Origin of the sequence: Geothrix campi, assembly GCF_024609265.1 — a bacterium.
GTDB lineage: Bacteria > Acidobacteriota > Holophagae > Holophagales > Holophagaceae > Geothrix > Geothrix campi.
In genome coordinates this window covers 113,295-168,510 of record NZ_JANHMP010000004.1, presented here as the reverse complement: position 1 = coordinate 168,510, position 55,216 = coordinate 113,295, and the positions used below count along the sequence as shown (strand labels likewise).

At 68.8% G+C, this 55,216-nt stretch carries 49 protein-coding genes (1 of these 49 running past the window's edge); 18 read left to right on the top strand and 31 right to left on the bottom strand.

The genetic code is table 11. From position 1 onward, the window contains the following. Nucleotides 1-211: 211 nt before the first annotated feature. Entirely contained in the window at nt 212-1,306 is a 1,095-nt protein-coding gene (locus NOV65_RS15165; RefSeq protein WP_257307536.1) for a hypothetical protein, read from the bottom strand. Nucleotides 1,307-1,401: 95 nt separating this feature from the next. Between NOV65_RS15165 and galU the strand changes: the two genes are divergently transcribed. Further along, nucleotides 1,402-2,274 (top strand): UTP--glucose-1-phosphate uridylyltransferase GalU, encoded by an 873-nt coding sequence (gene galU / locus NOV65_RS15160; RefSeq protein WP_257307534.1) that lies wholly within the window; start codon nt 1,402-1,404, stop codon nt 2,272-2,274. Here the strand turns inward: galU and NOV65_RS15155 are convergent. The 4 genes from NOV65_RS15155 to mnmG form a co-directional block, all read right to left on the bottom strand. Further along, nucleotides 2,271-4,385, bottom strand: a complete 2,115-nt coding sequence (locus tag NOV65_RS15155) for a heavy metal translocating P-type ATPase (RefSeq protein ID WP_257307532.1) — start codon at nt 4,383-4,385, stop codon at nt 2,271-2,273. The two genes, galU and NOV65_RS15155, sit on opposite strands and share 4 nt — an antisense overlap. Nucleotides 4,386-4,403: 18 nt before the next feature. Further along, nucleotides 4,404-4,610, bottom strand: coding sequence for a heavy-metal-associated domain-containing protein (locus NOV65_RS15150; protein WP_257307530.1), 207 nt, complete (start codon nt 4,608-4,610; stop codon nt 4,404-4,406). A 16-nt stretch (nt 4,611-4,626) separates the two neighbouring features. After that, on the bottom strand, nt 4,627-5,115 hold the full coding sequence (locus NOV65_RS15145; protein WP_257307528.1) for a MerR family transcriptional regulator: 489 nt from the start codon (nt 5,113-5,115) through the stop codon (nt 4,627-4,629). Between the two features lie 75 nt (nt 5,116-5,190). Continuing rightward, nucleotides 5,191-7,074, bottom strand: a complete 1,884-nt coding sequence (mnmG, locus tag NOV65_RS15140; RefSeq protein ID WP_257307526.1) for a tRNA uridine-5-carboxymethylaminomethyl(34) synthesis enzyme MnmG — start codon at nt 7,072-7,074, stop codon at nt 5,191-5,193. A 284-nt stretch (nt 7,075-7,358) separates the two neighbouring features. Between mnmG and pssA the strand changes: the two genes are divergently transcribed. Beyond that, nucleotides 7,359-8,147 carry a CDP-diacylglycerol--serine O-phosphatidyltransferase gene (pssA, locus tag NOV65_RS15135; protein WP_257307524.1) on the top strand — a complete coding sequence of 263 codons (789 nt, stop codon included), beginning with the start codon at nt 7,359-7,361 and terminating at the stop codon, nt 8,145-8,147. Nucleotides 8,148-8,196: 49 nt separating this feature from the next. On the opposite strand, the gene NOV65_RS15130 is transcribed toward pssA, so the two are convergent. The 5 genes from NOV65_RS15130 to NOV65_RS15110 form a co-directional block, all read right to left on the bottom strand. Then, nucleotides 8,197-9,570: a NupC/NupG family nucleoside CNT transporter gene (locus NOV65_RS15130; RefSeq protein ID WP_257307522.1), complete on the bottom strand. Its 1,374-nt coding sequence runs from the start codon at nt 9,568-9,570 to the stop codon at nt 8,197-8,199. A 101-nt stretch (nt 9,571-9,671) separates the two neighbouring features. Then, nucleotides 9,672-10,028 carry a roadblock/LC7 domain-containing protein gene (locus NOV65_RS15125; RefSeq protein WP_257307519.1) on the bottom strand — a complete coding sequence of 119 codons (357 nt, stop codon included), beginning with the start codon at nt 10,026-10,028 and terminating at the stop codon, nt 9,672-9,674. Between the two features lie 78 nt (nt 10,029-10,106). Further along, nucleotides 10,107-10,472 carry a DUF2752 domain-containing protein gene (locus NOV65_RS15120; protein WP_257307518.1) on the bottom strand — a complete coding sequence of 122 codons (366 nt, stop codon included), beginning with the start codon at nt 10,470-10,472 and terminating at the stop codon, nt 10,107-10,109. A gap of 5 nt (nt 10,473-10,477) precedes the next feature. Continuing rightward, the gene (locus NOV65_RS15115) at nt 10,478-11,161 is read right to left on the bottom strand and encodes a hypothetical protein (protein WP_257307516.1); all 684 of its coding nucleotides are present in this window, start codon (nt 11,159-11,161) and stop codon (nt 10,478-10,480) included. Then, a complete protein-coding gene (locus NOV65_RS15110) occupies nt 11,161-11,841 on the bottom strand; it encodes a hypothetical protein (RefSeq protein WP_257307514.1) in 681 nt (226 codons plus the stop codon). The genes NOV65_RS15115 and NOV65_RS15110 overlap by 1 nt, the downstream gene beginning before the upstream one ends. Before the next feature lie 111 nt (nt 11,842-11,952). Between NOV65_RS15110 and bamD the strand changes: the two genes are divergently transcribed. From bamD to NOV65_RS15085, 5 genes are read left to right on the top strand one after another with little or no spacing between them, the layout of a single operon-like run. Next, nucleotides 11,953-13,434, top strand: a complete 1,482-nt coding sequence (gene bamD, locus NOV65_RS15105; RefSeq protein ID WP_257307512.1) for an outer membrane protein assembly factor BamD — start codon at nt 11,953-11,955, stop codon at nt 13,432-13,434. A gap of 1 nt (nt 13,435) precedes the next feature. Then, on the top strand, nt 13,436-15,469 hold the full coding sequence (locus tag NOV65_RS15100; protein ID WP_257307510.1) for a hypothetical protein: 2,034 nt from the start codon (nt 13,436-13,438) through the stop codon (nt 15,467-15,469). A 12-nt stretch (nt 15,470-15,481) separates the two neighbouring features. Further along, a complete protein-coding gene (locus tag NOV65_RS15095) occupies nt 15,482-15,871 on the top strand; it encodes a hypothetical protein (RefSeq protein ID WP_257307508.1) in 390 nt (129 codons plus the stop codon). Nucleotides 15,872-15,910: 39 nt separating this feature from the next. Beyond that, nucleotides 15,911-17,182: a 3-phosphoshikimate 1-carboxyvinyltransferase gene (gene aroA / locus NOV65_RS15090; protein ID WP_257307506.1), complete on the top strand. Its 1,272-nt coding sequence runs from the start codon at nt 15,911-15,913 to the stop codon at nt 17,180-17,182. Next, entirely contained in the window at nt 17,176-20,208 is a 3,033-nt protein-coding gene (locus NOV65_RS15085) for a sigma 54-interacting transcriptional regulator (RefSeq protein ID WP_257307504.1), read from the top strand. Before aroA ends, NOV65_RS15085 begins: the two co-directional genes overlap by 7 nt. Before the next feature lie 89 nt (nt 20,209-20,297). On the opposite strand, the gene mutL is transcribed toward NOV65_RS15085, so the two are convergent. Genes mutL through NOV65_RS15060 form a run of 5 tightly spaced genes read right to left on the bottom strand, consistent with a single transcriptional unit; the run spans nt 20,298 to nt 25,439 of the window. After that, nucleotides 20,298-22,115, bottom strand: a complete 1,818-nt coding sequence (gene mutL / locus NOV65_RS15080; RefSeq protein WP_257307502.1) for a DNA mismatch repair endonuclease MutL — start codon at nt 22,113-22,115, stop codon at nt 20,298-20,300. A gap of 33 nt (nt 22,116-22,148) precedes the next feature. After that, nucleotides 22,149-22,604 carry a hypothetical protein gene (locus tag NOV65_RS15075; RefSeq protein WP_257307500.1) on the bottom strand — a complete coding sequence of 152 codons (456 nt, stop codon included), beginning with the start codon at nt 22,602-22,604 and terminating at the stop codon, nt 22,149-22,151. Beyond that, the gene (locus NOV65_RS15070) at nt 22,601-23,119 is read right to left on the bottom strand and encodes an FMN-binding protein (RefSeq protein WP_257307499.1); all 519 of its coding nucleotides are present in this window, start codon (nt 23,117-23,119) and stop codon (nt 22,601-22,603) included. Before NOV65_RS15070 ends, NOV65_RS15075 begins: the two co-directional genes overlap by 4 nt. Before the next feature lie 38 nt (nt 23,120-23,157). Then, nucleotides 23,158-24,450 (bottom strand): porin family protein, encoded by a 1,293-nt coding sequence (locus NOV65_RS15065; protein WP_257307497.1) that lies wholly within the window; start codon nt 24,448-24,450, stop codon nt 23,158-23,160. Beyond that, on the bottom strand, nt 24,447-25,439 hold the full coding sequence (locus NOV65_RS15060; RefSeq protein WP_257307495.1) for an FAD:protein FMN transferase: 993 nt from the start codon (nt 25,437-25,439) through the stop codon (nt 24,447-24,449). Before NOV65_RS15060 ends, NOV65_RS15065 begins: the two co-directional genes overlap by 4 nt. A 100-nt stretch (nt 25,440-25,539) precedes the next feature. Here NOV65_RS15060 and NOV65_RS15055 point away from each other — a divergent pair, with 100 nt between their 5' ends. Continuing rightward, on the top strand, nt 25,540-28,086 hold the full coding sequence (locus NOV65_RS15055; protein WP_257307494.1) for a TolB-like translocation protein: 2,547 nt from the start codon (nt 25,540-25,542) through the stop codon (nt 28,084-28,086). Between the two features lie 19 nt (nt 28,087-28,105). Then, a complete protein-coding gene (locus NOV65_RS15050) occupies nt 28,106-29,305 on the top strand; it encodes a metallophosphoesterase (protein WP_257307492.1) in 1,200 nt (399 codons plus the stop codon). On the opposite strand, the gene NOV65_RS15045 is transcribed toward NOV65_RS15050, so the two are convergent. Next, a complete protein-coding gene (locus NOV65_RS15045) occupies nt 29,302-29,715 on the bottom strand; it encodes a thiol-disulfide oxidoreductase DCC family protein (protein WP_257307490.1) in 414 nt (137 codons plus the stop codon). The two genes, NOV65_RS15050 and NOV65_RS15045, sit on opposite strands and share 4 nt — an antisense overlap. Continuing rightward, complete coding sequence (locus NOV65_RS15040; protein WP_257307488.1) at nt 29,694-29,963, bottom strand: TMEM165/GDT1 family protein; 270 nt, start codon at nt 29,961-29,963, stop codon at nt 29,694-29,696. The genes NOV65_RS15045 and NOV65_RS15040 overlap by 22 nt, the downstream gene beginning before the upstream one ends. Before the next feature lie 55 nt (nt 29,964-30,018). On the opposite strand from NOV65_RS15040, the gene NOV65_RS15035 reads away from it, so the two are divergent. Beyond that, nucleotides 30,019-30,966: a ribonuclease D gene (locus NOV65_RS15035; RefSeq protein WP_257307486.1), complete on the top strand. Its 948-nt coding sequence runs from the start codon at nt 30,019-30,021 to the stop codon at nt 30,964-30,966. A 9-nt stretch (nt 30,967-30,975) separates the two neighbouring features. On the opposite strand, the gene uvrA is transcribed toward NOV65_RS15035, so the two are convergent. Next, complete coding sequence (gene uvrA / locus NOV65_RS15030; RefSeq protein WP_257307485.1) at nt 30,976-33,807, bottom strand: excinuclease ABC subunit UvrA; 2,832 nt, start codon at nt 33,805-33,807, stop codon at nt 30,976-30,978. 161 nt (nt 33,808-33,968) lie between these two features. Between uvrA and NOV65_RS15025 the strand changes: the two genes are divergently transcribed. Beyond that, the gene (locus NOV65_RS15025) at nt 33,969-34,880 is read left to right on the top strand and encodes a CHAD domain-containing protein (protein WP_257307484.1); all 912 of its coding nucleotides are present in this window, start codon (nt 33,969-33,971) and stop codon (nt 34,878-34,880) included. After that, complete coding sequence (locus tag NOV65_RS15020; RefSeq protein ID WP_257307483.1) at nt 34,877-36,502, top strand: sensor histidine kinase; 1,626 nt, start codon at nt 34,877-34,879, stop codon at nt 36,500-36,502. The genes NOV65_RS15025 and NOV65_RS15020 overlap by 4 nt, the downstream gene beginning before the upstream one ends. Nucleotides 36,503-36,581: 79 nt before the next feature. Here the strand turns inward: NOV65_RS15020 and NOV65_RS15015 are convergent, their stop codons facing one another. Genes NOV65_RS15015 through NOV65_RS15000 form a run of 4 tightly spaced genes read right to left on the bottom strand, consistent with a single transcriptional unit; the run spans nt 36,582 to nt 40,289 of the window. Beyond that, a complete protein-coding gene (locus NOV65_RS15015; protein WP_257307482.1) occupies nt 36,582-37,106 on the bottom strand; it encodes a GNAT family N-acetyltransferase in 525 nt (174 codons plus the stop codon). 23 nt (nt 37,107-37,129) lie between these two features. After that, the gene (gene murI / locus NOV65_RS15010; protein ID WP_257307480.1) at nt 37,130-37,921 is read right to left on the bottom strand and encodes a glutamate racemase; all 792 of its coding nucleotides are present in this window, start codon (nt 37,919-37,921) and stop codon (nt 37,130-37,132) included. Continuing rightward, nucleotides 37,918-38,784 carry a 50S ribosomal protein L11 methyltransferase gene (locus NOV65_RS15005; protein WP_257307478.1) on the bottom strand — a complete coding sequence of 289 codons (867 nt, stop codon included), beginning with the start codon at nt 38,782-38,784 and terminating at the stop codon, nt 37,918-37,920. Before NOV65_RS15005 ends, murI begins: the two co-directional genes overlap by 4 nt. Before the next feature lie 23 nt (nt 38,785-38,807). Further along, nucleotides 38,808-40,289 (bottom strand): sigma-54 interaction domain-containing protein, encoded by a 1,482-nt coding sequence (locus NOV65_RS15000; RefSeq protein WP_257307476.1) that lies wholly within the window; start codon nt 40,287-40,289, stop codon nt 38,808-38,810. A 118-nt stretch (nt 40,290-40,407) separates the two neighbouring features. Between NOV65_RS15000 and NOV65_RS14995 the strand changes: the two genes are divergently transcribed. Genes NOV65_RS14995 through cobB form a run of 5 tightly spaced genes read left to right on the top strand, consistent with a single transcriptional unit; the run spans nt 40,408 to nt 44,527 of the window. Continuing rightward, a complete protein-coding gene (locus NOV65_RS14995; protein WP_257307474.1) occupies nt 40,408-40,959 on the top strand; it encodes a thioredoxin family protein in 552 nt (183 codons plus the stop codon). Next, a complete protein-coding gene (gene thpR, locus NOV65_RS14990; RefSeq protein WP_257307472.1) occupies nt 40,941-41,477 on the top strand; it encodes an RNA 2',3'-cyclic phosphodiesterase in 537 nt (178 codons plus the stop codon). The genes NOV65_RS14995 and thpR overlap by 19 nt, the downstream gene beginning before the upstream one ends. 23 nt (nt 41,478-41,500) lie before the next feature. Then, entirely contained in the window at nt 41,501-42,163 is a 663-nt protein-coding gene (locus tag NOV65_RS14985) for a hypothetical protein (protein ID WP_257307470.1), read from the top strand. Beyond that, complete coding sequence (locus NOV65_RS14980; protein ID WP_257307468.1) at nt 42,163-43,809, top strand: alkaline phosphatase family protein; 1,647 nt, start codon at nt 42,163-42,165, stop codon at nt 43,807-43,809. Before NOV65_RS14985 ends, NOV65_RS14980 begins: the two co-directional genes overlap by 1 nt. A 10-nt stretch (nt 43,810-43,819) precedes the next feature. After that, a complete protein-coding gene (cobB, locus tag NOV65_RS14975; RefSeq protein WP_257307467.1) occupies nt 43,820-44,527 on the top strand; it encodes a Sir2 family NAD+-dependent deacetylase in 708 nt (235 codons plus the stop codon). Between the two features lie 10 nt (nt 44,528-44,537). On the opposite strand, the gene NOV65_RS14970 is transcribed toward cobB, so the two are convergent. From NOV65_RS14970 to NOV65_RS14950, 5 genes are all read right to left on the bottom strand, one after another. Next, a complete protein-coding gene (locus NOV65_RS14970; protein ID WP_257307465.1) occupies nt 44,538-46,475 on the bottom strand; it encodes a CocE/NonD family hydrolase in 1,938 nt (645 codons plus the stop codon). Nucleotides 46,476-46,598: 123 nt separating this feature from the next. After that, entirely contained in the window at nt 46,599-47,903 is a 1,305-nt protein-coding gene (locus NOV65_RS14965; protein ID WP_257307464.1) for a hypothetical protein, read from the bottom strand. Nucleotides 47,904-48,044: 141 nt separating this feature from the next. After that, complete coding sequence (locus NOV65_RS14960) at nt 48,045-48,407, bottom strand: DUF1304 domain-containing protein (RefSeq protein ID WP_257307463.1); 363 nt, start codon at nt 48,405-48,407, stop codon at nt 48,045-48,047. Between the two features lie 135 nt (nt 48,408-48,542). Beyond that, nucleotides 48,543-48,890, bottom strand: a complete 348-nt coding sequence (locus tag NOV65_RS14955) for a hypothetical protein (RefSeq protein ID WP_257307461.1) — start codon at nt 48,888-48,890, stop codon at nt 48,543-48,545. A 335-nt stretch (nt 48,891-49,225) separates the two neighbouring features. Beyond that, the gene (locus NOV65_RS14950) at nt 49,226-49,384 is read right to left on the bottom strand and encodes a hypothetical protein (RefSeq protein WP_257307460.1); all 159 of its coding nucleotides are present in this window, start codon (nt 49,382-49,384) and stop codon (nt 49,226-49,228) included. Nucleotides 49,385-49,961: 577 nt separating this feature from the next. Between NOV65_RS14950 and NOV65_RS14945 the strand changes: the two genes are divergently transcribed. After that, entirely contained in the window at nt 49,962-50,858 is an 897-nt protein-coding gene (locus NOV65_RS14945) for a class I SAM-dependent methyltransferase (RefSeq protein ID WP_257307458.1), read from the top strand. Nucleotides 50,859-50,919: 61 nt separating this feature from the next. Here NOV65_RS14945 and NOV65_RS14940 read toward each other — a convergent pair whose 3' ends face one another. The 4 genes from NOV65_RS14940 to NOV65_RS14925 all read right to left on the bottom strand — a co-directional run. After that, nucleotides 50,920-51,903, bottom strand: coding sequence for a phosphotransferase (locus tag NOV65_RS14940; protein ID WP_257307456.1), 984 nt, complete (start codon nt 51,901-51,903; stop codon nt 50,920-50,922). A 149-nt stretch (nt 51,904-52,052) separates the two neighbouring features. Then, nucleotides 52,053-52,895, bottom strand: coding sequence for an NTP transferase domain-containing protein (locus NOV65_RS14935; RefSeq protein WP_257307454.1), 843 nt, complete (start codon nt 52,893-52,895; stop codon nt 52,053-52,055). After that, entirely contained in the window at nt 52,888-54,222 is a 1,335-nt protein-coding gene (locus tag NOV65_RS14930; RefSeq protein WP_257307452.1) for a hemolysin family protein, read from the bottom strand. Before NOV65_RS14930 ends, NOV65_RS14935 begins: the two co-directional genes overlap by 8 nt. Before the next feature lie 8 nt (nt 54,223-54,230). Then, nucleotides 54,231-55,216, bottom strand: partial view of a response regulator gene (locus NOV65_RS14925; protein WP_257307449.1) — the 3' portion only. 313 nt of this gene lie beyond the right edge of the window; the window shows 986 of its 1,299 coding nt (coding positions 314-1,299); the start codon falls outside the window, past its right edge; the stop codon is at nt 54,231-54,233.

The window sequence follows — 55,216 nt, the reverse complement described above, 5'->3', positions numbered from 1 at the left end:
ACCCTCAAAGGCTTCCTATCTTCTATCCGGTTTTCAAAGACGCTCACCGTGCTTCCGCACAGTCCGAAGTCGCCTCGCGGCCCCTTCCAGCACCTCGCAGCCTCAACTGCGCAGGACATTCAGACTAGCAGGGGAGAGTCGCAGTGCAAGTGGAAATTTTCAGGTAGGTGCCCGTCACCGTTGCATCTCTGACGGAATTCCCAGGCAATTCCTAGGAAATCCCCAGTTTCAGCAAGGTCCGGCGCTTGCCGGATTCCACTGCGGGCTGATCGAAGGGATCCACCTCCAGCGCCACGCCGCACAGCCCCACGGCCAGCTGCCAGGCCATGAGGAAGGCCCCCAGCGAGGCCTCGTCCAGCGAGTCCAGGTGCCAGTGCACCACGGGGATGCCGGCCTCCTCCAGGGCCTCGCGGGTGCCCTCCGCCTGGGCCCGCACGATGTCTTCGCCGCCCCAGCGCCCCAGTCCCGGAAACGGGCACTGCGACGGCGGATCGGAGGGTTCCGCTGCATGGTTGTGTCCCACCGTCACCATCACCATGCCGACATTGCGCGGCCCATCCAGCCACCGCTGCAGCTGCGCATGCTGATCCTGTGGACCGATGGCGCGGATGGGCGTAAAGCCCCGCCGACTACCGTCAGCAGCCTGCTTGCCCAGGCTTTCCGCCACCAGTTGCACCCACCATGCGCCCACGGTTTCCAGATGCGTGGCGTAGGGCATCAGCACCCATTGGTCCGTGCCTCGCAGGTAGCCTGTGGTGAGCGTGGCCACCATGTCCCAGACGCGGACACCCCAGGGTCCTCGCTCCTGCTCGGTTTGCGCGACCACCTCGCGGGCGGCGGACAGGAAGCGGGGGGCCTCCAGGCCCGCCCAATGCAGCGGCAACGCGCCGATGGCCGTGAACGCCGAGTAGCGCCCACCCACCTTTTCCGGGATGGGCAACAGCGTCCAGCCCTCGGCCCGCGCCAACCGGGCGAGCGGATTCTGGTCGTCCTGCGTAATGACCACGGGCACCTGGTGCCAGCGCCCCCATCCAGCCTGGGCCCGCAACCGCCCGATCCACGTCCAGAGTTCCAGCGTGCGTCCGCTCTTGGAGGCGAACACCAGCTGGTCTTCCGCCTCCAGGCGCAGGCCGTTGGTTTCGGGGGAGGCCAGCGGTTGCCACCGATGGCGCAGCGAAGTCGCGGCCAGGGCCTGGATGAGCGCATCCGCAGGCAGCAGGGAGCCGCCGATCCCGCACCACAGCAGCCGGCCTGGCGCCAGGGACGGGGGCAGCGCCACGTCTTCGGCGAGGCGCCATCCCGACATCGGATGTCCAACCATCCGCTGCCACAATTCCCTTGAGTCCATTCCTGCTTCTCCTGTTCCAGCCATCTTAGGCCATCATGACCTCCGGAGCCGCCATGAAGACCCTGCGCAAAGCCGTCATTCCCGTCGCCGGTCTGGGCACCCGCTTCCTGCCGGCCACCAAGGCCCAGCCCAAGGAGATGCTGCCCCTGGTGGACACGCCCGTGATCCAGTACGTGGTGGAGGAGGCCATCCGCGCGGGGATCGAGAGCATCGTCCTGGTGACTGGGCGCGGCAAGGGTGCCATCGAGAACCATTTCGACGTGGCCTACGAGCTGGAGGACACCTTGCGGCGCCGCGGCAAGCAGGAGGACCTCGACCTGGTGCGCGACATCACCCACCTCGCGCAGTTCGCCTACGTGCGTCAGGGCGAGCCCCTGGGCCTCGGCCACGCGGTGCTATGCGCCCGCCATGCCGTTGGTGACGAACCCTTCGCCCTGCTCCTGGGCGACGACGTCTTCGACGAGCGGGATTCCGCCCTGGAGGCCCTCATCGCTGCCTATCAGGCGACGGGGAAGTCCGTCGTCGGCGTCCAGGAAGTCCCGGAGGACCATGTTTCCCGCTATGGCATCGTCAGCGCCCCAGTCGGCCGTGAAGCCAACTGGGAGGTGACAGCGATTGTCGAAAAGCCCCTGCCATCTGAGGCCCCCAGCCGCTGGGCGGTCGTGGGGCGCTACGTGCTGGAACCTCGCGTATTCGAGCATCTCGCTGCCCTCAATCCCGGTGTGGGCGGCGAGTACCAGCTCACGGACGCTCTGGCGGTCCTTGCGCGGGAGGGTCGCCTCGTGGCGGCCCCCATCCCCGCCAAGCGCTTCGACACCGGGAACAAGCTCGACTACCTGAAGGCCAACGTCGAGTTCGCCCTCAAGCGAGAGGACCTGAAGACGGATTTTGCAGCCTACCTGAAGGACCTGGCGAAGAGCCTCTAGCGCCGCAACCGCAGGGCGTTCAGCACCACCGTGAGTGAGCTGAGGCCCATCGCCAGCCCCGCGAGCATGGGCCCGCCGAAGCGTTCCAGCTGGCCCGAGGCGGCCAGGGGCACCAGCACCAGGTTGTAGCCGAAGGCCCAGCCCAGATTCTGGCGGATCACGCGATGGGTGCGCAGAGCCAGACGGCGTGCGGCGAGGATGGGCTCCAGACCCGGGCGCAACAGCACGAGTGGAGCCGCCGCCATGGCCGCGCCGGTGCCCTGCTCCCCCGCCCCAGATCCCATCGCGATGCCGCAGTCCGCCTGGGCCAGGGCCGGGGCATCATTCACGCCATCGCCCACGAACCCGACCACGGCGCCCGTGTTCTGGAGGTCCCGGATGCGGGACAACTTGTCCTCGGGGCGCAGGCCCGCGGAGACCGACGCGATACCCACTGCCTCGGCCATCCGGGCCGCGGGTTCGGCACGATCCCCCGTGAACAGGTGAAGGCGAAGTCCCTGGCCTCTGAGTTGGCCAGCCACCGCGGCACTTTCGGCCCGAAGGCGGTCACCCAGCACGAACACGCCCTGCAACCCGGAGGCGTCCGCCAGGCCCACGGCGATCCCATCCTCGTCCACGTCCGGGAACGTCACCCCCAGAAAAGCCGCGCTGCCCAGGCGCCAGGGCGTGCCCTCGATCTCACCGCTGACGCCCCCGCCCGGGTGGGCGCGGAAGGCCGACACCGGCTTCAGGGCACCCCCGTGGGCCACCACCAGTCCGCGGGCGATGGGGTGTTCCGAATCCCGTTCCAGGCTGGCCGCGAGTTCCAGCAGCTTCGCTTCAGCCAAGTTCGAGGTCTCCACGACGCGACGCAGCCTCGGCCGACCTTCCGTGATGGTCCCGGTCTTGTCGAAGGCGAGATCCGTGGCCTGGCCGAGGGCCTCCAGGGCGGCTGCATCGCGCACCAGCACGCCCTTCCGCGCGGCGGAACCCAGACCCACCATCACGGCCACCGGCGTGGCGAGGCCGAGGGCACAGGGGCAGGCGATCACCAGCAGGGTCACGGCCGGGCGCCAAGCCGAAGCCAAGGCACCCGTGGCCAGCCACCAACCCGCCAGGGTCAGCAGGGCAAGAGCCAGGATGGCCGGCACGAACACGGCACTGATGCGATCCGCCAGATCTTGGGCGGGGGCCTTGGAGCCCTGGGCCTGGGCCACCAGCTGAGCCATGCGGGCCAGCTGGGTCTGGGCCCCCACGGCCTGGATGTCCATCTCCAGCGCGGAGCCATGAACTACCGTACCAGCCACCAGGCCTTCGCCAGGCCCCTTGGGAACAGGCAGGGGTTCACCCGTGAGCATGGATTCGTCCACTTCCGCCTGGCCCACCGTCACGCGCCCATCAGCAGGGACCGCATGCCCCGGCAGCACCCGGACGCGATCGCCAGGCCGCAGGTCCGCCACCGGGACTTCCACCACGGAACCATCCTCAGCCAGGCGCAAGGCCGTGGGGGGGGCCAGGGCCAGCAGCTCCTTCAGGGCATCGGTGGCCTTGGACTTGGCCCGGCTCTCCAGATATTTGCCCGCGAGCAGGAAGGCCACCAGGGCTGCGGCCGTTTCGAAGCTGAGGTGGTGGACGCCGTTCAGCCATTCCACCACGGCAAAAGTCCACGCGACGCCCGATCCCAGGGCGATGAGGGTATCCATGGAGGCCTGGCCGTGCCGGGCCTGACGCGCCGCCCGGCGGAAGAAGCCCCAGCCGGCCCAGAAGACCACCGGGGCCGATAGCAGGGCCTGGAGCCAGCCCGGCAGATGGATTCCCAGGCCGGGGACCATGGCGAGCAGCAGGGGCGCCGTGAGGACCAGGGCGATGATCATCCGGTTCCGGGCGGGGGCCGGGTCATCTTCGGCCGGCGCCACCGCCTGGTCAGCCTGGGGTCGGCCCAGGCCGTACCCCGCGTCCTCGACCTGCGCCGCCAGTGTCTCGAAGCGGGCCTCGCCTTCCACCGTGGCCATGGCCGTGGCCAGATTCACCGTGGCGGCGCGCACGCCGGGGGTGCTGCTCAGGGCCTTTTCCACATGCCGCACGCAGGAGGCGCAGGTCATGCCAGTGACGGTGTAGGTCTCGATACTCATGGGGATCCCGGGATTGGCCTAGGCCAGCTCCGCCAGGTGATAGCCCGCTTCGGCCACCTGGGCGGCCAAGGTTTCGAAGGCCGCGGTGCCGGTCACCTTAGCCGTGCCGCTGGCCAGATCCACGACCACGTCGGTGACGCCGGGGGTGTTGCGGATCGCCTTGTCGACGTGGCGGACGCAACCGCCACAGGTCATGCCGGTCACTTGGTAGGTCTGGGTGTTCATGGGTTCTCCAGTGGGTTCAGGCCCGCAATTCCGTGAGCGCGGGCAGGCGCTTGGCTTCGGCGAGCAGGGTTTCCATCAGGTTGCAGCCCAGGTCGCTGCTCTGGCCGTCCGGCGTGCCCAGCGTGATGCGGAGGATCTCCACCAGCAGCTGGATCTCGGCGAGCCGGCTCTCCAGAACCCGGAGCTTGCCGCCCAGGGCATCGCGCACATGGGCGCAGGGGGCGCTGTCCTGGCGCAGTGCGCGCAAGAGCTCCTGCACCTCATCCAGGGTGAAGCCCGCGGCCTGGGAGGCCTTCAGGATCCGCACCCACTGGACGGCCTGCGGCGGGAAGAGGCGATAGCCCTTGGGCGACCGGGGCAGGTCGCCGAAGACGCCAGCATCCGCATAGAAGCGCAGGTTTCGGGCCGTGAGGCCCGAACGGGACGCGAGCTGACCGATCTTCAGTAGCCGGGATCCGGCGGGCGCGGAGGCCGGAGTGGGGTAGAGGTCGGTGACGGTCGACATGGGAACCTCCCGAACGAGCAGTCCTCAGGTTAAGCCTCCAGTTACATGGAGGCTCAAGGATAAAATCACAAAAAACTATATGCGCTGAGAGCGATGAATATGCAGGTGCAGCAGCGTCACGGCGGCCGGAGTGATGCCGGGGATCCGGCTGGCCTGCCCCAATGTCTCAGGTCGATGCAAGATCAGCTTTTCCAAGACTTCCTTGGACAAGCCGTGCAGATGCTCGATGCGGAAATCCGCGGGGATCCGCACATGGTCCCAGGCCCGATGGCCTTCCAGAAGGCGGGCCTCCCGCTCCCGATAAGGGGCATAACGCAGGTCGAAGAGCAGCAGGTCCCGTTCCCGGGCGGGGTTCCACCCGGTCTGGGCATCGGTCCAGCCCTCCAGGAGGGCCAGGCACGCCTCGGCCTCGGTGGGCCCCATCTGCTGGCGGCGCAGCAGGTCGGACAAGGCCAGGCCCGCGTCCAGCCGCAGACCGGCGGCGGCGGCGATGGGCCCGAAGGGGCTGGTCTGGGTCACCCAGGCGGCGTCGCACTGGGCGCGCAGACGGTCCCGGCGCTCGATCTTGGCCTCTACCAGGGCCAGTTCCCCGGGCTCCAGGGCCCCCACCTCGCGGGCCACCGCCAGCAGCCGGGCGTCCGCCACATCGCAGGCCAGGCCCAGCCGGTGTTCGGCCCGGGCCGTGAGCATGCGGTAAGGTTCGTCCGTGCCCTTAGTGACGAGGTCGTCGATCATCACACCCAGGTAGGCCTGATCCCGGCCAAGGATGATGGGCTCCTGGTCCCGCAACCAGCGCACGGCGTTGAGGCCCGCCAGCAGGCCCTGGCCCGCGGCCTCCTCGTAGCCCGTCGTGCCATTGATCTGGCCCGCGAACCACACGCCTTCCAGGCCTTCCACCGAGAGGTCCCGACGCAGCTGCAGGGGATCAAAGCTGTCGTACTCGATGGCGTAGCCGGGACGCAGGATCTCCGCGGCCTCGAAGCCGGGCAGGCTCCGCACCATGCGCAGCTGCACGTCTGGTGGCATGGAGGTGGATAGGCCCGCCAGGTAGATCTCCTCGGTCTCCAGGCTTTCAGGCTCCACGAAGATCTGGTGCCGGCCCTTGTCGGGGAACTTCACGAACTTGTCCTCGATGGAGGGGCAGTACCTCGGGCCGACACCCTCGATATGGCCTCCATAGAGGCTCGATTTCGGCAGGTTCTCCCGCACGATGGCCTCTGTTTCCGCCGTCGTGTGGACGATGTGGCAGGGCACCTGGGACTGGGGGATCTCCTGGGTGAAGAAGCTGAAGGGGCGAGGCGGAGCATCGCCGGGCTGGACCTCAAGTTGACTGAAGTCGATGGAGCCTCGCGCCAAGCGGGGGCTCGTGCCTGTCTTCAGGCGACGGCTCCTAAGGCCCAGGGCCTTCAGCTGCTCCGCGAGGTGGGTGCTGGCGGGTTCCCCAGCCCGGCCGGCCTCCAGCCGACGATCACCGATGAGGATGCGCCCATTGAGGAAGGTGCCGCTGGTGAGCACCACCGCGTCGCAGGGCACCACGGAGCCATCCAGCAGTTCCACCCCCCGCAGGCCCCGGGTGCCCTCCGTCCAGAGGAGGGCGGTGGCCATCCCCTGGCGCAGTTTCAGCTTCGGCAGATGCTCCAGGAGCTGCCGGGCCGCACTGCGGTATTTGACCTTGTCGGCCTGGGCCCGGGGGCCACGCACGGCCACGCCGCGGCTTTCATTGAGGATGCGGAAGTGGATGCCGGTGGCGTCGATGAGACGGCCCATGGCGCCGCCCAGGGCATCCAGTTCCCGCACCATGTGGCCCTTGCCCACACCGCCGATGCTGGGGTTGCAGCTCATCTGGCCGATCTGGTCGAGGTTCATGGTGAGCAGCGTCGTGGCCATGCCCATGCGGGCGGCGATGTGCGCCGCCTCGATTCCGGCATGTCCGCCGCCAATCACCACCACTTGTTTCATCGCAGGACCTCCACCCAGTCTTCGATGAGGGGAATCGAGGCCTTCCTCCTATCGCGGGCGGCATCTAGCCGCCCACTCCCGCGTTCCGCTTCGCGGAGCCGCGGAGTCGGGGCCATTCCGGCATGTCCGCCACCAATGACCACCACCTGTTTCAAGCCGTCCTCCGGGGGTTGTCAGGATACCCTCCCCAATCAGCGGGTCCGGCGCCTGCCTGGATGTGAGAAAATGGGGCCATGCGACCCCGTTTGAGCCCTGAGGAACGCCGAGACCGGCGAAAGCGCGCCATGCGGCGCTCCATGTTCGTGCTGCCCTCCAGCATCACCATGGCCTCCATTTTCTGCGGCTTCTCCAGCGTGGTCATGTCCATCAACGCCGCCGGGGCCACCCCGGAACGCTTCTTCCTGTGGGCTGCCGGCCTGCTGGTGCTGGCGGGAGTCTTCGATGGCCTCGACGGCCGCGTGGCCCGGGCCACCAACACCGCCACGGAATTCGGCGTGCAGTTGGATAGCCTGGCGGACGTGGTCAGCTTCGGCATGGCCCCGGCCATCCTCGCCTACCGGTACGGGTTCTTCCAGCTGGGCATCCACGATTCCCACCTGCGGGCCGCGGGCTGGGCGGCCTGCTTCGTCTTCACGGCCTGTGGCGCCCTGCGCCTGGCCCGCTTCAACGTGCAGGTGGGCGCGGTGGATCCCCGCTACTTCGTGGGCCTGCCCATCCCCGCCGGCGCCGCCTGTGTCGCCTCCGTGATCATCTGGCGACCCACGCCGCCGGCCTCCACGCTCCACGCCTACGCCTTCGCCGCGGAACTCTTCCTCGTGGGCCTCCTGATGGTGTCCACGATCCGTTTCCCCAGCTTCAAGAAGCGGGCCGGCAGCCCCCGGGCCGCCATGCTGACCAGCCTCAGCATCGTGCTGATCTTCGCGATGATGATCCTGCTCCAGCAGCGGTTCTTCGTGGGCTTCTTCGCGGCCTACATCACCTTCGGGCTCCTCCTGAACCTGGCCTGGAAGGCCGGCTGGCGGGGCGTGGAACCCCCCAGGGACGGTGCGGAGAACCTGGAAGCCGTCCACTGACGAAAGGCCGGCCAGGGCCAGGGTCCAGGGGTAGTGAGGCCCTCCGGCCCTAGGTCAGGATGCCGGCGATGCAGGCGCTGAGGAAGTTGGCCAGGGTGCCCGCCAGCATCGCCCGGAGGCCCAGGCGGGCCAGATCGCCCCGTCGCTCGGGCACCAGGGCGCCGATACCGCCCACCTGGATGGCGATGCTGCTGAAGTTGGCGAAGCCGCAGAGCGCGAACGTGGAGATCAGCCGCGCTTTGGCGGACAGGTTCGTCATGGCGCCCAGGTCGAGGAAAGCCACGAATTCGTTCACCACCATGCGCTTGCCGAGCAGGGAACCCACCTGGCCCGCTTCGAGCCAGGGCACGCCCATGAGGTAGGCGAAGGGCTTGAACACCGCCCCCAGCACCATTTCCAGGCTGAAGCCCGGATGGATGGCCTTCATCAGGCCGTTGAGCAGGTAGATGAGCGCGATGAAGGCGATGAGCATCACGGCCACGTTGAAGGCCAGCTGGCCGCCCTCGAAAGCGCCCCGGGCGGCCGCATCCAGCACGTTGGCGTCGTGGGTGGGGATGTCCACCTTCACTTCGCCCGCGGTCTCGGGGGCCTCGGTCTCGGGCTCCAGGAGCTTGGCCATCATCACCGCTCCAGGGGCGGTCATGATCACGGCGGTGAGCAGGTGCACGATGTCCACGTGGGCCACCTGGACGTAGGCCACCATGATGCTGCCGGACACATGGGCCATGCCGGCGGTCATGATCAGCATCAGCTCGCTGCGGGTCATACGCGCCAGGAAGGGCCGGATGGTCAGGGGCGCCTCGGTCTGGCCCATGAGGATGCTGGCGGCCACGCTCACGCTCTCGGCGCCGGACACCTTGAGGAAGCGGCCCATGGCCCGGGCCGCCGCGCTCACCACCCACTGCATGACGCCGATGTAGTAGAGCACCGCGAAGATGGACGCCACGAAGATGATGGTGGGCAGCACCGCGAAGGCGAACACCATGCCCACCTTCCCGCCGGGACCATCGGAGAGCGAGCCGAACACGAAGCTGGCGCCCTCATGGGCGTAAGCCATGAGGTGTTCCACCACGATGCGCATCTGGTCGAAGGAGGAGCCCACCAGGTTCCCCCGGAGCAGGCCCAGGACGATGACGGCGAAGAGGCCCCAGTTTAGTGACTTGTTCTCGCAGGACGCGAAGCGGCGCAGCAGCATGGGCGTGAACATCAGGAGCAGCACCACCCAGCCGGTGCCCTTCGGGAACGGCACGAAGGAAAGCAGGCTCGAGATGGCGGCGCCCTTCAGGACGATCAGCGCGAAGATCCACTGGAGGGCCAGGCCCCAGACGATGGTGCGCCAGTGGATGGCGCTCCGCTTGTGGGACAACGCGTACGCAATGGCCATGAAGGCCACGATGCCGGCCAGACCGATGAAGCGTTCCATCGAGTGCTCCTAGGCCAAGTGGGCGGGTTCATCCCACCCACCTGGCGGGGGCCCGGGGGGACATCGCGAGCATGGCGAGCAGGCGGTCCCCCCGGACAGCATTAGAGTTCCTGGTTCAGGGCCTCGACGGCCTGCTCCATGTAGAAGCGGGCGCGGCCCAGCAGGCCCTCCCGCTGCATCACCAGGACCAGCGTGCACTGCTCCTTGGCACCCATCATGAGGATCCAGTGCTGGTCCGTGGCGAAGGCCACCTGCTTGACCTCGCCGCGGTCGAACTCCTCCACCGCCTGCTGGAGGTGCCGCTTCACCACGTGCTGGTAGGCCCCCAGGAGCTGCAGCCCCTCGTTGGAGACCTGGATCGTGCGGGAGCAGATGGGATCCCCATCGCGATCGTTGAAGGTCGCGGCCAGGGCCTCGGGCACCTGTTCGATCAGCCGATCCAGGAGTTGCTGGAACATGGTGGGACTCCGGTGATGCGTGCTGACAGCATGACCGGACTGGGGGCCCATGGCAAAACCCGGACACCGTCCATCGGTCTAGATCCCCCGCGCCACCTGGAGCGCCCAGATCCCTGCGAGCAGGAGCCAGGCCCCGAATCGGAGCGCCCGCGACGCTGGCAGGGCTGGATAGGGCTCTCCGCGCCAGGCACGGCGCAGGTCCCAGAGGGCGGCGACCGGCGCAGCCCCAGCCAGGAGCGCCAGGGCCGGATACCAGTGGAGGGCCTCGCGCCAATGCCCCTGGCCCAGGGCGAGGATGCTCCGGGTCAACCCGCAGGTGGCGCAGGCGATCCCCGTGAACCGCTTGAAGGCGCAGCCCGGCAGGAACCCCGCGAAGGGCGCCAGGAAGCCCGCCAGCCAGACGCCCAGGGCCAGGGCCAGGCTGCCGAGGGCGATCCAGGGCACCCGCCTCACGGAGCCGTCCGCAGCAGCATCAGCACCATCACGGCCAGGCCCAGGGCGCAGGTTCCGAGCAGCACCGCATGGACCACCGTGGCCCCCACCCCCCGCCAGGGCTCGCACCCGTGCCGGGCCGCCAGGGCGAAGCCGCGGAAGAGCCACAGATAACCGGCCAGGAGCATCAGCGGGAGGGACAGCACGGTACCCAGGATCGGCACGAAGCCCAGCAGCCCGATCAGGGTTCCCAGGGCCGCGATGCGCAGGACCTCGGCCTCCGCCACCAGGGTGGTCCGGAAACCGCGGCGCCCCTTCAGGCCTCCCAGCAGCCACAGGCCGGTATGGTCCCAGACCGCATGGTGGATCCAGGTCCCCAGCACCCCGATGGGCACGATCAGCAGGAGCCAGGGCCAGATCCGGCCGAAGGTCGGCGGGGCTGGCAGGGTCCGGAACACCTCCCAGAGCACCTCCGGATCGGCCCCCGAGAGCCGCTCCAGCCAGTCTGGCGGCCCGCTCTGCCGGAGCTGCCCATAGGCCTGGAGGGCCCGCCAGACCATGATCAAGGCGTCCACCAGGGCCAACGGAACCCACACGGCGAGCATGCGGACCAGGGCCCGGCCCAGGGGCGGCAACGGTTCCGTGAAGGCCGTGGCGGGCCGCATCAGGGCCCGGGCCGAAGCCGCGAAAGGGACCTCCATCACTTCCTCAAGAAGAGGATCTCGAAGTCGCGGAGGACGATGGCATCGCCGTCCCGCTTGAGGGGGGCCTGGAAGTCCCGGGGACTCAGGTCGGCGAACTCTCCGAAGGTGGCCACGTTCCCATTGATGTAGGCGATGAATTCATCCTGGCGATGCTTGATGTACCCCCGGAAGGGACGCGACACGGCACCGAGCAGGGCGGAGTCCAGGGCGGTCCAGGTCTGGAGGTAGGTTTCGAAGCCGTCCTTCCCTTCCCAATAGCGGTACGAGGTCAGCATTTTCGCGCCCACGGCGAAAGGCGTCTTCAGGCGGCCCTTCTCGGCCACGCCCTCCACCAGGTAGACCCGGTGCCCGGGCCGCTGATAGACGAGGCGGAGCGTGCCCTTCAGCCCGTGTGCGTCATCGATGCTCCAGGCCCCATCCGGATGGATGAAGGCGTAGAAGCTGGGCACGAACTGGCAGTGCCTCCACATGGCCGCGCTCAATCGCGGATGGTCGAACAGCTTTTCCATGGTCGCCAGGCGCACGTGCTTCGGCTGGGTCCGGGTCTCGAAGGCGAAATCCACCCGGTTCAGGATGTCCAGGGCCTCGGCGCGGGCCGCCGGAGGTAGTTGGTCCACGAAGGCTGGGGGCTGGGCTTGGGCGAGAACGGCCAGAAAGACGAAGATCACGGCGCGCATGCCTAAGACGCTAGCACTTACGGGGGGAACGGGGATACCCACCAACCCCATCAGGAGGCCGGACCGGGTTCCGGAGTCGCGGCTATGCTTTTCCTCTGCCCTGAGGCTTCCATGTCACCCGCATCCCCCTGGTTCCGAACCCCGGTCGCCCTGCTTTGCGCTTTGCCGGCCCTGGTCGCGATTCCGGCCCGGGCCCAGGAGGGCGACCTGGCAGAGCGGCTGTACCAGAGTGGCGAGCGGGCCTACACGGCCAAGGCCTACAAGGAGGCCCTGGACACCTGGGGCCAGCTGCTCCAGTCCGCCCCCAAGAGCGAGTTCGCCCCCCGGGCGCTCCTGGCCTTGGCTCGCCATCAGGTGGAGGTGGAGCACAAGCCCGAGGCTGCCATGCCCTATCTGGACCGGCTCAAGGCCGACTACATCCGGAGGCCCGAGGCCGCCGAGGGCTTGCTGCTGAGGGGGACCCTGCTGGCGCGGCAGGCCCGGCGCGCCACAGAACTCAAGGATGCCATGGCGGAATTCAACCGGGTTCTCGACCTCTTCCCGGAGTCACCCGCGGTGCCCGAGGCCCGGTTCCGGTTGGGCCGGGCCTGGCGGGACCAGGGGCAGTGGGGCCGCGCCCTCCACCAGTTCATGGAAGCCCTTCGGCTCCACCCCGATGCCGCCGTGGTGCCCCGGGCCATGCTGGAGGCCGCCGAGACGATGGACCTCCTGGAGGACCTGCCCGGCTGCCTCCGGATGCTCCAGCGCCTCCGGACCACTGCACCCCTGAGTCCCGAAGCCCAGGAAGCCGCCTGGCGCATGGCCCTGCGCGTGAAGCACCGGCTCCAGAAGCCGCCGCTCGCCAACGAGGGAGCTTGGCCCGCGGGCCGGGCCAAGTGGCTCAAGACCCCCACACTGTTGGCCACCGCACCCGATGGGGATCTGCTCATCTACCAATACGACCTGGATCGCGCCTTCCGCCTCCGCCATGGCGATCTGGCCCCCGCCGGCCCTGGCGCCGTCGGGGCCAAGGCCATGCTCGCTTCACCGGCAGACGAGGTCTGGCTTCTCTCCAAGGCCGGCCTGATCCGCGAGCAGGCCGCGGGGCTGACGCCCCTCGGTGGCCTCAGTGCCATCACCGGAGCCGCCCTGGATCGCTGGGGTGCGCTCTGGGTCGCCGATTCGAAAACGCCCGCCTTGACCGTCTTCGGCCAGGATGGGACCTCCCGCACCGTGGCCTCCCCCATCGCGAACGCCCTGGCGCCCCTGCCCACGGGTGGCGTGGTGATCGCGGCCGACGCGGACCGCAAGCTGCTCTTCCTGGATGCCGACGGCCAGCCCCGCACCGTGGTCCCCTATGGCAAAGACCTGCCGGCCGCCTTCCGTTACGTGATCGCCCTGGCTTCGGACGGGGCAGGGCAGGTGGGCGCCCTCGTCGAAGGTGGCGACTTCGGGGAAGGGGTGGTGATCCTGGGTCCCCGAGGCGAAGTGCTTCGGCAGGCCACCTTCAAGAGCCTCGGCATCAGCGGCCGCATCACTTCCCTCGCCCTGGACCGCTCCGGCGGACTCATCCTCTGCGACCGCCGCAACGATCTCCTGTTCCGGTTGAACTGATATGCGCCTCCGCCGACTCCTGCCCCTCGCCTTCCTGGTCGCCCTCGGCCTCCACGCTCAGGATCCCGCCCTCAAGGACACCTTCCTCCAGGCCAAGACCCTGTGGGCCGCCCAGGGGGACCGCGAGGGCGCCACCGCCCGCTTCGAGAAGGTGGTAGAAGCGCTCGCCCCCAAGGGCGCCACGCTGGGCCCCGCCTGGGCCCAGATGCTCTGCGAAACCTACAACTGGCTGGCGGTGCTTGATGACCGCAGTCCTCAGACAAAACCCCGGGCCCAGGGTCGCCTCCAGGCCCTCATCGACCTGAATCCGGACTTCGAGGTGGACCGCGCCCTCACCTCCCAGCGCCTGATGGCCCTCTTCGACCGCCTGAAGGGGGAGAAATACGCGGCGGTGAAGCTCAGCTACGCGCCCGAGGATGGAACCTTGTCCGTGGACGGCCGGCCGGGCCCGCCCCTGGCCCGCCGCTTTCTCCCCTTCGGCTCGCACAAGCTGGTCTACACACGCCCAGGCTACGCGCCCGCCGAACGGAGCGTGGAACTCGTCCCCCGGGACGCCAAGACCGTGGACTTCAAGCTCGACCGCGTGTCCTCCGCCGTCACCTTGTATGTGCAGCCCAGCGGCACCGAAGTCCTGCTGGACGGCCAGAGCCTGGGCCGCACCAAGGGCCACGCCGGACCCGAGGCCGCCCCCCTGGTCACGCCCCTGGGCCTGCGCCCGGAGGATTTCTCCGAGGCCTTCGTCATCGCCGATCTGGCCGCGGGCAAGCACCAACTCGAACTGCGGGCGCCCTGCCACCGCACCCGGGTACTCGAGATGGAAGCGGACCTGGCCACGCCCTGGGCCGATCACACCTTGGAGCCCCTCCGCCTGGAGGCCTCCAAGGGCACCCTCTCTGTCAGTTCCGCCTGGCCGGGCGGTGAGCTGTTCCTGTCCGGCCAGAGCCAAGGGCCTCTGCCTGTGGCCCAGCTGCCGGTGTGCTCCGGCGCCTACGATCTGCTGATCCGCTTCCCGGCCGGCGGTTTCTCCCGCCGCATCACCGTGGAAGAGGGCAAGGCCCTGACAGTGGAGGCGCGCCCCAAGCCGCGCCTGGCCTTCCTCGGCCTGGAGGGAGAGACGGAATTCACGGGCCGGGCCCGCTTCCTGTCCCTCCTGGAGGGCCTCGGGGACCGGATCCAGCAGGTGGCCTACCTGCCCGCCCACCCTGGTGAAACGCCCAGGGAGGCCCTGGCGCGGGTGAAGGCCTCCCGAGAGGCGGAGCTCATCCTCCTCGCCACGCCGATGCCCGACAAAGTCATCCACCGGATCGAACTGCTGGTGGCCACCCTCGAAGGCGAAGAGGAACGGCTGATGGTGAAACCCCTGGAGGAGGATCCCCTGGGGCCCCTGGTGGCCCGTCTCAACGCCGTGCCCCCCCTCCATGAACCAGGCTTGGGCCTCTCCGTCCTGGATGTTCCCGGTGAAGCCGGCCCCTGGGTGCTGGCCGCCTCCGAAGCCGCCCAGAAGGCCGGCATCCAGGTCGGCAGGGCTCTCACCCAGGCCAACGGCAAGCCGCTCCCCTCGGTCAAGGCGCTGCACCAGGTGCTGGACACCGCCAAGGGAAGCGTGACCCTCAGCCAGGGCGGCGCGCCCGTGACCCTCCCCATCCAAGCCGAAGCCCTGGAGATCCCCCTGGGTGCCTCGAACCTCTGCTATCCCGCCGTACTGGCCCAGTTGCGCCTCCAGTACGCAGGCGCCAAGGGGGATGAGGCGAATCTCATCCGGCTGAACCTGGGCCTCGGGTTGATGCACTTCCGCAGGTATGACAAGGCCATCGAGCAACTGAGGGACACCCGGCTCAGCACCGTGAGTGGCGTGAGCCAGGGCACCCTGGACTACCACACGGGCCTCTGCTTCCTCCGGTTGGGCAACGCGTACCAGGCCGAAGCGACCCAGGCATTCCGGCAGGCACTGAAGTATCCTCAGGCAACCCTGCTCGGCCCCGATGGTCCCCTGGTCGCCCCCCTGGCCCGGCAGGCCCTCGAAGACCTGAAGTAGTTGGAGGAACCCATGAGCCACCAGCGCGGCGAAGGCAAGATCGGCTGCATCGTCTCCCTGCTCGTATTCGGCGCTTTGGCTGCCGCAGGCTACAAAGCCATCCCCGTCTATTACGCCGACAGCGAGTTGGTGGATGCCTGTGATTTCATCGCCAGCAGCGCCGCCAAGAAACCCATTGAGACGATCGAGCGGGAAGTCAAGGACAAGGCCCGGGAGTTGGTCATCCCCGAGGTGCTGGCGGACAAGAACGCCATCCGCGTCACCAAGACCGGCAGCGGTGAGGCCGGCACCTGCACCATCACCCTGCGCTTCAAGCGCACCATCGACTTCTACGGTGTTTACCAGTGGACGAAGGAAACCAACAAGCGCATCTCCAAGCCGATCTTCGAGAACATCGGCTAACGGCTTGCGGCGGGGGACCGGGCGCGGGCACCCTGCCATATGCTCCTGTCATTGCCTGAAGACTCCTCCCTGCCCCGGGGGGAGGCGCTGCACCCGGTCCATGTGCCCGGTTCGAAGTCTGTCACCAACCGGGCCCTGCTGTTGGCGGCCCTGGCACCTGGAACCAGCCGGTTCCGGGGTGGGCTGGAGGCCGAGGACACCCGTTGGATGCGACAGGCCCTGACCGATCTGGGGCTTGGATTCAAAGAACAGGAAGGTACCTGGATCATCGAAGGCGGCCGACGCCCCCGGGCTTCCGCACCCCTCTGGCTCGGCGCCTCGGGCACCACCCTGCGGTTCCTCCTGCCCTGGTTGGCCCTGAAGGCGGAGGGCCCGGTGCGACTGGAGGGCGACCCACGGCTCTTCGAGCGCCCCCTGGGCCCCCTGCTGGCCCCTCTGGAGGCCCTGGGGGCCGCCTGGGAACCCAATGCGCAGGGCGCCTGGCTGCGCCCCGCGACGCGCACCCCGGAGCACCTGGACCTGGAGGTGGACGCCCGCCTCAGCAGCCAGTTCCTCACGGGGCTGGCCCTGACCGCGGCGGCCTTGCCAGGCGGCGGCACCCTCCGCTGGACCGAGGTTGCGAGCCCCAGCTACCTGACCCTCACCACCCAGTGGCTCCAACGCTTCGGCTGCGAAGCCCGCCTGGAACCGGGCCAATGGATCATTCCCGGCGGGGCGCTGGCCCCACGGGATCTCGACCTGCCCGGCGACTGGAGCGGCGCCGCCGCCTTCCTCGCCGCCGCCGCCGTGACGGGTCGCACCCTTCGGCTGGCGCCCCTGGATCCGGCCGATGCCCAGGGCGACCGCGCCATGGTGACCATCCTCGAGGCGGCGGGCTGCCGTGCCCACTGGACCGCCCCCCAGACCCTGGAACTGGGAGGCCCCCTCCAGCGCGGCCTGAACGCGGACCTTACGGACTGTCCGGACCTCGGTCCCGTGCTGGCGGCCCTGGCAGCCCTGGCGCCCGGCCCCTCCGAGCTGCGCGGACTCCACACCCTGCCCCTCAAGGAGTGCGACCGGTTGGACGCCTCGGCGGAACTGGTGGGTTGGCTGGGCGGCCAGGCCGAGGTGATCGGGGATCACACCCTGCGAGTGGCTCCCGGCCCACATCCGGGCCCGCGCTCCCCCTTCGATCCACGCAACGACCACCGCATGGCCTTCGCCGCGGCCGTGGGCGGCCTTCGCTGCGGTGGCGCGCTGCGGGATCCCCACTGCGTGGCCAAGACCTTTCCGGATTTTTGGGCGGTCTGGCGCGGGATGCTGGGGTGCTGAGAGCCGCCTGGCTCGGCCACTGGAAAGCCCCCTGGAGCCTGGACCGGGGTCGCCGCTGGGGAGATCCTCTGTGGGCCCTGCCCGCCATCAGCCAGGCCTGGCTACTGGGCGGCCGGGAAGGACGCTGGCCCCGCCTGGCGCAGGAGGCCCACCGCCCCCAGGGCCCGCGGGTCACGGACCTGCCCACCACCTTTGGTCCCCGCCCGGATCCAGCCTGGGTGGCCCTCCTTCGTCACGGGAGCCCACTGGTTCCCGCCACCCAGCGGGGAAGCCGCGAGGACGAGCTGAGGGCCTGGGCCTGGGAGGCCCTGCTGGAGGGAGACGGCGAGCCCTGGATGGCGACGGGATCGATCCTGCTGGACCATTCCCAGCGCCTGCGGTGGATCGCCCTTCTGGGCGCGGTGGATGAAGCGGGGGCGCTGCACCTGCCGCCCTTCCTGGAGAACCTGATCCCACCTTCCCTCCACCGCCTGCCGCCAGGCTGGTGGGAATTCCTGCTGCGGAGCCAGGATGGGGAGGGCCGCCTCCTGCCCGAAGGCCACCTCGATCAGGCTCTGCCGTGGCCCCTCCTCCAGGCCCACACCGGACCGCTGGCGCTGGAGGCGCTCCCGGAAGATCTGGCTCCTCATGCCAGCGCCCCCTGGCTGACGGCCCTCCCGGATGGACGGTGGCTGCTGGACCCCCGAGTGCGGGCCTGGGCGCGGGGCTGCGGCGCCTCGGCTTCAGGTTTGGCTCCGCTGGCCCCCACCGGGCTCGCAGTCGGTGAGCACCCGTCCCCGCCCCTGGCCGCCTTCCTGCGTATGCAGTTGGCGGAGAACCCACCCCAGGGCTGGCGGGAAGCCCTGGAGGCAGACCTGCAGGAATCCATGCATCGGCCGGCTCCGCCTCCCCCCTCGGGCCACGCCACCTGGGATCGGATCCGCATGCGCTGGGGCGGCGAAGTCGCGGAGGCCGCCGAAGGCTATCCTGCCTGGGGCACCCGGGTGCACCCCTGCGCGGATCCCTTCCACTGGATGGCCGAAGGGTTGCGGGCGGATGGGCTTTGCGAGCCGGAGGCCTCCCTGCGGGCCTTCACCCTGGCCCACGCCCACTTCCTCCGGCTGGGGGCCGCTGGCTGGGCGGAACGCGCGGCCTCCAACGCCGCGCATCTGGCCCTCAAGTGGGCCGACCTCCCCGCCCATGCCCGGTGGGCCGCCCTGCGTGGTCCGCTCCCCCAACCCTGGCAGGATCTGGAGGAAGCCCAGCTGGCCGAGGTGAACCTCGAACCGGACGCCGCCCAGGCCCGCATCCGCCGGCTGGTGGAGGCCCACCCGGACTTCGCCGCGGGCTGGGGATTGCTGGCCCTGCACGGCGCCGACCGGGAACGCTGGGATCTCATCAGGGAAGGGCTGGTGCATGTCCAGGACCATCCCTATGCCCGCTTCCTGGAGGCGGTCCTGGGTCCGTTGACGGACGCGCCGTCTGCGGATGCGGATCCGGAGACGCGCCTCAGCTGGGAGGCCCACCGGCTGTTCCGTGGCACCGGCGAGCCGCGGGCTTTCTGGGAGGCCTGGCGCACCTGCCCCACGCAGATCATGCGCCTGGAGCTCGGTCTGCAGGTGCTGGAGCGGCGGCCCGACCTCCGGCGCGCGGAATCGCTACTGGCCCTCCAGGCCATCGCCGATCGCGCCCATTCGCCCCGGCACCAGAGGCGCCTCGCGACCCTCTGGCCCCCTTCCGAAGAGGCCCCAGCCATGGGTGCCACCACCCTCTTGGAGCGCTGGCTGGCCCGACGATCCACACCCACCTGGCTGGTCTGGGGAGAAGGCACCGCCCGCCGCATCCTGGGTGCCGGGGAGGCGCCCCCGGAGGGGGCACTCAGCCGCCTCGCCCAGAATGGCGCCCTGGCCCCCTTCCAGCACGGCGATTGGATCTGGCGGGGTCACACCCTCGCCTGGGAAGGCTGCCCGGTGGGCGCCATCCTGTTGGCCCAACCTCCGGAACTTCCCCCGGTCCCCTCCATGGAGCCTTTCCTATTGGCGCCCTGGCTGGCCCAGCTCCAAGCCGCCCGCCCTCAGGAAACCATGGAGGATGGTGGCCTGCTGCTGACGGATGGCAGCGAACCCATGGCCTCGGTCCTCCGGGAACTGGACCGCGTGGCGGCTTCGGAGCTCGCGGTACTGATCCTCGGCGCCACCGGCACGGGGAAAGAACTCGCGGCCCGGGAACTCCATCACCGCTCGGGGCGATCAGGCGACCTAGTGGCGGTGAACTGCTCCGCCTTCGCCGAGGGGCTGCTGGAATCCGAGCTCTTCGGCCACACGAAAGGCGCGTTCACAGGGGCGGACCGGGACCGCCGGGGCGCCATCGAGGCCGCGCGGGGCGGCACCCTGTTCCTGGACGAGGTGGCCGACCTCTCCCCGCGCCTCCAGTCCCTGCTGCTGCGCGTGCTCCAGGAGCGCGAGATCCGCCGGGTGGGCTCAGACCGATCCATCCGGGTGGATGTGCGCTTCGTCGCGGCCACCCACCGCCCCCTGGAGGAGCTGGCCGAGGCCGGGAGCTTCCGCCGGGACCTGTTTTTCCGCCTGCAGGGCGCGGTCCTTCGATTGCCAGCCTTGTCTGCCCGCCGCCATGAGTTCCCCTTTCTGGTGCCCCGGCTGGTGGTGAAAGCCGCCGCCGCGGCCAAGCGGCCGGTGCCGGCCCTGGCTCCAGGACTCCCGCAGGCCCTCGCCCGCCTATCGTGGCCAGGAAACGTGCGCGAGCTGCTGCATGCGCTGGAGCGCGCCATCCTGCGCTGCGAAGGCGGCACCCTGAGATCCGTCCACGTGCCAGAGCTGGAGGCCCCCGTCCTCCAGATGCGTGGCTGGGACGACGCCACCCGCGCCTTCCAGCGGCGGTTTCTCCTGGACACCCTCCAGGCCTGTGATTTCCGCATGGCCGAAGCCGCGCAGACCCTGGGCCTCGCCCGCCCCGCCCTCTATGCCACGGCCCGGCGGCTGGGGGTGGACTTGGTGGCGGAGCGGGTCCTCAAGGGCGCCGAAGATTGAAACCCCGAGTTGAACTGTTTGATCGGGGTGGCGCCGTCCTCGGCGACTTCCTCGCACCGATTGTCGCGTTCACTCGCGGAAGCCCGTCTTTACAACCGGCGGCCGAAGCTCCTCTCCAGATCTTCGAGGGTGAGCTTCTTCAGGATCGGCCTCCCGTGTGGACACGTGTTGGGCACCTCGCAGGCCAGGAGGTCACGGATGAGGCCCAGGGCCAGGTCCGGCGGTAGGGAGTGGTGCTTCTTGATGGCGGCGCGGCAGGCCAGCTCGGCGTTGAGGTCCCGGCGGAAGGTATCGAGATCCACCCGGCCTTCACGTTCGAGCCGGGCCAGCAGATCCTCCAGCAGGGTCTGGGGATCCCGGTCCGCCAGGAAGTCCGGCAGGCCCCGCACCACCAGGGCGCCCTCCCCGAAGGGTTCCGCCTCCACCCCGGCGGCCTGGAGCTCACCGAGGAAAGGCGATAGCCGCGCCAAGGCTTCAGGCCCGATCTGCACCACCTGGGGCGGCATCAGCGGCTGGATGGCGGGGGCGTGGCGGCGCAGGAAGAGCCGCTCGAAGAGCACCCGCTCGTGGGCCACGTGCTGATCTACGATCCAGAGTTCGGGCCCCCGGTCACCTTCGATTTCCGCCAGCAGATAGGTCTGCTGGAAGGATCCCAGGTAGCGGATGGCGCCATCGGGGTCCAGGTTCTCGGAGGCCCCGGAGGACATCGGCTCATAAGCGTAGATCGTATCCAGGGGGCGTGTCGTGAAGGTCGCGTCGAGCGTCCGGTAGGCTCCCAGCGCCCCGCCGGAGTGATCGGACCAGAGGCGGGGATGCTGGGCCGCGGCGCGACGGGAAGGATCCAGTTCAAACTCCGCCTCCAGCGGTTTCGGCGGCAGTTCCAGCACCGAGGCCAGTCCTCCGCGCGCCGATGAAAAATTGCTTCGCAAGGCGGCCCAGGCCTCCTCGGCCCCGCCCCGCACCCAGGCGAAGATGCGCTGGGGCTCCCGGAAACGCACCTCGGCCTTGGTGGGATGCACGTTCACGTCCACGGCCTCGGGGGGCAGTTCCAGGAAGAGCACCGCCGCCGGGTACGAGCCCTTGGCGAAGGTGCCGGACCAGGCCTCAGACAAGGCCGCCAGCAGCAGGCGATCCCGCACGGCCCGGCCGTTCACGAAGAGGTAGAGGTGGTTGCGATCGCGGAAGCTGAGGTCCGGCGGCGACACGAAGCCCCGCAGCCGCCAGGGCAGCTCGCCGTTCACGAAGGGCACCAGCCGGGTGAGCTTCTCGCCGAGCAGGGGGCCCAGGCGCTGGCCCGCGTCCGCCACGGGCGGCAGCACCAGGGGTGCACCACGGTCGGGGCGGATGGTCCAATGGACGCCGGGGGAACTCAGGGCCAGCCGTGCCACGGCGCCCCAGAGCTGGGCGTGTTCCGTATCGGTCGACTTCAGGAAGCGCCGCCGGGCAGGCAATTGCGCGAAGAGGTCGCGTACCGTCACCGTGGTGCCCCGGCTGCGGGGGGCGGGCACGACTTCCCTGATGATGCCGAACTCGCAGCGCAGGCGGTGGCCTGCCCCTTCGGCTTCCGCGCTGGTCAAGTCAAAGCGGCTCACGCTGGCGATGCTGGGCAGGGCCTCCCCCCGGAAGCCGAACGAGGCCAGATGCCCCAGGTCCTCCGCCGTGCGCACCTTGCTGGTGGCGTGGCGCTCCAGGGCCAGATAGAGGTCATCCCGGGCCATGCCGGAGCCATCGTCGGCGACTTCCAGGAGGCGCTTGCCGCCCTCCTCCCAGGCGACTTCGATGCGCCGGGCGCCGGCGTCCAGGGCGTTCTCCACCAGTTCCTTGAGCACCGAGCTGGGCCGTTCGACGACCTCCCCCGCCGCGATCTGGTTCGCAACATGATCGGCAAGGACTCGGATCTTGGCCATCGGATCAGTCTAGAGCGTGAATCCAGAGTCGAGTCAGGTCAGAGCCGTCACGGTCACCCTGGTTTCCTCGGCCACGCGCTTCACCCGGATGAAGAGGTGCCCCAGGTAGGCCAGCAGGAACAGCCCCGCGCTGATGCCGTGGGACCAGCTGAAGGCCGTGCGCCAGACGGGGCTGGTGACCACCTGCACACCATAGCCCGACAGCACCATGGGCGCGATGAGGAAGGCGGCACCCAGGCCCGTGCGACGTCCTTCCGGCCCCTTCTTCAGCTTGACCTGGAGGTGGCCGCGCACAGCCATGCCCAGGGCGAAGAGGAGGAGGGGCGCCATGAGCACATGGAGGTGCTGGGCCGCAGGCAGCCAGGGGTGGGGCTCGGGGCCGAACTCGCCCATCCGCAGGCCGAACCAGCGGAGCAGGCCATCCATGAGACCGGTGCCGGCGGTGAGCAGAGCCGCCAGGTGCAGGCTCCAGCGTTCGAGGGGACTCATTTCGCCTCCCGGTAGAGCACCTGATGCAGGGCCAGGCAGCGGCGGGCCGCGTCCGTCATGGCGTGGGCCGTGAGCGTGGCGCCCGAGAGGGGCCTGATGGCGCCCTTGAGGGTGAGCTGCGGGTCGAGAGTCTTCCCCTCGAACTGCTTCACCCAGGCCTCCCTCGCCATGTACTCGGCGGGCTCGTGGAAGGCCACGGCCTCCACGCGCAGGACGCGGCCCTCGGGCGAGAGGGCCACCAGCAGAGTCTCGTTCAGGGTCCGGACCCGGTGGGTGTCGAAGAAGCCGACACCCACCAGGGTTCCATTCTTCCGGGCCTCGTAGGTCACCAGCCAGCGCCCCGGCACCTCCACCTGCGCCAGCGCCTTCGCCCGCCCAGCCTGGGCCTCGCTGAGCACGAACTCCCGGCGGGTGAACTGCGCCCCCGGGAAGGCCAGGGCCAGGGCCTCCTGTGTGGAGGGCAGGGCCGCGAAGAGCGGCAGGGAGAAGGCGAGGGGGGCGAGGACGCGGATCATGGGAGCCTCCGGGCGGTGGGACGGGGCGGGACCGGGGCCTAGAAGTAGAACCCGAGGCCGACGTTGAACTGGTCGCGGCCGGTCTCGGCGCGGTTCTCGACCTTGTTCCAGTCGGCCTTCACGGCGACGTTGGGGATGGGCTTGTAGCTGACGCCCACGGTCTTCACGGTCACGTCGTTGGCGAGGTCGGGGGTCGCGCCCGGCACCACCCGCTGCTGGGAGTTCAGGCGCTCGTAGCGGACGAAGGGGATGAGGGCCTGCCGCCCGGAGCCGCGGAGCACGTCGTAGCCCGCCTCCAGGTAGCCGCCGAACTGGCGCGTGCCGGTCTGGAACCCCTCGCCGGTGATCGGCAGGGCCGCCACGCCCGCCTCGGAGTTGGTGGTGCGGGAGAAGAGGCCCCGCAGCTGCAGGCCACCGGCGCGGTACTCGGCGTGGACATCCCACAGGCTCGTGATGAGCGGCTCGGCCCCGTCCTCGGGGTTGGAGTTGCCGCGGTAGAAGCTGAAGCCGAGGGTGGTGCCGGGGATGGGCGCCCAGTCCAGGCGGCCGGTCCAGGCCAGGCTGTTGGCCTTGGCCTCCTTGCCGAACTGGCGTCCGCCCTTGATGCTCGCGCCGGTGAAGCCCTCATGGCCATTGCCGGCATCGGGGTTGGCGTCCATGCCGTTCACCAGGTACAGGCGGTAGCTGAGGTTCCCGGCCAGCTCGCCGTGGAGGCCGACGCCATTCTCATGCCAGGTGCTGGGGATGATGCGGCGCTCCACGAGGGGGCGCTGGGAACCCAGGAAGGCCGGGGGCTCGTGCATCTCGTTCATGAAGCCCACGGGTAGGAGCATCATGCCGGCCCGCACGTTGAAGGCCTTGTCGATCAGGAAGTCCAGGTAGGCGAACTCGACCTTGACCTCGCCCCCGGTGGACTCGTCGGAGTAGCCGCCGTGTTCGAACTCCAGCTCGGAGTTGAAGACGATGCGGTCGTTGAACTTGTAGCCCGTGTAGAGCACGAGGCGCAGCGCGTCGAGGCTGGTCTCCCGGGGCGCCTTCGATCCGTCCTGCAACTTGGAGTCGAAGTTCTGGTACAGGAATTCGCCATAGCCGCCGATGCTGAGGCCCGTGGGAGCCGCGTAGACCTTGCTGGCGGCTGCGCCCAGGCCGAAGCGGCCTTCCTCTCCGGCGACCGGCATCACGCTGCCGGTCTTCTGGGTCTCGAGTTCCCGGGACATGGCGTCCAGGCGCCGCTCCAGGTCGGCGATGCGCTGTTCCGCGTCCGGCTTCTGCTGGGCGAAGGCGGGCGCCGCCAGCAGGGCGCACATGAGGGGGGTGAGCAGGGACTTCATCGGGACTCCCGAGGCATCAGGGTGGGGTGGAGGGATCGGAAAGCCGGGGTCATCCGGATCGTTCCGTCGCGGAGAAGGAAGGCGGCGGCCACGCCCTGGCGCTCGGCCCAGGCGAGGCCGGCATCGGGGCCCAGCACGTAGAGCGCCGTGGACAGCACGTCGGCCGTGAGGGCATCCGCGGCCACCACGGCCGTGCTGCCCCAGGCAGGGCAGGGCTCGCCCGTACGGGGATCGAGGATGTGCCGGCCCCGCTCCGAGGTGCCGCTGCCGGAGAGGGAGGCGTCATGCAAGGCGAGGGTGATCCGGGGGCGGTCGCGCTCCAGGGGATCCGCGACGGAAACGGACACGGGTCGGCCCCAGGCCAGCAGCTGGCCCCCGAAGTCGAGCAGTCCGGCAGGACTGGCCGTGGCCTGGCGCATCCGGTCCAGGGCATAGCCCTTGAGGAAACCACCTTCCTCCACGCCCGCCGCCGGGTGGACGAGGCGAGCCGTGCCCGCGGTCCGGTCGAGTTCCAGGAGCTCGGCTCCCGAGGCCCGGCGGGCCTCGACCAAGGCCTGGGGGGTAGGAGTCATCCCCCCCTGCCGGATGCCCCAGACCCGCATCAGGGCCATGAGGACGGGATCGAAGGCCCCCTCCGTCCGGGCCTGCCACGCCTTCATCCGGCCCAGCAGATCGAGCCATTCAGGGTCCAGGGCCACCGGCCGCCCCTGCGCCGCATTCAGGCGGCTCCAGGCGGAGGAGGCATCCCACGTGGAGCAGGCCGCTTCGAGGCGAGCGGCCTCTACGAGCGCCGCTTGCGAGGCTTGTTCAAGGTCGCCGCGTCCCTCGAGATGCAACCGCAGCTCCGTCCCCATGGCCAGCACTTCCCGGTCCAGCGCGGGACTGGCCAGCGTGGGACTGGCCAGCCCGGGGAGGGCCTGCGCGGGCGCGGCGGCCTGGGCCGCCATCAGGGCGGGGACCAGGAGGAGGAAGGAGGGTTGAACAAACATGAGAATGAGTCTCATAAACTTGAAGATCATTTTCAACCTTAAATTTGAGATGGATTCTCAAAAAGTGATCTCCGTCACCCCCCTGGTTCACACTGAGGGGATGCGCCCCCGGATCCTGCTGCCCGCCCTGGCCCTTCTTCCCGCTCTGGTCCAGGCGACTCCCCTGCGGGTCCAGGCCCCGGACGCACGCTGGCTCACCTTCACCACGGCCCACTACCGCATCCATTGCCCCGCAGCCTTCGAGTCCTTCGGCCAGGAGGTGGCCGGACGCGTGGAAGGGATCCACGCCCAGTACCTCGGCCTCGTCGGGTTCGCCTACGAGAATCCCGGCAAGCCCATCGACATCCTCATCCTCGACCCCGTGATGGAAGCCAACGGCATGGCCTTCCCCATCCTCCAGCGCCCTCACGTGGTGCTCTGGAAGACGGAACCGGAGGCCGATTCCGTGATCGGCCACCACCACGGCTGGGCGGAGCTGCTGGTGACCCACGAGCTGGGCCACATGCACCACCTGCTGCGGCCCGCCCGGAAGAGCAGCCTCTGGCGGCGCTGGACCGCAGTGCTGGGACCTCTCGCGGACAAATCGCCACGCTGGGTCACCGAGGGTTACGCCACGCTCATCGAAGGCAAACTCACCGGCAGCGGCCGCCCCCACAGCGCCATCCGCGCAGCCGTGCTGCGTCAGTGGGCCATCGAAGGCAAGCTGCCCACCTACGAGGCCCTGAGCGGCACGGGGGGCTTTCTCGGCGGCAGCCTGGCCTACCTGGGCGGTAGCGCCTACCTGGAATGGCTGGAGACGAAATCCGGCGACCCGAAGATCCTGCAGACCCTCTGGCTTCGTCTGGCCGGCAAGCGCGACTTCGAGGCGGCCTTCCGGGCCACCTTCGGCTTCGGTCCGAAGGACGGCTACCAGCGCTACTGCGCGGAACTGACGCACACGGCCCTGGAGCTGGAACGCCGCACCCGGGCGGAGGGCCTGCGCGAAGGCCAACTCGTCACCCAACTCAAGGGCTGGGCCACGGATTTGGCCCTGAGCCCCGACGGCACGAAACTTCTGGCCTGCGTGCGCGATCCCAAGAAGCCGGGCCTCTATGTGTGGGATCTGAAGGCCGCGCCCAAACCCGTCAAGGCGGAATCGGGTGAACCCGCCGACCACGCAGCGCTCGCTCCGATCCTGCCGCCCACCCGCCGCCTGGGGCCCATCCACGGGGCCCTGCCCTGGAAGCCACTGTGGACGGGGCCGGATCGCATCGCCTTCCAGCTGCGGCTGCCCGATGCCGAAGGGGTGCTGAAACCCCAGCCGCGGCAGTGGGTCCTTGGGCGGGGGCTGACCGCGGGTCCGCCGGCAACGAAGTCCGCCGCGCCCGGCGGCCCTGCGTGGAAGGAGATCGACGGCATCTGGAACCTGGTGGATGCGCAGGGCCGGCCCCTCACCCGCACCCTGGGGGCCGCCTGGAACCCCGTCGCCACGCCGGATGGCAAGTGGATCTACTACACCCAGCTCAGCGCCTCGGGGCTCCAGATCCGTCGGCTCGATGCCACGCTGCCGCCCCTGGAGGCGAAGCCCCTGCCACAGGATCCGGCGCCCCTGGTCAAGGATCAGGTGCTGCCGAAGGCCGACGAGCCGGATTCCCTGCCGGCGCCCGTTCCGGTGGCTCCGCATCCCTATCGTGTGGGCGAAAGTCACGACACCTTCACCCTGGCCGGGTACAGCGCCACGCCCTCGGGCCTCAGCGCCCAGATCGGGGCCGGGGGCAATGACCTCCTCGGCCGCCTGAACTGGCAGGTCCTGGCCGGATTCGGCGACGGTGCGGGCCCCCGCGGTGGCATGGCCGGAGCTGCCTGGCGAGGCTGGCGGTGGGCGCCTTCCCTCCAAGCCTTCTCCACCCTAGAGCGCCCCTCGAGCCAGCGCTTCGCGCCGGTGGCGGGCTTCGACCGCGAGCGACGCGGGGCCGAACTGGCCTTCGATCGGGAGGACCTGGGTCGGCCCCGCTCGCACTTCCGACCGGTCCTCGCCTTCGAACGCGTCACGTCCACGGGCGGGGCCTCCCTCACTCGCCTGCTCTGGGGCGCCGAGGCAGGCCTCGGCACCTTCTGGAGCCGGGACGGCCAGGGCCTGCGCGCCGCCCTGGCGGCCCGGGAGCAGCAGGGCCGCACCGAGGGTCACGCCTGGAATCTGACCCGGGCCGCCCTCACCCTGGGTTGGCTCAATCCCTGGTCTCCCCTCACGATGCGCCTGGAGGAGGGCCGCATCGGCGGCGATCCCACCGCGCTCGACCGCTTCCACCTGGGCGGGGTGGGCACCTCCCTGCTGCCCACCTCCCTCGATGCCAACCGGGTCATCCAGGCTGCCCTGCCGGCCTACACTGCCACCGGCAATCGCCTCCAGCACCTGCGGGGGGATCTGCGACTCGGCCCCTTCCAGGCCTATGTGGAGCACCTGGCGGTCTGGCAGGACGCCACGCCCAGGCCCCCGGCGCAGCGGGTGGCCGGCCTCGAATTGGATAGCCGCAATCTGGGCCTGCCTCTAGAAGTGCTGCGGCGCCTGACTGGCAACCTCTCATTCGCGCTGGGCCTGCACCGCCCCTTGGATGGCGCCATGAAGGGCCGTACTGTGGGAACCCTCAGCGTGATCGTGCGGCCGTGATGTCTTCCCCGGGATCCTGATGCTCTTCCTCACCGGCCTTGTCCTCATCTTCCTCGTGCAGTGGCTGCATTTGCGCCTGCTGCGCCTGGAACTGCCGGGGGGGCGTCTCTACCGGGCCCTGCCCTGGATCCTGATCCTCCTCCACGTCCCCCTGATTCTCTTCGCAGGGCTTCGCCTCCTCGGCCTGGGGGGCCACGACGCCCTGCCACTCCTGCGGGGCATGGCCCGGGGCGGGTTCTACTTCCAGGCCTTCACGGTGCTGCACCTCCTGATGGGCATGGTGGCCGAGGGCCTCTGGCACGTGTGGAGCCGGAATCGGCCCGAGCCCCCGGGGGAGGCCGTGGACCCCGGCCGTCGGGCCTTCCTGCGGACGGCGGCCCTCGCCAGCACCGGCGCCGCGGTCGCCTTCGGCGCCGTCGGAGCCAAGGAGGCCTACGGCGACCCGGCCATCACCCGGCGCACTCTGGCCTTCGGTGACCTCCCTCCGGGGCTGGACGGCCTCCGCCTCGCCCATCTCAGCGACCTCCACTCCGGTCCCCTGGTGGGGCCGGATCTGGTGCGCCGATGGCGGGACCTCACGGCGCGCGAGCGCCCGGACCTGCTCCTCATCACCGGCGATCTGGTGGACAGCCGGCCGGATGAGCTGGCCCCGATCATCGAGGCCTTCCAGAATTTCCCCACTCGCTTCGGCTCCTTCGCCGTGCTGGGCAACCACGACTATTTCGACGACCCCCGCCCCATCTGGCGGGACCTCGAGGCTGCCGGCATCCGCTGCCTGGAGAACGCCTCGGCCCTCGTCCAGCGCGGCGGAGGTACCCTGGCGCTCATGGGGCTCCAGGACCCGATGGCACGGAACGGCCGCTTCCGCCGCATGGTCTTCGGGCCCGGCCCCCGGCCCACCGAGGCCGCCCGGGACCTGCCCGCCGACGCCTTCCGCATCTGCCTGAACCATCGGCCCAGCGAATGGGAACAGGCCCTGGCCGCCGGCGCCCGGCTCACCCTGTCGGGGCACACCCACGGCGGACAGATCAATCCCATCCCCGGGCTCAGCAGCGCCCACCTCATCGGTCCCCGCACCGACGGCCTCTACCGCGAGGGGGAGGACCTGCTCTACGTGAGCCGGGGCCTGGGCGTGGTGGGCCTCCCGCTGCGCATCGCCGCCCCGCCGGAGATCGCCATCCTCACGCTCACGCGGGGGGAGGTCCGTCCGCGCGGCTAGGGATCGAAGCGCTCCCGCAAGGCGGGCGGCAGCACCGGGCAGGGCCCCTCCGGCCGTCGGAACAGCTGCTGGCGATACCGCGCCACCGCGTCGTACAGCCGGTCCCGGAGGGGCCGGGGCACCACCGCCAGGAGGACGGCCCAGGCGCGCCAGAGCCCTCCGAGGCCGCGGAGCAGGTGAACTACTGCCTCGGATCGGACCAGTAGCCGACCCTCAGGGGTCAGCACCACCAGGCTATCGGGCAGGGCCGTTCCATCGGCTGGAGTGAGTCGTTGGAAGGTGGCTCCGCCCAGAGGCGCGAAGCGGATGTGCTTCCCGGCATCATGGCGCGCGACGAAGCGCACGGTCGCGTGGCAGAGACCGCAACCGCCGTCGTAGAAGAGGCGCGTCAGCCCTTGATCAGCACCCACAGCCCCACCGCGATGAAAGCGCACCCCGCGGCCCACTTGATGGCAGACTCGGGGATGTAGCGGAACAGCACGCCGCCCACGGCCACGCCGATGGCCGTGGCGCAGACCAGGGCCACGCTGGCGGCGAAGAACACGGTCCAGATCTGGCCGCTGCGCACCGTGGCCGTCATGGCGGCCAGCTGCGTCTTGTCGCCCACCTCGGCGAGGAAGACCGTGGCGAAGGTGGTCCAGAAGAGAGAGCGGTTCATGTGGCCTCGCAGATCGTGACGAAGGTTCATGGTACCGGACTGCCATACTGGCGGGATGGTGCTTGACCACTTCGACCTCCCCACGACCTACGTGGATACGCCCGAGAAGCTCCAGGAGGCGCTGCCCCTGTGGCACGCCGCGGGCGTGTTGTCGGTGGACATCGAGTGCAGCCTCACAGGCATGCACCACTGCCTGCTCGCGCTGTTGCAGGTGGCCACCCACGACCAGGCCTGGCTGGTGGATCCGCTGGCCCTGGGCGGGCTCATGCGGCCGGCGCTGCAGGCCATGGCCCAGGTGCCCTGGATCGTCCACGATTTCTCGGGCGACGGCATCGTCTTCAAGCGCCTCTACGACGTGGTGCCCGACAGCATCTTCGACACCATGCTGCTCTCCCGCGCCCTGGGCTACCCCCAGCCCGGCCTCAAGACCATGGCCAAGCTCAAGCTCGGCCTCGACATCCCCAAGGAGGAGCAGGACTCCAACTGGATGCTCCGCCCCCTGCGCGATGCGCAGATCAGCTACGCCAGCCGCGACGCTGCCCTGCTGCTGCCCCTGCTGCGCATCCTGGCCGACGAGGCCGACGCGAAGCGGGACCACCCGGAGATCGGCCCGCGCCTGGCCGCCTTGCCCAAGGACATGCGCCACCTGCTGAAGCGGGTGCGGGCCTATGTCCCCCCCAAGCACGACCCGGTGGTGGACAAGGTCAGGCACCTGGGGGAACTGGCCGTGGACCGGGCCAAGAAGCTCACGGCGCTGCGTTGGGCCTGGGGCAACGAAGGCGATGTGGGGGCCGTGATGGAACTGGGCAACCGCTGGCTCATGGCCCGCCTGGAGCACCCGCCTGCCACCAGGGAAGCCCTGGAGCGCACCATCCCCAACCCCCGCTTCCGCCGCAAGCGCCTGGACGCCCTCTGGGCCGTGTTCGAAGAGGGCGCCCACGAGACAGTGGAGAACGGCGACACCGCCGACGAGATCATCTGGGAGAGTGGCGAACGGCGCTGATCCTGGCGGCTATTTCAGGTAGGGCGCCAGGTACCTTCCCGTCACGCTGGCCTTCTTTTTCGCCACCTCTTCGGGTGTGCCCAGGGCGATGATGCGCCCTCCCTCGGCGCCGCCTTCGGGGCCCAGGTCGAGGATCCAGTCGGCGGTCTTGATGACGTCCAGGTTGTGCTCGATGACGATGATGGTGTTGCCGGTCTCCACCAGCCGCGTGACGACCTCCAGCAGCTTCTGGATGTCCTTGAGGTGCAGGCCGGTGGTGGGCTCGTCCAGGATGTAGACGGTGCGGCCGGTGGCCCGCTTGCTCAGCTCCTTGGCCAGCTTCACGCGCTGGGCCTCGCCGCCGGACAGGGTGGTGGCGCTCTGGCCCAGGCGCACGTAGCCGAGACCCACGTCCATGAGGGTCTGCAGCTTGTTGGCCAGCACGGGGATGGGCGCGAACAGCTCCAGCGCCTCCTCCACGGTCATGGCCAGCACTTCGGAGATGCTCTTGCCCTTGTAGTGGATCTCCAGGGTCTCGCGGTTGTAGCGCTTGCCCTTGCACTGCTCGCAGGTGACGTACACGTCCGGGAGGAAGTGCATCTCGATCTTGAGGACGCCGTCGCCCTCGCACTTCTCACAGCGCCCGCCCTTCACGTTGAAGCTGTAGCGCCCCGGCGCGTAGCCCCGGGCCTTGCTCTCCGGCAGCTGGGCGAAGAGTTCCCGCAGGGGGGTGAAGAGGCCGGTGTAGGTGGCGGGGTTGCTGCGGGGGGTGCGGCCGATGGGGGCCTGGTCGATGTCGATGACCTTGTCGATGGCTTCAAGGCCCTTGATGGCCTTGTGCTTCCCGACGATGTGGACGCCCTGGTGCAGCTGGTTGGCCAGGGCCTTGTAGAGGATCTCGTTCACCAGGGTGCTTTTGCCGGAGCCGGAGACGCCCGTCACGCAGGTGAAGAGCCCGATGGGGAAGTCGGCGTCCACCTTCTTGAGGTTGTTCTCTTCGGCGCCCACCACGGACAGATGTCCCCGCTTGGCCTTGCGCCGGGTGCGGGGCACGGGAATGGCGTCCCGGCCCGAGAGGAAATCGCCGGTGATGGAACCCGGCGTGCGGCCGATCTCCTCCGGTGTGCCCTGGGCCACCACGAAGCCGCCGTGCTCGCCGGCACCGGGGCCCATGTCCACCACATGGTCGGCGGCGAGGATGGTCTCCAGGTCGTGCTCCACCACCAGCACGGTGTTGCCCAGGTCGCGCATCTCCTTCAGGGTGTGGATGAGCTGCAGGTTGTCGCGCTGGTGCAGACCGATGCTGGGCTCATCCAGGACGTAGAGCACGCCCTGGAGCTTGCTGCCGATCTGGGTGGCCAGGCGGATGCGCTGACCTTCGCCGCCCGAAAGCGTCGCCGCGCTGCGATCCAGCGTCAGGTAGCCGAGCCCCACATCATCGAGGAAACCCAGCCGCTCGCGGATCTCCTTCAGCACCTTCTCGGCGATGACGGCGTCCTTGCCTTCGAGGGCCAGATCGCTGAACCACTTGCGGCCGTCCCGCACGCTCTGGGCCACCACCTGGGCGATGTTCAGGCCGCCCACATAGACCGCCAGCACCTCGGGCCTGAGCCGCTGGCCGGCGCAGGTCTCGCAGGGGATGATTTGCATGGATTCCTCGAGCTCCGCCCGGATTTCCTCGCTGGTGGTCTCGCGATAGCGGCGCTCGAGGTTGCCGACGATGCCTTCGAAGTGGTGGACGAAATCGTAGCGGTTCTTCTTGTTCTCGTAGGTGAACCGCATCTCCTTCTCGGTGCCGTGCAGCAGCAGGCGCCGGATGTCGGCAGGCAGCTTCTTCCAGGGCGTATCCAGGCTGAACTTCGCCTTGCGGGCGAGCTGATCCATCAACTGGGAGCGCCAACCGTCTTCCGACACGCTCTTCCAGCCGCTGGCCTGGATGGCGCCTTCGTTGATGGACAGGGCCGGGTTCGGGATGATCAGCTCCTCCGCGAACTGGCGCTTGAACCCCAGGCCGTCGCAGGCGGGACAGGCGCCGTACGGGGTGTTGAAGGAGAACGACCGCGGCTCCAATTCCGGCAGGCCCAGGCCAAATTTGGAGCACTTCTGGTTGTTGCAGGCCAGCTTGCTGGAGAAGAGCTGCTCGGTATCGTCCAGGTCCACAAGCGCGCTGCCTTCCGCCAGGTTGCAGGCGATCTCCAGGCTGTCTGCCAGGCGGGACTGGATGGCGGGGCTCACCTTCAGGCGGTCGATGACCACCTCCAGCGTGTGCTTCTTCTGCTTGTCGAGGTCGGGGATGCCCTCGGTGAGGTCGAGCATCTGACCGTTCACCCGGGCCCGGATGTAGCCGCGCTTCATGAGGTCCTGAAGCAGCTTCTTGTACTCGCCCTTGCGGCCCCGTACCACGGGCGCCAGGATCTGCAGCCGGGTGCCCTCGGGCTTGGCGAGGATCTGATCCGCCATCTCCTGGATGGTCTGGCTGGCGATGGGCTCGCCGCAAGCCACGCAGGTGGGCTTGCCTGTGCGGGCGTAGAGCAGGCGCAGGTAGTCGTAGATCTCCGTCACCGTGGCCACGGTGGAGCGGGGGTTCTTGCTGGTGGTCTTCTGCTCGATGGAGATGGCGGGCGACAGCCCCTCGATGCTGTCCACATCGGGCTTCTCCATCTGATCGAGGAACTGCCGCGCGTAGGCCGAGAGGCTTTCCACGTAGCGCCGCTGGCCCTCGGCATAGAGGGTGTCGAAGGCCAGGCTGGATTTCCCCGAACCTGACAGGCCCGTGATGACCACCAGCTGATTGCGCGGCAGCGACAGATCCAGGTTCTTCAGGTTGTGTTCGCGCGCGCCCTTGATGTGGATGTGTTCCATAGACCTCTCAGTTTACGCGAATTTTTCGCTTCTGTGGATGGCGTCTGGGTCGTTTCTTGGAGCCCAAGGCCTCCCACCGAGGGGGGGGTCCGAGATAAGCTCCCGTTGCGAAACGCCCAGAAAAGCGCTGGTTATTTCGAAACGGCACCTAAAATCATGGGATGCACCCGGCCGAGCTGGCGATCCTGCTTCACCGCGCCCTGGAGGTCAGACTCGCGGGGCTCCAGGCGCTGCTGGCCACCAAGGGGTGGGCAGAGGAGGAGGAGCCGCTGCACCAGGTGCGCGTGTCCGCCCGCCGCCTCGGCGCGGTACTGGACCTGGTGGATCCCGAGGCCTATCCCGGCCACAAGGGCCAGCGCCGGGCCCTGAAGCGGCTCGTGGATGTCCTCGGCCTGCCGCGGGAACTTGATGTCCACGCGGCGCAGCTGGAGCGACACCGCCGGTCGGCGACCACCCCCGGCCAGGGCGCGGTGCTGGAACACCTGCTGGAGCGCGTGGACCGGGCCCGCGCCAAGGCGCGGCGCACCATGCACAAGGAACTGGGCGAGCTGCGCCTGCCCGACCTGGACAGGCTCCTGGACGTGCCCAGCCTGCCGGCCCCCTTCCAGCACACCTCCCTCCAGGAAGCCGCCTGGACCTGCCTCGAGCCCCGCGCCGCGGGCGCCCTGGGAGATCTGGCGAGCCTCGCCGCCCAGGAGGATGCACCGGCCCTCCACAAGGCCCGGGTGCGGATCAAGAAGCTGCGCTACGCCGTGGAGGCCCTGGAAGGTGCCTTCCCGATCGTACCGGAAACCGTGCTGACCCAGTTGAAGACGCTCCAGACCGCCCTGGGCGAACACCACGACCTGGCCGCCCTGGAGGCCCTGCTCTGGGAGGAGGAGGGCCTGCTTCGCGGCCGGGACCGGGCCATCCTCGCCGCCGGCGTCCTGGAACTGCTGGGGGAGGTGGCCGAGGCGAGGCGGGCGGCCTTTGGCCGCTTCACGGCCGCCGCCGCCGGCCAGGATCCTGGCGTCTTTGCGCAGGCCGTACGGCCTGCCCTCGGGCTCCCCCCGGTCGAGGCGGGATCCCGATGAGCTTCTGGCGCGTGCGGATCCGCCCCCTGGCCTGGCTGCGCAGCGTGCACGCCAAGCTGTTCCTGCTGCTGGGCCTCGTCACCAGCGTGCTCACGGTGGCGGTGGCGTACAACATCATCCGCAACAGCCGCCGCGAGCTGGAGAACTACTCCCGCCAGCTCACCATCGACACGGCGGGAACGGTGGAGACCGACGTGGTCGAACGGGACCCCACCTTCCGGGACGCCGACAAGCTCGACCAGCTGCTGGAGAGCATCGCCGGCCCCGACCGCAGCATCTTCCAGATCGATGTCTTCCGGCGCGTGGGGAAGAGCAACGAAGTGGAGCTGGTGCGCTCCTCCGGGGACGAAGCGTCCGTGGAATGGGGCCCCGAGATCGGCTCCTACCTGACCCTCACGAAACCCCAGGCCGAGCTGGTGGACCTCAACACCGGGGGCCGGGCCTGGAAGGTCTACCAGCCCATCCGCAACCATAAACCCGGGCAGGCGCCCCTGGGCCTCGTCCGGGTCTACTGCGACCTGGAGCGGTGGGAAGTGGTCTGGGACAACAACCTGAAGCGCACGCTGCGCACCCTGCCCGGCGTCCTCCTCGGCGAGTTCATCCTGCTCTGGCTCATCCTGCGCGTGCTCATCAGCGATCCCATCGAGGCCACGGTACTGGCCATGGAGCGGCTGGAACGAGGTGAGGCCGATGCCCGGATCCCCATCAAGCGCAGCGACGAGCTGGGCCTCATCGCGGCCCAGTTCAACGGCATGGCGGTCCAGCTCCAGCGGGCCGGCGAAGAGCGCGAGACCCTCATCCACGAGATCCGCGGCCTCAACGCCAACCTCCAGGGTCGCATCGACGCCGCCCTGTCGGAACTCCAGGCCAAGAACGTGGAACTGGCGGCCATGGCCGAGCGCAACGCGCTGCTGCGGGAGGAACTGGGGGCCCAGGAACGGCTCGCCGTGGCGGGTCAGCTCGCCGCCACCTTCGCCCACGAGGTGGGCACGCCCCTCAACCTGGTGAACGGCCACCTCCAGCTCATGGAGGGGCAGAAGGACCTCCCGGACCGAGTGCGCGAGCGCCTCGGGGTCATCCAGGCCCAGATCCAGCGCGTGAGCGGCATCGTGCGGCGCATGCTCGACCTCACCCGCCGTCCCCAGCTGCACCAAGAGGTCCAGTCCTTCGCGGATCTGCTGGAGGACCTCCGCCAGCTCTGGGCTCCCACCCTGACCTCCCACGGCGTCACCGTGGAAGCCGAGATCCCTGCCGGGTGCTGCCTCAACGTGGATCGCAAACAGATGGAGCAGCTCTTCCTGAACCTCATGAAGAACGCCGTGGACGCCATGCCCGGCGGCGGCACCGTGCGACTGTCGGCGCAACCGGCCGAGGAGAGCTCGCCCGGTGGCCGCTGGTGGGAGATCCGCTTCCAGGATTCGGGCCAAGGCATCCCCGCCGACCTCCTGGGCCAGGTCTTCCGCCCCATGTTCACCACCAAGCCCGAAGGCAAGGGTACGGGCCTGGGCCTCAGCATCTGCCGCGAGATCGTCCGCAGCCATGGCGGCGAAATCCGCATCGAGAGCACCGAAGGGAAGGGCACCTGCGTGGTGTTCAGCCTGCCGGGTGTGGTTCCGGCCTAGCGTTCGGGAAGGCTGGAACCCAGAGGGCACCAAGATCCACGGAGAGCATGGAGAGGGCCTCCCCGGAAGGACCGTGACCTCATTTCCCCGCCAAGGAGAGCCTGAAGCCGTACACCGGCAACTCGCCCTGCATGAAGTCGAGATCCTCGGACCGTTCAAACCCCAGGCGCTCGTAGAGTCCCCACGCAATCCGCATTGCCTGCGTCGTGTGCAGAATGACCTGGGAGTGGCCTTTCTCCTGCGCCAGCCTGATGCAGGCATTGGTGAGCTGCCTGCCCGCTCCCATGGCACGGAACTTGGGACTGATGCCCAGCAGGCGGATGCCGGACGCGTCCTTGACCATGGTCGCGGTTCCGCCCGATCCGTACTCGGCCATATCGCCGAAGTAGACGACGCCACCGACCAGTTCACCCTCGTCGGAGAGCGCGACGAGCACCCGCGTGTCCCGTTTTTCGGTGAAGCGCCCGATGTTCGCGAGCAGCTCGTAATAGCGCGGCTGCTCCTCCGGGGTCGGGAACCCGTCCAGGTTCGAATACACCTCGACCAGGAGTCGGCCGAGGGCGTCGGACTCCTCGGGCCGAAGGTCGCGGATCGTGAGCTGCATGGTCATTCCATTTCCCCCGCCGCCTAGATGTCGACCACTTCCACCTCTCCCAGCGCCTCTTCCAGGAAGCGGCTGCCGACTTCCTTCAGGCGGCTGCTGGCGTCGGTGAGCTGGACGCGGAGTTCGCCGCGCGCACTGGCGGTCCGGTAGCCCAGGGTGCCCTGCAGCAGGCGGTCCACGGCCTTGGCCGTGACCCGGCCACTGTCGATCCAGAGGGTGCCGGGGCGGCAGCGCTCCAGGCTGGGCAGCAGGGTCGGGTAGTGGGTGCAGCCCAGCACGACGGTCTTCACCTCGGGGGGCAGCAGATCCAGGTAGCGGCGGCAGATGGTGTCGGTGACGGGATCGTCGAACCAGCCCTCCTCCGCCAGAGGCACCAGCAAGGGGCAGGCCGCGCTGTGGATGATCTTCGAGGGATCGCGGCGCAGGATGGCCGTCTCATAGGCCCGGCTCCCCACCGTGGCCAGCGTCCCGATGACGCCCACGGGGCCGGGCACCGCCGCGGCGGCTTCGGCGCCCGGCTCGATGACGCCGATCACCGGGCAGGGGCTCACGGCCTGGAGCGCCGGCAGGCCATGGGCGCTGGCCGTGTTGCAGGCGATGACGATGAGCTTGGGGTCGTGGCGCTGGAGCAGCTCGCCCATCTGGAGCGTGTACCGCTCGATGGTGTGGTGGCTCTTGCTGCCGTACGGCAGTCGCGCCGTGTCGCCCAGGTAGACCAGCTCCTCCTGGGGCACCAGCTGGCGCAGGGCATGGATGACGGTGAGCCCGCCCATGCCCGAATCGAAGACCCCGATGGGGCGGTCGGCGCGGCTCATGATTCCCGCACCGCCAGCACGGCGATCCACTCGCCTTCCTTCAGCACCTTCTCGGGCCTGAAGCCATGGGACGCGAGGCTCACCAGGGCTTCGTCCGTGCGCTCCGCCAGGATGCCGCTGGCCACCAGCCAGCCGCCGGGGGCGGCCACGTCGGCCATGCGCGGCAGCAGCTCCTGGATGGTCTCCAGCAGGATGTTGGCGAGCAGGCCCGCGTAGGGGCCCTGCACCTTCGGATGATCCAGCGTCCCGACAAAGCTCTCGTAGGGTGCCGCACCCTTCAACAAGTGGGCATTCAGCTCCATGAGTTCAGTCATGGCCGGGCCGCAGTCTGGGTCGATATCGAAGGCCGTGAGGTTCCGCCCACCCAGCAGGAAGGCCGCCAGGGAGAGGATGCCCGTGCCCGCGCCGATGTCGAGGATGGGGCCCTGCAGCCGGCCTGCCGTGGCAAGTTCCTCCAAGAGCTCCATGCAGAGGCGCGTGGTCTCGTGACCCCCGGTGCCGAAAGCCAGGCCCGGGTTCACCACCAGGTCCATGCGCTCCGCCGGGCCGGGGGTCTCGTCCCAGAGGGGGCGCACATGGAAACGCGCACCCACATCGAAGGCGCCGAAGCCCTCGCGACTCTTGGCCAGCCAGTCCTCGTCGCCGAAGGATTCCGCCTCCAGCAGGTGCACGCCGGGAAAGTCGGTCAGGCCCGAGGGTTCCGGGGGCGCCTGGTCCGGGGGGAAGTAGGCGTAGCAAGCCCGGGGGGGGTCGGCCTCGCGATAGAAGGCGGACGATCCCAGCGCCTCCAGCCAGGCGCAGAGCGCCTCTTCCTGGGGGTCGGGGACCTCCAGCTTCCACCTCAGATGCGTCGCGTCCGTCATCCCCTCAGGTTAACAGGGGCGGCTCAGGCCTCCGCCGCCTCGGCACTGTCCGCGTCCTCGAGGTCCAACCGCTTCATTTTCTCCAGGAACGTGGTGCGCTTCAGGCCCAGCAGATCGGCGGCGCGCTTCTTGTTGCCGCGGGTGATGGCGAGGCTCTGGAGCATGAGCGTCTTTTCCATGTCGGACACCACCTGGTTCAGGTCCATGCCCTCGGCCGGCAGGTCCATGCCAAAGGCTGCCGGAGGCGTCGGGGAGAAGGCGCTGGTCGGCATCGGTGCGAAGGCGCTGCCGGGCAGGGGCGCGAACTCCGGCTTCGGCGCGCCGTCGGTGGCGGGCGCCTCTGGCATCCGTTCCGCGGGTGCCCCCATGCGCTCCGCGAGGAAGGCGAAATCCTCCCGCGTGAGCACCGGACGCGTGCCCGACAGCACGATGGCGCGCTCGATGGCGTTCTCCAGCTGGCGGACATTGCCGGGCCAGGGGAGCGCCATGAGCAGGGGATCCACGCTGGGATGCAGGGCCTTGGGGTAGAGGCCGTGTTCGCGGGCCTTGCGGTTGAGGAAGTGCTGGGCCAGGAAGGGCACCTCCTCCCGTCGCGCCCGCAGGGGCGGCATGGTGATGGGCACCACCTCCAGGCGGTAGAACAAGTCCTCGCGGAAACTGCCGTCCTGGACCTTCTTCCACAAGTCCACATTGGAGGCCGTCACCACGCGCACCTCCACCTTCACGGGCGCGCCGCCACCCAGAGGCTGCACCTCGCGCTCCTGCAGCACCCGCAGCAGGCGCACCTGGGCGCCCAGCGGCATGGTGCCCACTTCATCGAGGAAGATGGTGCCGCCCTGGGCTTCGCGGAACTTGCCCGGCGTGTCTTTGCGGGCGTCCGTGAAGGCGCCCTTGTTGTAGCCGAAGAGTTCGGATTCCAGCAGGTTCTCGGGGATGGCGCCGCAATGGACGGGCACGAAGGGTTCACCAGCGTCGGCGCTCATGCGATGGATGGCCCGGGCGATGACCTCCTTGCCGGTGCCGCTCTCGCCCAGCAGCAGGACCGTGGCTCGCGTGGCGGCGGCGCTGCGGGCCCGGGCCAGCACCTCCTGCATGGCGGGGCTGGTGCCGATGAGGCCGAAAGCCAGCGCCTGCGAGGCGCTCAGCTGGGTGGTGTTGCCCGAGCGCGGGCGCAGACCTGGCATGGGGGGCTCGGGGCCCAGCACGCCCCAGCGCACGGAGCCAAGCTCCCCCCAATCCGACAGGGCCTTGGCGTCCATGGGCGCGGCATCGGCCTTGAGCCCCAGCAGAATGGGCAGGGCCGCCACCTCGGCCATCATCCGGTTCATCTCTGGCGGCGGCCAGGCGCCGCGGGCGCTGATCACCCACAGATCGACGTCCCGGGGCGGCAGCGCCGGCGCGGCGCCGCGATCCACCGTGACCTCCCAGTGCGCCGCCCACCGATGCTCCAGCCCCCCGGTATCGTCCCCGAGGGTGGACCAGTGAAGGCGCGGCAGCAGAGTCATGGGCTCCTTGGTTGAAACCAGCCTAGAGGCAGGCCGGAAGCGGTCAAGTCAAAAAAATGACTGCGGGCGGCCCCGCTTGCCCCCAGGCGTACGATGAAGGAACCTCCCGGAGGTCCCCATGGCCCTGACGGAATCCACCATGGTCCCGCTCGGCACGGCCTGTCCGGATTTCACGCTGCCGGGCGTCGACGGCCGGCTCTGGTCGCTCCACGATTTCCACTGCCCCGCCCTGCTGGTGACGGTCATGTGCAACCACTGCCCCTACGTGCAGGCCGTCGATGACCGCCTCAACACGCTGGCCCGGATCTACACCGGGCGCTGCGCGGTGGTGGCCATCAACCCCAATGACGCGGAAACCTATCCGGATGACAGCTTCGAGGCCATGCGGGTCCGGGCCCAGACCAAGGGCTACGTGTTCCCCTACCTCTGGGACGAGGAGCAGACCGTGGCCCGTGCTTTGGGTGCGGCCTGCACGCCGGATTTCTTCCTCTACGATGGCCACCGCCGCCTCACCTACCGCGGCCGCCTGGACGACAACTGGAAGGACGCCGCCCACGTCACCCGGCAGGACCTGAGGGTCGCCCTCGAGCGCGTGCTGGCGGGTGAAGGCCCCGTGAAGGTCCAGCATCCGAGCATGGGCTGCAGCATCAAGTGGAAGGTGGGGGCCTGAGGCTCTTCTTCGCCCTGCCGCTGCCCGCGGAGCTGCGGGAGGCCCTGGACCGCTGGCAGCGCGCCCAGCCAGGGACCCGAGGGTGGTCCCGGCCTGAAGGCCTGCACCTGACCTTGGCCTTCCTGGGGGAGCGCCCAGTGGAGGCCCTGCCCACCCTGCTGGGACTCGCCGCCGCCGTCGCCGACCGCCACGGGACCTTCGGCCTCCGCGCGGCGGGGCTGGGCGGGTTTCCGAAACTCGATCCCGTGCGGGTCCTCTGGCTGGGGCTCGATCCCTGCCCGGCCCTGGAGACCCTGGCCGCGGACTTGCGCGGGGCCCTGACGGCAGCCGGGGAAGCCTTTGACCTGAAACCTTTCCATCCCCACCTCACCTTGGCGCGGTTCCGCCGGGCCCGAGCCATGACCGCCTTCGCGCCTCCTCCACCCGCCGCCTTCACCGCAGACCGGCTGGTGCTCTTCGAAAGCCGGCCCGGGGGAGGCTACACGCCGCTGGGGACCTGGAACCTGCGGCGGGTATGATCGGGGTTTTGCCGGAGCCCTTGATGCGCCTCATTCCTCTGCCGGTCTGCCTCATCGCCGCGCTTCTGAGCCTGGGGGCCGCGCCCCTGCGTGCCCAGTGGGACCTGCGGTTGGAACTGCCCCGACCTTCGGGCCAGAACCTGCCCCAGACCCTGATCTCCGGCACGGGCGACCTGGCGGCGGGGGACTTCGACACGGGCAAGGGCTTCATCGCCACCGCGAACCGGCAGATCTTCCAGGTGGGCCCCCTCCTGAAGCTGGAGGGCGGCCTTGAATACTCCCAGTTCTCCGCCGACGGCAGCCTGGCCACGGGTACCACCACCCAGGGCACCCGGCTGAAGCAGCAAGGCGTGGGCCTGGGGCTGAATGCCCAGCTGTGGGTGCCTTTCGTGGGGATCGCCGGTGAGATCGGCCTCATCCAGCGATTCCAGCGCTACACCCTGGACACGGCCGGAGCCTCCAGCGCCAAGGATCTCAGCCGCACCTGGCTGCGGGTGGGCGCCCGTTGGCGCATCCCCTCGGTGCTGGTGCATCCCTATGTGGCCGCCAGCTACCAGCAGCCCACCAGCAAGGACCATCCCGTGAAGCTCGGGAGCGCCTCCGACCTTGGCACCTACTTCGCAGCCCAGGGCAACGGCCAGGAGTTCGAGCGCCTGTGGACCTTCGGCGTGGGGATCACCTTCTGATGAAATCCCTGCCCGCCTTCCTGCCTGTCCTGACCCAGATCCTCCTCCCGGCCCCTGTCCAGGCCCAGCCCGCGATCCTCCGCCCCCGGCTCGTGGTGGTGATCTCCGTGGACCAATTCTCCGCGGAGCTGATGCAGACCTACGGCCCCGAGCTGACCGGCGGCCTGGCCCGTCTCCGCCAGGAGGGGGTCTTCTTCACCGAGGCGTACCACGACCACGGCTTCACCGAAACCGGCCCCGGCCACTCGGTGCTGCTCTCGGGGCGCTTCCCGGCGAGCACCGGCATCGTGGAGAACCGCTGGTTCGACCGGCCCTCCAGCCGCCTGGTGTACTGCGTGGAAGATGGAGGCGCCAAGGCCCTGCACGCTCCGGACCAGGCCAGTTCGTCCAACGCCCGCTTCCTCGGCGACGGCCTCGGCGACTGGCTCCAGGCCCAGGTCCCTGGGGCCCGTGCCTTCGCCGTGTCGGGCAAGGACCGGGCCGCCATTCTCATGGCCGGTCGCAAGCCCACGGGCGTGTTCTGGTTCACGGGCGCCGCGGGCTTCACCAGTTCCTCCGTCTACGCCACGCATCTGCCCGAGTGGCTGGTCCGTTTCGATGCTGGCCTCAAGGGCCGCTTCGCCACCCAGAGCTGGCTGTGGGCCAAGGAGCCCACCACGCCCGAAGGCCGCGTGGCCAGCTGGACCTTTCCAGGCCAGGTGATCCGCAACGGCGCCCTTCCCCGCCTTGTGCAGGGCGCGGGCATGCCCCTCGACAAGACCTTCGAGGGTCGGTTCCGCAAGTCCCCCTTCCTCGACGAGGTCACCCTGGAGGCCGCCGAGGCCCTGCTGGAAGGCGAACACCTGGGCCGCGGCCCGGCCACGGATCTGCTGGCCGTGAGCTTTTCCGCCACGGACTACATCGGCCACAGCTACGGCACCCTGGGCACGGAGATGCGGGACCAGCTCCACCGCCTGGATCGCACGGTGGGCCGGCTACTCGATGATGTCCGCCGTCGCGACCCCAAAGCCTGGGTGGTGCTGAGCGCCGATCACGGCGGCATGGACCTCCCCGAGGCGCTGACCGAGAGCGGCTTCCCCGCCCGACGCGTGAACCCGCCCCAGTTCCTGGACGAGCTGCGCACCGACTTGAAGGCCAGCTTCAAGGTGGATGCGGATCTCCTCCTGGAGTCCCCGGAACCCAATGACCTCTACCTGCAGGAGGCCGCCCTCAAGGCCGCCGGGCTGGATCGGAAGGCCGTGCTGGCGCGGATCCAGACCTGGCTGCGCGCTCGGCCCGAAGTGGCCGACGCCTTCACCGCCGAGGAGCTGACTGCCACGGATCCTGCAGCTATGGCCAGCCCCCGGGACAGCAGCCTGCGAGTCCTGCTGCGCCGCAGTTTCCGTCCCGAGCGCAGCGGCGACATCCTCGTGGCCTTCAAGCCCTGGACCGTCTTCGGTGTGCCGCCCACAGACTGGCCCACCGGCCACGGCACGCCCTACGCCTACGACCGTCGTGTACCCCTGATCTTCTGGGGGCCCTGGAAGGCTGGCGAGCGTCCGGAACCCGTCCGCACCGTGGACCTGGCCCCCACCCTGGCCCGGGAGCTGGGTCTCAAGCCAGGCCCTGTGGACGGCCAGCCGCTGGACCTGACGCCAAAGCGCTAGGATCTCCGCCATGACCCTCCCCCGTGCTGCCTCGATTGTGATCCTCACCGGCGCAGGCATTTCCGCGGAAAGCGGGCTGCGCACCTTCCGCGACGCCAACGGACTATGGGAGAACCACCGGGTCGAGGACGTGGCCACCCCCGAGGCCTTCCACCACAACCCGGCCCTGGTGCACCGCTTCTACAACGAGCGGCGACGCAGCCTCCCCAGCGTCCAACCCAACGCCGCCCACCTGGCCCTGGCGAGGTTGGAGCGCGAAAGGCCCGGGGAAGTCCTCCTGGTGACCCAGAACGTGGATGACCTCCACGATCGCGCCGGCTCGCGGAACCTGGTGCACATGCACGGCGAGCTGCTCAAGGGCCGCTGCCTGGCCTGCCGCGCGGTGCTAGACTGGCCCGGCGACATGGACGCGGACAGCCGCTGCCCCGCCTGCCGGCGCGGGCAGCTGCGACCGCACATCGTGTGGTTCGGCGAAGTGCCACTCGAGATGGAGCGCATCTACCGCGCCCTGGAAGGCTGCGCCCTCTTCGCCGCCATCGGCACCAGCGGCCATGTCTACCCCGCCGCTGGCTTCGTGGAGGCCGTGGGGCCCGAGGCCCGCACGGTGGAACTCAACCTCGAACCCAGCCGCGTGGCGGACGCCTTCCAGGAGCACCGCAGCGGTCCCGCCACGGAACTGGTGCCAGCCTTCGTGGCGGAACTGTTGGCGCGCCGGTAGTCGAAAGTCGCTACTTCACCACCGGCAGCTCCACGCAGCTGGCCTGGCCGGGAGCATGGTAGATGCGTTGGGTGGCGGTCCGGTAGTCGCCGGGCTGGGCGAAGAAGATGTTTGGCACGAAGGTCTGGGGGTTGCGATCGTAGAGGGGGAACCAGGTGGACTGCACCTGCACCATGACCCGGTGGCCCGGCAGGAAGACATGGTTGGCCGCGGGCAGGGCGAAACGATAGACCAAAGGCTCGTTCGGCTTCAGGGCCTTGGGGGTCTCCACACTTTCGCGGTACCGGCCCCGGAAGATGTCCGCCGAGACCATGAGCTGGTAGCCGCCCATCGAGGGCTGGCTAGCCACCTCATCGGGGTAGACGTCGATGACCTTCACCACCCAGTCCGAATCCGTGCCGCTGGTGGACGCCACCAGGTTCGCCGCGGGCTCGCCCGCGATGCGCAGGGGCTCTTTCAGGGGTTCCGACACGAAGGCCAGCACGTCCGTGCGGCCGGAGGCCTCCCGCTGATCGTCCGTGAGCCACTGTGGCCAGGTATGGGCGGCGTCGTAGCCCACGGCCTGGATGGGCCGGGCGCGGAAGGGCACGGGCTTCGCCGGGTTCGAGACGTACTCCTCGAAGGGGGCGTCCCCAGCCTTCGGCGCGGTGGTGGACACCTTCAGCCCCGCCTCCAGGTAGAACGGGGTGGCGCGGACGGCGGTGCCTTCGCCCGCCACGGGCCAGGCCGGCAGCTTCCTCCAGGTGTTCGTGCCGGTCTCGAAGGCGCTCACGGGGGGCAGGTCCGCCTTGCCGGCGCCCTTCAGGTGCTGGTCGAGGAAGGGCTTCAGGATGTCGCGGCGGAACTGCAGGGCCGTGTCCTGGTTGAACTTCAGGGGCCCGAGGCCGCTGCCCTCGCCGATCTCGCCACCGTGGCTCCAGGGGCCCATGGCGAGGTAGACCAGGTGATGGGCTGTGTCCTTGGGTTTCAGCGCCTTCCACACGGCCAGGGCGCCATAGATGTCCTCGGCGTCGTAGAGGCTGTGGACCAGCAGGATGGGCACGCTCAGGGGCCGGCTGGCCAGTACGCGGTCCATGGCCTGCTGCTGCCAGAAGCTGTCGTAGGCGGGATGCTCCGTGATCTTGCGCCAGAAGCCCAGCTGGTCCATGCCGCGGCTCGCCGCCAACGCCCCGGTGGAGCCGGCCCGCAGGAACAAGTCGTAGTCGTCGTGGTACCCGGTCCACCACTTCAAGTCGTTGGCACGAGTGGCCTGCTGCTCGTAGATGTAGCTGAGGTTCTGGGCGCGGAAAGCACCGTGATGAAACCAGTCGTCACCCCGCCAGCCGTCCACCATGGGGTTCATGGGCACGGCCGCCTTCAGGGCCGGATGCGGATCCACCAGGGCCATCAGGGGCAGGAAGCCGTCGTACGAGATCCCCAGGATCGCCACGCGGCCGTTGCTCTCCGGCAGGTGCTTCACCAGCCAGTCGATGGTGTCGTAGGTGTCGGTGCTGTGATCCACGGCGCTGGGGTTCAGGCGCCCGCGCAGGGGACGGTTCATTACGTAATCGCCCTCGGACCCGTACTTTCCACGGATGTCCTGCACCACCCGGATGTAGCCGCCTTCGACGATGAGATCCGCGACATTGTCGTAGCCCTGCAGCACAGGCCCCAGGTGAGGGCTGGCGGTATGGCCCGTCTGCTCTGCCGCGTTGTAGGGCGTGCGCGTCAGCAGGATGGGGGCGTCCTTCGCGCCCTTTGGGATCAGGATGACGGTCTTGAGCTTCACCCCGTCCCGCATGGGGATCATCACCTCGCGGCGCACATGGTCCCAGCTCTCGGACGCCACCTTGAACTCGGCGGGCGCCTCACTGGGCAGGTCCGCCGGCAGCATCGGCGCCTGGGCCCGGAGGCCGCCTCCGGCCACCACCAGCAGCGCCACCACACCCAGCGTCCGTCGCCATGCCATGACCGCCTCCTGCTGCCCCGGGGGTGGACGAACCCTGGCGCGGGGGCGCGGGGACTCGGGCCGGTGCGGGGTGGATGAAGGAGAGTCTAGCGCAGGAAACAGACGGTCCCGGATTCCCGCTCGCTAGGTCTGGCCCACGGCGCTGACGATGACGGCATCGCCAGCATCGCCCTGCCGCCAGATGGCCGCGACATGGCCACCGGGGGTGAGCACGGCGCCGGGATCCTGGATCTCCTTCCGGCCCGGGGCCCCCAGCAGGACCGGATGAGTGCTCCAGGTCGCACCGTTGAAGCGGCGCAGGCAGATGGAGGACTGGGCCTCCTGGATCTGCGACCAGACCACCAGCGCGTGCCCCTGGGCATTCACGGACAAGGCATGGGACCGGCTCTGGCCCAGGTCCTCCACCAGGGGCGTGCGGTGCTCGTCCCATTGGCCCGCGGCAAAACGTTTGGTGAAGAGCTTCATCGTGCCTGCGGATTCCTGGCGCCACACGGCGTGCGCCCGCCCCTGCCCGTCGAGGCCCACCTGGGGCCAGAGGATGGCGCGGCCCGTGGTGAGCCTGGGGGCCGGGGCCCATTCGATGGTCCGCCCGTTCAGGTGGCTGGCATGGAGCGTCCGGATGCCGGCCTCGCCTTCCTCCACCCAGAGGACGACGGCATTGCCCCGGCCATCGAGCGCCATGCGGAGGTAGGCCGCGTGCCCCTCGGCCACAAGTGTCGGCCGGTCGCTCCAGCACTGGCCTCCCTCATCGTAGTGGCAGGCCACGATGCGGTGGCCCCCGCCTCCGGCCCGCTCCTCGCACCACACCGCCAGGCCCTGCCCGCCGCGATCCACCGCAAGCTGGGGGAAGAGCGGCGAGGGCGAGGGATCACCCAGGGAAAGGGGCTGCGGGTCCCAGGCACCGTTTTCCGCCTGGTAGCCGCAGGTGTAGACCCGGTACTCCCCGGGCTGACCCAGGCACCAGACCGCGCGGATGTTGCCGGCAAGGTCCATGGCCGTATGCAGGCTGTGCACTTCGCCGGGCATGGCCTGGAGGGTCAAGGGATAGGGCACCCAGGTCTCCGCCGAGCCGAGCATGTGCCGGGCGCAGATCCGGGCCTGCGGGCCCTCCTGCTCCTGCCACACCACGGCCATCTCCCCCCGGACGTTCATGGCGATCTCGGGGGCGTGGGCCTGGGTGCGGGCGCTGTCGAGGCGGCGGGGGACCACGTCCCAGCTCCGCTGGTCCGCGTAGTAGCGGCAGATGTAGACACCCTCGTCGGCCTGGCCGCGGTGGTGCCAGGCCGCCATGGCGTTCCCGTGGTCGTCCATGGCGATCTGCGGCCGGCCCACCAGGCCCCGATCCAGTACCCGCGGCGCTCCCCAGTTCCCCGCCGAGGTCGATGGGCGCGGGGAGGTCAGCTTGTTCAAGAGCGTACGGAGCGACATGGATGTCCTCGGGGCCGGGCTCAGATGGGGTTGCGCCCCCATGCTACCGCGCGACCCGGGCTCCCGCCCCACCTGGATCAACAACAGCCTAATTTATGGGAGACAACGATTTAATCGTGGATGCCACCTTTGGCGATCCGGTCAGCCCCGGGCCGCCCACGTCAGGACCAGGCCCAGCCCCGCCGGGAGGGCCTGAACCAGGAGGATCTTCCGGCTGGCGGTGAGCCCGCCGAAGATCCCGGCCACCAGCACGCAGCCCAGGAAGAACACCTTCACTCCCAGCCCACCGGGACCGAGCCACAGCCCCCAGACCAGGCCCGCGGCCAGGAATCCGTTGTACAGCCCCTGGTTCGCCGCCAGCACCTTCGACGCCGCGGCCATCTCCCGCGTCTGCCCGAAGGCGCGCAACCCGACCGGTTTCTCCCAGAGGACCACCTCCAGCACCAGGAACCAGACATGCAGCAGCGCCACGAGGGCGATCACGATATGGGCGAGGAGGAGCATGGACCACCAGGGGAGAGGGACTGGATGAAGGCGCCAGCCGGGTTTGCCGACGGCCCAACCTGGAGGAGACGGGGAACTCTGGAGAATGGAACACGATCCCGGGTGGCGTCGGTCCGAGCCGAGGCGACCGGGAGGTCAGCCCAGGTCATTGACGAAGTCCACTGCTGAAAGCGGCTTGCTGGTGGCACCGACGCTGGGCACCTTGCTGGCGAAGTGCGCGAGCAGCATTTCCGTGAATCGCCCGTGGTACGCGCAGTAGGTCGCCCGGGACAACACGGTATCCTTATGGCCGATGATTCCAAATTTAAGCGCATTGATATCAACAATAGGATGAAGTCGTGCCAGATTCCTCCATTGGCTTGGCGTATGCGTGAAATCCCCGTTCTTGTCGTACGTCCAGCTGTCTATTTCGTTGTCATCGATGGCCTGCTTGATTGCAGCCAGAAGGGCTGAAGCGTTCTTGGTGCTGATGACGAGAGCCATGGTTACTCCTGCGAGGGTGGACGGCCTGGCGGAAGAAGTCGGTCGGACCGCGCGATGGCGCCGGGAACGGAGGAGCGGCGTCGGCAGGTTCCGAGCCGCTGGGGTTGGGGTGGGGACCGGGCCAGAGGGGCCCGCGAACCCGGATCCTATGGGAATCACCCATACAACACCGGTTCGGACCGGATGTTGGCAGAAACAACCGAACGGTCGTTTCTGAGGCCCCAATGGTCAAATCCGCCCGGCCCGGAACCGGGCGAACCCGCGTACCCGTGCCCCCTCGGCCTAGGGGAACAAGGCAGGCCGTTACCCACGCCGGGGTAAACCAGGGAGTGGGCTCACCGTGGAGGCCGCTCCAGGATGATGCCGCGCCCCGGGGACTCGGGCCTGTAGTAGGCGAGGCGGCCCGGTATGCAGGAAAGCACGGCGCCGGACCCATGCATGCAGATCTCGTGGAGCGCCTTCGAAAGCGCCAGTTCCAGGCCATCGATCTTCAAGCCGTCCACCAGCACGTGGCAGGTGGGCCCAGCACCCTTCGCCCTGAGCAGCTTTTCAAGTTCGGCGGGGAAATCCTGATGGCCAGGAATCTCGGTCCCGAACTCCGGGAGGAACGGAAGATGGTGGTTCAGGCGGGCAAGAATCTCCCTCCTTCGCTTTGGGCTGGATAGGAATTGGACCCATCGCGCCCGTTTTTCAGACGTGATGAAGGCCTTCACAAATTCCTCTTCGTGACCCATAAGAAAAGTGACTCCAAACGAATTTAATAGCCGCTGGGGTCGCTTGCGACCGCAAGTGGCCTCAGGTGCAGATTTGGCGGCCGGGAAGGCGGCTCACGGAGACCCCCTTGCTTGAACTTGGGGGACCCTAGGTTCGGATAGCACATGCCCAGATCCTTTGCTTTCACCTTGCCGACGATGGCGTCAAACCTATACTCATGCCATAGTCGGCGTTCTTATTTTAAGAATATGGGTGTGCATGCACCCTGGCGCCAGAGAATAATGACTGTTACGGCACAATTAACATACATCTGGAAGTAGAGGATGGTGGATTGTGACACAGGTTGACGAGTCATTCATGTCTTCAACAGAGAGTCCTGCAACCCAGGCCATGGAACCAGAGATCAGGACCCGCTGGAAGGCCTTGGAGTTTGAGTATGCCAAACGGCTGCGCGAATGCCCGGCTCATGATCGGAAAGCTCTATATACAGAGGCTTATTCAGCCGTTTCGGAATTGGCAGTCGAACGGTTCAAGAGCGACAGGCCCGAAGATCGTACGGCAGGTACTTCGAAAAAAACGGTCGCCTTGATTGCCAAATTCGTGGACAAGAATGATCGTGTCCTGGAGGTTGGCTGCGGCCGTGGATACACCTGCTTTATGCTTTCACCTCAGGTTGAGTCCATGGTTGGCATAGAGGTGTCCACCAGCGGCATCAGGGAATCGCGAGAAGTTTCATCGCGGATGGGGCTGGAAAATGTGGAGTTCAAACAGATTTCAGCGACAGATTTGGTTGATAATTTCACACCAGATAGTTTCAATATGTGCACTTGCATTGATGTGCTGGAGCACCTACACCCGGAGGATGCAAAAGAGCATTTATATCAGGCCTTCTCGATCCTGAAGCCTGGTGGAAGGTACTTTATCCAAATGCCAAACAGGCTCACTGGGCCGCATGACATCACCAAGACGGAATTCCCAGGTGCGAAAAAAGCTTTGGGATTCCACCTGAATGAATCCACCTATAAAGAGGTGGTAGGTTTGATGAAAACCATTGGATTTAATAAATTCAGAATCGTGATCTGGCTAAAAACCATTCCATGGTTGCCTAAAAGACCGACAAATTTATTTTATCAAGTCGGAACCACTGCCGAATTTATATTCAGACTACTGCCAGCCTTCATGCATTTTTCTTTGCTCGAAGAAGCTCTTGCCATTCGCCTGGTGGCATACAAGCCCGTTTCTCCCCGGCGCTGAAGGGACCATCCTGCGCAACTGGTACGAGCCCTCGGCCGGGCCCAGCCTCCAGCCTGGGTCGTCACCCTTTCAGCAACCGATCCTCGGCTAGGCGCAGCATGTGCTCGGCGGCGAGGACTCCATCCTGGTGATTCATGCGCTGGAAGTGACCGCGCAGGTGGCGCAGAGTCCGGGGGATGGCTGGGGCGAAGTGGGCCTTGTGGCGGTGGACGATCTGGTGGCCGAAGGTACCCAGGGCCTTGAGGTTGCGCTGGAGGGCACTGAGGTTCAGCTCCTCCAGCAGCGCTTCGTGGTTCCAGCCCAGTTCGTTCTGCAGGGGCCCCACCAGGGCCCGCCCGGCCTCCCGGGACCAGTCCCAGTAGCCGTCGTAGAGGATGCTGGCCAGATCGTAGGTGGCCGCGCCGCGACGGGCATCCTGGAAGTCGATGACCACCAGCCGGTCGCCGTGGACCATGAGGTTGCGCACGTGGAAATCGCGGTGGGCGAAGAAGTGGGCCCGGGTCTCCAGGCTGGCGTGGGCCTCCTCCATCATGCGGTCCAGCCAGCGGGGCGGATCCTTCTGGAGGAAGTCCTGGAAGAAGTTCGTGCGGCAGTAGTCCCACTCGAACTGGAACTTGGCCTGATCGAAGGCCCGCCCCATGAAGAAGGCATGCGCCGGAGCGCCCAGGGTGAGTGGCCCCGCCAGGGTGGCGAGCAGCCAGCCCGCCTGGTGGGCCCAGGTCATCTCCTCCTCGGGATGCTCCACGAGGCGCCGTTCCAGGGAGGTGTCGCCCAGATCCTCCACCAGCAGGCAGCGGTCCCCATCGTCGGATTGGAGGATGGTGGGCACTCGCAGCACGGGGTCCAGGTAGGCCTGGAGGGCCCGGAACTCGAAATAGCTGTCGTCGGTCTTCTCCGGGGTATCCAGCGGGTGCAGCACCACCAGGGCCGAGCCCACCTGGGGATGGGCCACGCGGGTGTACTGCCGCGCCCCGGCGTCCCCCGCCAGCGGGCGGGGATCGGCCAGGTTCCAACGCTCAAGGGCGCGGGCGAGGCGGGGGTCCATCCCTCCAGGGTAATCCTATCCCCAGGAATAAAAAGAACCTCCACGAGACGTTCCCTTGTCTCGCGTATCGGCAAAGCCGATGCCGGGAAGGGAATGAAGCAAGGCCGAAGCGCGCGAACCTTTCATGTGGGTTTCCTTCGCGGAGTTCTTTAAAGCCCCAGCCGCACCTGGTTTCCGCCGTTCTCGAACCACAGGGCGTCGGCATCCGTGATGGCGGGCGGCGGCTCAGCGCCCGGGCCCAGGACGCAGCGTGCGAGGCGTCCGCCCGGCCGTGCCGTGGGATGGAGGTAGCAGCCCGGCAGGCGACCCTCCTGTTCCGGGGCCACCTCCGCGGCCGCCTCGATGAGGGAATCCGGCGTACCCACTTCCCGCCAGGGGAAGGGTTCCGCCACCACGCCCAGGTGGCCCACGGGGAGGGTCGCCAGGCGGGACCGCAGCTCGTTCACTTCGCTGGGGCCCTCGGGCAGCAGCGCCAGGGCTTCCGGCGACCAGGCGGCGGCGCCTGTGAAGTGGTAGGGCCCCCAGGGGCCCGTCACGCCCTTGGGCAGCACGCGGCCTTCATGATCCATCCACACCGGATTCCAGGGGCCGCCGGGATGGGGCACCAGCAACCAGCTGAGCGTGGCCCCGGCTTCGCGGTGCCGCGCGCGCAGGAGCTCGAAGGGCACCTCGTCGGCCCAGATGTCCGCGTTCCAGGTGAGGAGCTCAGAAGCTACGCGACCCCGAGCGTGCAGCAGGCCCCCGGCGCTGCCCAGCAGGTCGGGTTCATCGAAGACCTGGATGCCCTCAGCCACGCCCCGCAGGCGCTCCGGCAGCAGGTGGGCGTTGCAGCCCAGGCTGCGCGCGCCGGCCTGTCGCAGGGCCGTGGCCCCCCACTGGAGCAGGGGTTTTCCCCGAAGCGTCCAGGCGGGCTTGGGCAGGCAGGCGCTCAAGGCCCCCATGCGGGTGCCCAGGCCTGCCGCCAGGAGAAAGCCCTCCAGGGCGTCAGGCATCGCCGTCTTCCAGCGCCCTGCCCTCCAGGCCGGGCTCCGGTGGCAGGGCCTTCAGGAGGAACTGGCCGGGCGCCAGGCCGCGCATGGACAGCACACGGATGCGCCAGCCCTGGAGCCGCAGCTCGTCGCCGGGACGCAACACGCGGCCCAGGCGCTCCTGGAAGAAGCCGCCCAGGCTCACCGACCCGGCTTCCGCCACCAGATCCAGGTGCAGATGATCCACCAGCTGCTCCAGCATGACGTTGCCCTGGGCCAGCCAGGCCCCGCCGCGCGTCTTCCGCAGCTGGATGGCCTCGCGGTCGAACTCGTCCTGGATCTCGCCGACCAGTTCTTCCAGCACGTCCTCCAGCGTCACCAGGCCATCCACGCCGCCGTGCTCGTTCACCACCAGAGCCAGATGCTGCTTGCGCTGCTGGAACTCCAGCAGCAGGCCCTGGATGAGTTTCATCTCCGGCACGAAGAAGGCTGGGCGGGCCAGGGCCCGCAGGTCCACCGGCGCGGGGCCGTCCTGCATGGCCCAGAGCAGTTCCTTGAGGTGGACGACCCCCACCACATGGTCGAGGTCGCCCTCCACCAGGGGGATGCGGGTGTGGATGGTGGTGCGGGCCAGGGTGAGGTTCGCCTCCAGGCTCTGGTGCAGGTCGAAGAACACCACCTGGGCCCGGGGCACGGCGATCTCCTTCACCGTGCGACGGCTGAAGTCGAAGAGGTTCTCGATGAGCTCCTTGCGGTCCAGGTCCAGGTGGCCCTCGGCTTGGCTCTGCTCGAGCATGCGGCGGAACTCAGCCTCCGATGGGAGCAGGTCCTCCACCCCGGCCTCGGGGTGGATGCCCACCGCCCGCAGCACCAGGTGGCTCAGGCGAGTGAGGACCCAGGTCAGGGGCCGCACCAGGCGCGACCAGGCCAGCAGGGGGGCGGCGGTGCGCAAGGCCCAGGGCAGGGCGGCCCGGATGGCCAGGCTCCGCGGCACCAGCTCCGCCAGCACCACATCCAGGGTGGTCATCACCAGCAGGGCGAGGCCGGAACTCACGGGCGCGGCCAGGGCCGGCCAGGGCAGATGACCGAACAGTCCCCGGAAGAGTTGGCTGAACAGCTCCTCACCCACGGCGCCCAGGGCCAAGGCGCACAGCACGATGCCCGCCTGGATGGCCGAGAGGTGGTGGCCCAGGCCTCGGTGCACTTCCAGGGCCGAGGCCGCCCGGGGATCGGTGCCCGCCAGGGCCTCCAACTGGGTGGGCCGCACGCGCACGGCGGCAAACTCCGCCATCACGAAAAAGGCGCTGGCCAGGAGGAGGGCGACGCAGATGAGGGCCGCGAGGAGGGACATGCCGGCTCTCAGCCCTTCGCGAGGTCGGAGCCGCGCCGCAGGTGTTCCTGGACTTCCCGGAGCAGGGTGTCCAGGTTCCGCAGGCGATCGCGATGCTCGGAAAGCTGGCCGTAGGCGGCCTGTTTCTCGCGCTCCAGGACGGCCTGGGCCTCCCGCTGCTCCGCCAGCGACTGCGCCAGACGGGCCAGTTCGGCATCCTTCTGGTCCAGCCCGTTCATCAGCTCCAGCCGTTCTCCATCATGCTGGACGGTGCTTTCATCGAGCCGCTGATGCAGCCCCCCAACCTGGACCGTCAGCCGGGTGACCTCTTCCTGGCGCTCCTGGAGCTGCTCGTGCAGGGTCTGGATCTGTTGCTCCCCCTCCTGGATCCGGATACGGCTGGCTTCGAACTCGGCCTCGGCCTGCCGCAGGCGGGCGCCGAGCTCGGTCAGATCCCGTTCCTGCCCCTGCATGGCGACCTCGAGGCCCGCCAGGTTGAGCTGCAGGACGTGGGACTTCTCCTTGTGGTCCGCCAATTCCCGGTCCCGTGTGGCCAGGGCCGCCTCCGCCTCGGCCAACCTGGTCTTCAGGGCCTGGGCCTCGCGGCTGGCCGCGGCCGCCTCATCCAGATTCAGGGTAGTGGACCCGATCCGCCGCTGCAGCTCGCCTTCGGCTTCGCGGAGGCGCTGGTCCTTCGAGCGCAGTTCATCGCGGAGGGCGTCGATCTGCGCCTCCAGAAGCCGGGCGCGGGGGGTGTCCGTGGGCGCCGTGGCCCTGGTTTCCGGATTCTCCAGGCGACCCATGGCTGGGACGACGGGCGCCGGCGAGGCGGGAGCGGGCGGAGGCGGGGCCGAGGCGGCTGCCGGAGCCACGGCAGGCCCCTTCAACACATCGAGCCAATCATCGCCAAGCTCGGTGTCCCCCAGATCACCCAGGGGGTTGTCAGGGTCCACCGTGCGGCTGGGCACCAGGGGTGACAGGGCGGCCACAAGGGCGCTGGGAGCGATCGGCTTGT

Coding starts and splice junctions, on each gene's coding strand:
- NOV65_RS15165 (WP_257307536.1), bottom strand. CDS start 1,306: ATGTCGGGATGGCGCCTCGCCGAAGACGTGGCGCTGCCCCCGTCCCTG.
- galU (WP_257307534.1), top strand. CDS start 1,402: ATGAAGACCCTGCGCAAAGCCGTCATTCCCGTCGCCGGTCTGGGCACC.
- NOV65_RS15155 (WP_257307532.1), bottom strand. CDS start 4,385: ATGAGTATCGAGACCTACACCGTCACTGGCATGACCTGCGCCTCCTGC.
- NOV65_RS15150 (WP_257307530.1), bottom strand. CDS start 4,610: ATGAACACCCAGACCTACCAAGTGACCGGCATGACCTGTGGCGGTTGC.
- NOV65_RS15145 (WP_257307528.1), bottom strand. CDS start 5,115: ATGTCGACCGTCACCGACCTCTACCCCACTCCGGCCTCCGCGCCCGCC.
- mnmG (WP_257307526.1), bottom strand. CDS start 7,074: ATGAAACAAGTGGTGGTGATTGGCGGCGGACATGCCGGAATCGAGGCG.
- pssA (WP_257307524.1), top strand. CDS start 7,359: ATGCGGCGCTCCATGTTCGTGCTGCCCTCCAGCATCACCATGGCCTCC.
- NOV65_RS15130 (WP_257307522.1), bottom strand. CDS start 9,570: ATGGAACGCTTCATCGGTCTGGCCGGCATCGTGGCCTTCATGGCCATT.
- NOV65_RS15125 (WP_257307519.1), bottom strand. CDS start 10,028: ATGTTCCAGCAACTCCTGGATCGGCTGATCGAACAGGTGCCCGAGGCC.
- NOV65_RS15115 (WP_257307516.1), bottom strand. CDS start 11,161: ATGGAGGTCCCTTTCGCGGCTTCGGCCCGGGCCCTGATGCGGCCCGCC.
- NOV65_RS15110 (WP_257307514.1), bottom strand. CDS start 11,841: ATGCGCGCCGTGATCTTCGTCTTTCTGGCCGTTCTCGCCCAAGCCCAG.
- bamD (WP_257307512.1), top strand. CDS start 11,953: ATGTCACCCGCATCCCCCTGGTTCCGAACCCCGGTCGCCCTGCTTTGC.
- NOV65_RS15100 (WP_257307510.1), top strand. CDS start 13,436: ATGCGCCTCCGCCGACTCCTGCCCCTCGCCTTCCTGGTCGCCCTCGGC.
- NOV65_RS15095 (WP_257307508.1), top strand. CDS start 15,482: ATGAGCCACCAGCGCGGCGAAGGCAAGATCGGCTGCATCGTCTCCCTG.
- aroA (WP_257307506.1), top strand. CDS start 15,911: ATGCTCCTGTCATTGCCTGAAGACTCCTCCCTGCCCCGGGGGGAGGCG.
- mutL (WP_257307502.1), bottom strand. CDS start 22,115: ATGGCCAAGATCCGAGTCCTTGCCGATCATGTTGCGAACCAGATCGCG.
- NOV65_RS15075 (WP_257307500.1), bottom strand. CDS start 22,604: ATGAGTCCCCTCGAACGCTGGAGCCTGCACCTGGCGGCTCTGCTCACC.
- NOV65_RS15070 (WP_257307499.1), bottom strand. CDS start 23,119: ATGATCCGCGTCCTCGCCCCCCTCGCCTTCTCCCTGCCGCTCTTCGCG.
- NOV65_RS15065 (WP_257307497.1), bottom strand. CDS start 24,450: ATGAAGTCCCTGCTCACCCCCCTCATGTGCGCCCTGCTGGCGGCGCCC.
- NOV65_RS15060 (WP_257307495.1), bottom strand. CDS start 25,439: ATGTTTGTTCAACCCTCCTTCCTCCTCCTGGTCCCCGCCCTGATGGCG.
- NOV65_RS15055 (WP_257307494.1), top strand. CDS start 25,540: ATGCGCCCCCGGATCCTGCTGCCCGCCCTGGCCCTTCTTCCCGCTCTG.
- NOV65_RS15050 (WP_257307492.1), top strand. CDS start 28,106: ATGCTCTTCCTCACCGGCCTTGTCCTCATCTTCCTCGTGCAGTGGCTG.
- NOV65_RS15040 (WP_257307488.1), bottom strand. CDS start 29,963: ATGAACCGCTCTCTCTTCTGGACCACCTTCGCCACGGTCTTCCTCGCC.
- NOV65_RS15035 (WP_257307486.1), top strand. CDS start 30,019: ATGGTGCTTGACCACTTCGACCTCCCCACGACCTACGTGGATACGCCC.
- uvrA (WP_257307485.1), bottom strand. CDS start 33,807: ATGGAACACATCCACATCAAGGGCGCGCGCGAACACAACCTGAAGAAC.
- NOV65_RS15025 (WP_257307484.1), top strand. CDS start 33,969: ATGCACCCGGCCGAGCTGGCGATCCTGCTTCACCGCGCCCTGGAGGTC.
- NOV65_RS15020 (WP_257307483.1), top strand. CDS start 34,877: ATGAGCTTCTGGCGCGTGCGGATCCGCCCCCTGGCCTGGCTGCGCAGC.
- NOV65_RS15015 (WP_257307482.1), bottom strand. CDS start 37,106: ATGCAGCTCACGATCCGCGACCTTCGGCCCGAGGAGTCCGACGCCCTC.
- murI (WP_257307480.1), bottom strand. CDS start 37,921: ATGAGCCGCGCCGACCGCCCCATCGGGGTCTTCGATTCGGGCATGGGC.
- NOV65_RS15005 (WP_257307478.1), bottom strand. CDS start 38,784: ATGACGGACGCGACGCATCTGAGGTGGAAGCTGGAGGTCCCCGACCCC.
- NOV65_RS15000 (WP_257307476.1), bottom strand. CDS start 40,289: ATGACTCTGCTGCCGCGCCTTCACTGGTCCACCCTCGGGGACGATACC.
- NOV65_RS14995 (WP_257307474.1), top strand. CDS start 40,408: ATGGCCCTGACGGAATCCACCATGGTCCCGCTCGGCACGGCCTGTCCG.
- NOV65_RS14985 (WP_257307470.1), top strand. CDS start 41,501: ATGCGCCTCATTCCTCTGCCGGTCTGCCTCATCGCCGCGCTTCTGAGC.
- NOV65_RS14980 (WP_257307468.1), top strand. CDS start 42,163: ATGAAATCCCTGCCCGCCTTCCTGCCTGTCCTGACCCAGATCCTCCTC.
- cobB (WP_257307467.1), top strand. CDS start 43,820: ATGACCCTCCCCCGTGCTGCCTCGATTGTGATCCTCACCGGCGCAGGC.
- NOV65_RS14970 (WP_257307465.1), bottom strand. CDS start 46,475: ATGGCATGGCGACGGACGCTGGGTGTGGTGGCGCTGCTGGTGGTGGCC.
- NOV65_RS14965 (WP_257307464.1), bottom strand. CDS start 47,903: ATGTCGCTCCGTACGCTCTTGAACAAGCTGACCTCCCCGCGCCCATCG.
- NOV65_RS14960 (WP_257307463.1), bottom strand. CDS start 48,407: ATGCTCCTCCTCGCCCATATCGTGATCGCCCTCGTGGCGCTGCTGCAT.
- NOV65_RS14955 (WP_257307461.1), bottom strand. CDS start 48,890: ATGGCTCTCGTCATCAGCACCAAGAACGCTTCAGCCCTTCTGGCTGCA.
- NOV65_RS14945 (WP_257307458.1), top strand. CDS start 49,962: ATGTCTTCAACAGAGAGTCCTGCAACCCAGGCCATGGAACCAGAGATC.
- NOV65_RS14940 (WP_257307456.1), bottom strand. CDS start 51,903: ATGGACCCCCGCCTCGCCCGCGCCCTTGAGCGTTGGAACCTGGCCGAT.
- NOV65_RS14935 (WP_257307454.1), bottom strand. CDS start 52,895: ATGCCTGACGCCCTGGAGGGCTTTCTCCTGGCGGCAGGCCTGGGCACC.
- NOV65_RS14930 (WP_257307452.1), bottom strand. CDS start 54,222: ATGTCCCTCCTCGCGGCCCTCATCTGCGTCGCCCTCCTCCTGGCCAGC.